At 61.0% G+C, this 57,471-nt stretch carries 53 protein-coding genes (1 of these 53 running past the window's edge); 16 read left to right on the plus strand and 37 right to left on the minus strand.

Going from position 1 to position 57,471, the window contains the following annotated elements; translation table 11 throughout:
- Nucleotides 1-69: 69 nt before the first annotated feature.
- Nucleotides 70-1,146 (minus strand): S-methyl-5-thioribose-1-phosphate isomerase, encoded by a 1,077-nt coding sequence (mtnA, locus tag HQ912_RS19770; RefSeq protein WP_107322146.1) that lies wholly within the window; start codon nt 1,144-1,146, stop codon nt 70-72.
- 106 nt (nt 1,147-1,252) lie between these two features.
- On the opposite strand from mtnA, the gene HQ912_RS19775 reads away from it, so the two are divergent.
- The 5 genes from HQ912_RS19775 to HQ912_RS19795 all read left to right on the plus strand — a co-directional run bounded on the left by HQ912_RS19775 (nt 1,253) and on the right by HQ912_RS19795 (nt 6,226).
- A complete protein-coding gene (locus tag HQ912_RS19775) occupies nt 1,253-2,584 on the plus strand; it encodes a TRZ/ATZ family hydrolase (protein ID WP_173407202.1) in 1,332 nt (443 codons plus the stop codon).
- 61 nt (nt 2,585-2,645) lie between these two features.
- Nucleotides 2,646-3,344: a bifunctional 2-polyprenyl-6-hydroxyphenol methylase/3-demethylubiquinol 3-O-methyltransferase UbiG gene (ubiG, locus tag HQ912_RS19780; RefSeq protein ID WP_047226304.1), complete on the plus strand. Its 699-nt coding sequence runs from the start codon at nt 2,646-2,648 to the stop codon at nt 3,342-3,344.
- 4 nt (nt 3,345-3,348) lie between these two features.
- Complete coding sequence (mupP, locus tag HQ912_RS19785; RefSeq protein ID WP_047226303.1) at nt 3,349-4,020, plus strand: N-acetylmuramic acid 6-phosphate phosphatase MupP; 672 nt, start codon at nt 3,349-3,351, stop codon at nt 4,018-4,020.
- A gap of 176 nt (nt 4,021-4,196) precedes the next feature.
- Nucleotides 4,197-4,937 (plus strand): YciK family oxidoreductase, encoded by a 741-nt coding sequence (locus HQ912_RS19790; RefSeq protein WP_047226302.1) that lies wholly within the window; start codon nt 4,197-4,199, stop codon nt 4,935-4,937.
- A 362-nt stretch (nt 4,938-5,299) separates the two neighbouring features.
- Nucleotides 5,300-6,226, plus strand: coding sequence for a GGDEF domain-containing protein (locus HQ912_RS19795; protein ID WP_047226301.1), 927 nt, complete (start codon nt 5,300-5,302; stop codon nt 6,224-6,226).
- A gap of 146 nt (nt 6,227-6,372) precedes the next feature.
- Here the strand turns inward: HQ912_RS19795 and HQ912_RS19800 are convergent, their stop codons facing one another.
- Nucleotides 6,373-7,143 (minus strand): TenA family transcriptional regulator, encoded by a 771-nt coding sequence (locus HQ912_RS19800; RefSeq protein ID WP_370695177.1) that lies wholly within the window; start codon nt 7,141-7,143, stop codon nt 6,373-6,375.
- A gap of 79 nt (nt 7,144-7,222) precedes the next feature.
- The gene (locus HQ912_RS19805; RefSeq protein WP_047226416.1) at nt 7,223-9,682 is read right to left on the minus strand and encodes an EAL domain-containing protein; all 2,460 of its coding nucleotides are present in this window, start codon (nt 9,680-9,682) and stop codon (nt 7,223-7,225) included.
- 301 nt (nt 9,683-9,983) lie between these two features.
- Between HQ912_RS19805 and HQ912_RS19810 the strand changes: the two genes are divergently transcribed.
- Nucleotides 9,984-14,648, plus strand: coding sequence for a deaminase domain-containing protein (locus HQ912_RS19810; protein ID WP_173407203.1), 4,665 nt, complete (start codon nt 9,984-9,986; stop codon nt 14,646-14,648).
- 10 nt (nt 14,649-14,658) lie between these two features.
- Here HQ912_RS19810 and HQ912_RS19815 read toward each other — a convergent pair whose 3' ends face one another.
- From HQ912_RS19815 to HQ912_RS19835, 5 genes are all read right to left on the minus strand, one after another.
- On the minus strand, nt 14,659-16,476 hold the full coding sequence (locus HQ912_RS19815; RefSeq protein ID WP_047226298.1) for an ABC transporter ATP-binding protein: 1,818 nt from the start codon (nt 16,474-16,476) through the stop codon (nt 14,659-14,661).
- Nucleotides 16,469-17,071 (minus strand): DsbA family protein, encoded by a 603-nt coding sequence (locus tag HQ912_RS19820; protein WP_171061403.1) that lies wholly within the window; start codon nt 17,069-17,071, stop codon nt 16,469-16,471. The genes HQ912_RS19815 and HQ912_RS19820 overlap by 8 nt, the downstream gene beginning before the upstream one ends.
- A gap of 36 nt (nt 17,072-17,107) precedes the next feature.
- Entirely contained in the window at nt 17,108-18,049 is a 942-nt protein-coding gene (locus tag HQ912_RS19825; protein WP_092397619.1) for a rhodanese-related sulfurtransferase, read from the minus strand.
- A 150-nt stretch (nt 18,050-18,199) separates the two neighbouring features.
- Nucleotides 18,200-18,499 carry a BolA family protein gene (locus HQ912_RS19830; protein WP_047226295.1) on the minus strand — a complete coding sequence of 100 codons (300 nt, stop codon included), beginning with the start codon at nt 18,497-18,499 and terminating at the stop codon, nt 18,200-18,202.
- A 12-nt stretch (nt 18,500-18,511) separates the two neighbouring features.
- Entirely contained in the window at nt 18,512-19,030 is a 519-nt protein-coding gene (locus HQ912_RS19835; protein ID WP_047226294.1) for a DUF2059 domain-containing protein, read from the minus strand.
- Between the two features lie 190 nt (nt 19,031-19,220).
- On the opposite strand from HQ912_RS19835, the gene HQ912_RS19840 reads away from it, so the two are divergent.
- Nucleotides 19,221-20,615, plus strand: a complete 1,395-nt coding sequence (locus HQ912_RS19840) for a class II fumarate hydratase (RefSeq protein ID WP_076385794.1) — start codon at nt 19,221-19,223, stop codon at nt 20,613-20,615.
- Nucleotides 20,616-20,780: 165 nt separating this feature from the next.
- Here the strand turns inward: HQ912_RS19840 and HQ912_RS19845 are convergent, their stop codons facing one another.
- A complete protein-coding gene (locus HQ912_RS19845; protein WP_047226292.1) occupies nt 20,781-21,743 on the minus strand; it encodes a DMT family transporter in 963 nt (320 codons plus the stop codon).
- Nucleotides 21,744-21,930: 187 nt separating this feature from the next.
- Between HQ912_RS19845 and HQ912_RS19850 the strand changes: the two genes are divergently transcribed.
- Entirely contained in the window at nt 21,931-22,128 is a 198-nt protein-coding gene (locus HQ912_RS19850; protein WP_047226415.1) for a DUF6316 family protein, read from the plus strand.
- Between the two features lie 184 nt (nt 22,129-22,312).
- Here the strand turns inward: HQ912_RS19850 and HQ912_RS19855 are convergent, their stop codons facing one another.
- Nucleotides 22,313-23,497: a thiolase family protein gene (locus HQ912_RS19855; RefSeq protein ID WP_107322139.1), complete on the minus strand. Its 1,185-nt coding sequence runs from the start codon at nt 23,495-23,497 to the stop codon at nt 22,313-22,315.
- A 106-nt stretch (nt 23,498-23,603) separates the two neighbouring features.
- The gene (gene pap / locus HQ912_RS19860; protein ID WP_047226290.1) at nt 23,604-25,124 is read right to left on the minus strand and encodes a polyphosphate:AMP phosphotransferase; all 1,521 of its coding nucleotides are present in this window, start codon (nt 25,122-25,124) and stop codon (nt 23,604-23,606) included.
- 151 nt (nt 25,125-25,275) lie between these two features.
- On the opposite strand from pap, the gene mnmC reads away from it, so the two are divergent.
- The 5 genes from mnmC to HQ912_RS19885 all read left to right on the plus strand — a co-directional run bounded on the left by mnmC (nt 25,276) and on the right by HQ912_RS19885 (nt 32,881).
- Nucleotides 25,276-27,258: a bifunctional tRNA (5-methylaminomethyl-2-thiouridine)(34)-methyltransferase MnmD/FAD-dependent 5-carboxymethylaminomethyl-2-thiouridine(34) oxidoreductase MnmC gene (gene mnmC / locus HQ912_RS19865; protein WP_173407204.1), complete on the plus strand. Its 1,983-nt coding sequence runs from the start codon at nt 25,276-25,278 to the stop codon at nt 27,256-27,258.
- A gap of 282 nt (nt 27,259-27,540) precedes the next feature.
- A complete protein-coding gene (locus tag HQ912_RS19870) occupies nt 27,541-29,313 on the plus strand; it encodes an N-acetylglutaminylglutamine amidotransferase (protein ID WP_173407205.1) in 1,773 nt (590 codons plus the stop codon).
- A gap of 3 nt (nt 29,314-29,316) precedes the next feature.
- Nucleotides 29,317-31,053 carry an N-acetylglutaminylglutamine synthetase gene (gene ngg, locus HQ912_RS19875; protein WP_173407206.1) on the plus strand — a complete coding sequence of 579 codons (1,737 nt, stop codon included), beginning with the start codon at nt 29,317-29,319 and terminating at the stop codon, nt 31,051-31,053.
- A gap of 189 nt (nt 31,054-31,242) precedes the next feature.
- A complete protein-coding gene (locus tag HQ912_RS19880; RefSeq protein ID WP_047226286.1) occupies nt 31,243-32,433 on the plus strand; it encodes an osmoprotectant NAGGN system M42 family peptidase in 1,191 nt (396 codons plus the stop codon).
- A gap of 220 nt (nt 32,434-32,653) precedes the next feature.
- The gene (locus HQ912_RS19885; RefSeq protein ID WP_047226285.1) at nt 32,654-32,881 is read left to right on the plus strand and encodes a YheU family protein; all 228 of its coding nucleotides are present in this window, start codon (nt 32,654-32,656) and stop codon (nt 32,879-32,881) included.
- Here HQ912_RS19885 and csrA read toward each other — a convergent pair.
- The 3 genes from csrA to HQ912_RS19900 form a co-directional block, all read right to left on the minus strand.
- On the minus strand, nt 32,870-33,070 hold the full coding sequence (csrA, locus tag HQ912_RS19890) for a carbon storage regulator CsrA (protein ID WP_076385804.1): 201 nt from the start codon (nt 33,068-33,070) through the stop codon (nt 32,870-32,872). The two genes, HQ912_RS19885 and csrA, sit on opposite strands and share 12 nt — an antisense overlap.
- Nucleotides 33,071-33,221: 151 nt before the next feature.
- Complete coding sequence (locus HQ912_RS19895; protein WP_076385806.1) at nt 33,222-33,554, minus strand: YnfA family protein; 333 nt, start codon at nt 33,552-33,554, stop codon at nt 33,222-33,224.
- A 57-nt stretch (nt 33,555-33,611) separates the two neighbouring features.
- A complete protein-coding gene (locus HQ912_RS19900) occupies nt 33,612-34,427 on the minus strand; it encodes an SDR family oxidoreductase (RefSeq protein ID WP_047226282.1) in 816 nt (271 codons plus the stop codon).
- Nucleotides 34,428-34,794: 367 nt separating this feature from the next.
- Between HQ912_RS19900 and HQ912_RS19905 the strand changes: the two genes are divergently transcribed.
- Complete coding sequence (locus tag HQ912_RS19905; RefSeq protein WP_018606531.1) at nt 34,795-34,947, plus strand: DUF3309 family protein; 153 nt, start codon at nt 34,795-34,797, stop codon at nt 34,945-34,947.
- A 58-nt stretch (nt 34,948-35,005) separates the two neighbouring features.
- Here HQ912_RS19905 and HQ912_RS19910 read toward each other — a convergent pair whose 3' ends face one another.
- The 12 genes from HQ912_RS19910 to ccmA form a co-directional block, all read right to left on the minus strand.
- Nucleotides 35,006-37,099 (minus strand): LTA synthase family protein, encoded by a 2,094-nt coding sequence (locus HQ912_RS19910; protein ID WP_173407207.1) that lies wholly within the window; start codon nt 37,097-37,099, stop codon nt 35,006-35,008.
- Between the two features lie 290 nt (nt 37,100-37,389).
- Nucleotides 37,390-38,265 carry a polyamine aminopropyltransferase gene (speE, locus tag HQ912_RS19915; RefSeq protein WP_047226280.1) on the minus strand — a complete coding sequence of 292 codons (876 nt, stop codon included), beginning with the start codon at nt 38,263-38,265 and terminating at the stop codon, nt 37,390-37,392.
- A 167-nt stretch (nt 38,266-38,432) separates the two neighbouring features.
- Entirely contained in the window at nt 38,433-38,840 is a 408-nt protein-coding gene (locus HQ912_RS19920) for a lipoprotein (protein ID WP_047226279.1), read from the minus strand.
- Nucleotides 38,841-38,854: 14 nt separating this feature from the next.
- Entirely contained in the window at nt 38,855-40,057 is a 1,203-nt protein-coding gene (gene ccmI / locus HQ912_RS19925) for a c-type cytochrome biogenesis protein CcmI (RefSeq protein WP_173407208.1), read from the minus strand.
- Entirely contained in the window at nt 40,050-40,523 is a 474-nt protein-coding gene (locus tag HQ912_RS19930; protein ID WP_139050810.1) for a cytochrome c-type biogenesis protein, read from the minus strand. The genes ccmI and HQ912_RS19930 overlap by 8 nt, the downstream gene beginning before the upstream one ends.
- A complete protein-coding gene (locus tag HQ912_RS19935) occupies nt 40,520-41,056 on the minus strand; it encodes a DsbE family thiol:disulfide interchange protein (protein WP_047226276.1) in 537 nt (178 codons plus the stop codon). The genes HQ912_RS19930 and HQ912_RS19935 overlap by 4 nt, the downstream gene beginning before the upstream one ends.
- Nucleotides 41,053-43,038 carry a heme lyase CcmF/NrfE family subunit gene (locus tag HQ912_RS19940; protein ID WP_173407209.1) on the minus strand — a complete coding sequence of 662 codons (1,986 nt, stop codon included), beginning with the start codon at nt 43,036-43,038 and terminating at the stop codon, nt 41,053-41,055. Before HQ912_RS19940 ends, HQ912_RS19935 begins: the two co-directional genes overlap by 4 nt.
- A 3-nt stretch (nt 43,039-43,041) precedes the next feature.
- Nucleotides 43,042-43,497, minus strand: coding sequence for a cytochrome c maturation protein CcmE (gene ccmE, locus HQ912_RS19945; protein WP_076385818.1), 456 nt, complete (start codon nt 43,495-43,497; stop codon nt 43,042-43,044).
- Nucleotides 43,494-43,670: a heme exporter protein CcmD gene (ccmD, locus tag HQ912_RS19950; RefSeq protein WP_007939192.1), complete on the minus strand. Its 177-nt coding sequence runs from the start codon at nt 43,668-43,670 to the stop codon at nt 43,494-43,496. Before ccmD ends, ccmE begins: the two co-directional genes overlap by 4 nt.
- Nucleotides 43,667-44,422: a heme ABC transporter permease gene (locus HQ912_RS19955; protein WP_047226273.1), complete on the minus strand. Its 756-nt coding sequence runs from the start codon at nt 44,420-44,422 to the stop codon at nt 43,667-43,669. Before HQ912_RS19955 ends, ccmD begins: the two co-directional genes overlap by 4 nt.
- A 94-nt stretch (nt 44,423-44,516) precedes the next feature.
- Nucleotides 44,517-45,185, minus strand: coding sequence for a heme exporter protein CcmB (gene ccmB, locus HQ912_RS19960; protein ID WP_047226272.1), 669 nt, complete (start codon nt 45,183-45,185; stop codon nt 44,517-44,519).
- Nucleotides 45,182-45,817, minus strand: coding sequence for a cytochrome c biogenesis heme-transporting ATPase CcmA (gene ccmA / locus HQ912_RS19965; protein ID WP_047226271.1), 636 nt, complete (start codon nt 45,815-45,817; stop codon nt 45,182-45,184). Before ccmA ends, ccmB begins: the two co-directional genes overlap by 4 nt.
- 199 nt (nt 45,818-46,016) lie before the next feature.
- Between ccmA and HQ912_RS19970 the strand changes: the two genes are divergently transcribed.
- A complete protein-coding gene (locus HQ912_RS19970) occupies nt 46,017-47,603 on the plus strand; it encodes a flagellar hook-length control protein FliK (RefSeq protein ID WP_173407210.1) in 1,587 nt (528 codons plus the stop codon).
- Nucleotides 47,600-47,929, plus strand: a complete 330-nt coding sequence (locus HQ912_RS19975) for an EscU/YscU/HrcU family type III secretion system export apparatus switch protein (protein ID WP_047226269.1) — start codon at nt 47,600-47,602, stop codon at nt 47,927-47,929. Before HQ912_RS19970 ends, HQ912_RS19975 begins: the two co-directional genes overlap by 4 nt.
- 280 nt (nt 47,930-48,209) lie before the next feature.
- Here HQ912_RS19975 and HQ912_RS19980 read toward each other — a convergent pair whose 3' ends face one another.
- From HQ912_RS19980 to fliA, 11 genes are all read right to left on the minus strand, one after another.
- Nucleotides 48,210-48,605, minus strand: a complete 396-nt coding sequence (locus HQ912_RS19980) for a DUF2802 domain-containing protein (protein WP_047226268.1) — start codon at nt 48,603-48,605, stop codon at nt 48,210-48,212.
- Between the two features lies 1 nt (nt 48,606).
- Complete coding sequence (locus HQ912_RS19985; RefSeq protein WP_024778681.1) at nt 48,607-49,092, minus strand: chemotaxis protein CheW; 486 nt, start codon at nt 49,090-49,092, stop codon at nt 48,607-48,609.
- A 72-nt stretch (nt 49,093-49,164) separates the two neighbouring features.
- Nucleotides 49,165-50,037, minus strand: a complete 873-nt coding sequence (locus tag HQ912_RS19990) for a CheW domain-containing protein (RefSeq protein ID WP_173407211.1) — start codon at nt 50,035-50,037, stop codon at nt 49,165-49,167.
- Between the two features lie 96 nt (nt 50,038-50,133).
- On the minus strand, nt 50,134-50,925 hold the full coding sequence (locus tag HQ912_RS19995) for a ParA family protein (RefSeq protein ID WP_047226266.1): 792 nt from the start codon (nt 50,923-50,925) through the stop codon (nt 50,134-50,136).
- Nucleotides 50,926-50,974: 49 nt separating this feature from the next.
- Nucleotides 50,975-51,859, minus strand: a complete 885-nt coding sequence (gene motD / locus HQ912_RS20000; RefSeq protein WP_047226265.1) for a flagellar motor protein MotD — start codon at nt 51,857-51,859, stop codon at nt 50,975-50,977.
- 15 nt (nt 51,860-51,874) lie between these two features.
- On the minus strand, nt 51,875-52,615 hold the full coding sequence (locus HQ912_RS20005) for a flagellar motor protein (protein ID WP_018606553.1): 741 nt from the start codon (nt 52,613-52,615) through the stop codon (nt 51,875-51,877).
- Nucleotides 52,615-53,733 (minus strand): chemotaxis response regulator protein-glutamate methylesterase, encoded by a 1,119-nt coding sequence (locus tag HQ912_RS20010; protein ID WP_047226264.1) that lies wholly within the window; start codon nt 53,731-53,733, stop codon nt 52,615-52,617. The genes HQ912_RS20005 and HQ912_RS20010 overlap by 1 nt, the downstream gene beginning before the upstream one ends.
- Before the next feature lie 48 nt (nt 53,734-53,781).
- Nucleotides 53,782-56,046, minus strand: coding sequence for a chemotaxis protein CheA (locus tag HQ912_RS20015; RefSeq protein ID WP_107322136.1), 2,265 nt, complete (start codon nt 56,044-56,046; stop codon nt 53,782-53,784).
- Between the two features lie 27 nt (nt 56,047-56,073).
- Complete coding sequence (locus tag HQ912_RS20020) at nt 56,074-56,859, minus strand: protein phosphatase CheZ (protein ID WP_047226262.1); 786 nt, start codon at nt 56,857-56,859, stop codon at nt 56,074-56,076.
- Nucleotides 56,860-56,877: 18 nt separating this feature from the next.
- Nucleotides 56,878-57,249, minus strand: a complete 372-nt coding sequence (locus HQ912_RS20025) for a chemotaxis response regulator CheY (RefSeq protein WP_003183998.1) — start codon at nt 57,247-57,249, stop codon at nt 56,878-56,880.
- Between the two features lie 166 nt (nt 57,250-57,415).
- Nucleotides 57,416-57,471, minus strand: partial view of an RNA polymerase sigma factor FliA gene (gene fliA, locus HQ912_RS20030; RefSeq protein ID WP_003184000.1) — the 3' portion only. Its footprint extends 688 nt past the window's final position; 56 of the gene's 744 nt are visible here — the last part of the coding sequence; the start codon falls outside the window, past its right edge — the gene reads right to left on this strand; its stop codon occupies nt 57,416-57,418.

Raw genomic sequence — 57,471 nt, forward strand, 5'->3', positions numbered from 1 at the left:
GGCCACAACACCGATCCAATGTGGGAGCGAGCCTGCTCGCGATAGGGGCCGATCCGACACTCAAAGCCTTCAGTGCAACCGCTTGCGACACATCAACTGCGCCATCTTCGCCGTATCCGGGCGCTCGACGATGCCTTTCTCGGTGACAATGGCGTCGATCAGGTCCGCCGGGGTGACGTCGAACACCGGGTTGAAGGCATCCACCTCCGCCCCGACCCGCTTGCCGCCAACCTCCAGCAGTTCGCGCCCGTCGCGCTCTTCAATCGGAATGTCTTCGCCGCTGGCCAGGTTCATGTCGATGGTCGAACTCGGCGCCACCACCATGAAGCGCACGCCATGGTGCATGGCGCAGACCGCCAGTTGATAGGTGCCGATCTTGTTCGCCACGTCGCCATTGGCCGTGATGCGGTCGGCGCCGACGATGACCCAGGTCACGCCCTTGGTCTTCATGATGTGGGCGGCGGCGGAATCGGCATTGAGGGTCACCGGAATGCCTTCATTGGCCAACTCCCACGCGGTGAGGCGCGAGCCTTGCAGCCACGGACGGGTTTCGTCGGCGTAGACGCGCTCGACCATGCCCTCGAGGAATGCCCCCCGGATCACGCCAAGGGCCGTGCCAAAGCCGCCGGTGGCCAGGGCGCCGGTATTGCAATGGGTCAGGATGGCCTGGGCGTTGCCCTGATGCTTGCGGATCAGGTCGACACCCAACTGAGCCATGGTCAGGTTGGCTTCGCGGTCGCTTTCATGGATTGCGATGGCTTCGGCCTCAAGGGCCGCCAGCGGTTCGGCGTGCTCTTTCAAGCGCCCCAGCCGGTCGCGCATCCGGTCAAGCGCCCAAAACAGGTTCACTGCCGTCGGCCGGGAGTCGGCCAGCAGGGCAAAATCAGCCTCCAGCGCCGCCTGCCAGTCCCCGCCCTCGGCCACCCGCGCCCGCGCTGCCAGCACTACGCCATAGGCCGCACTGATGCCGATGGCCGGCGCGCCCCGCACCACCATCGAGCGAATGGCCTCGGCCACGCCGGCCGCCGAGGTATAGGCGATCCAGGTTTCCTCGAACGGCAAAATACGCTGATCCAACAGATAGAGGGCGCCATCACGCCAATCGATGGCCTTCACCTTCTCCGCAGCCAACAGTCGATCGCGCATCCCACACCCCGCACTCATGAACAAAAGCCGCCGATTATAGCGATCCCTCCGCGAAGACGCTCGGGTATACTTCGCCATCTTTTATACGCCATGGAACCGTTCCACGATGCCCAAGCCTGCCGTTGCGCTCGACTTATTACTGCTGCCGACCTGGTTGGTGCCTGTCGAACCCGCCGGTGTCGTGCTCAAGGATCATGGCCTGGGCATCCGCGACGGCTGCATCGTGTTCATCGGTCCACGGGCAGAAGCCCTGAAGTGTGACTCAGCCCAGGTCCGCGAACTGCCGGGCATGCTCCTGAGCCCCGGATTGATCAACGCCCACGGCCATGCGGCGATGACCCTGTTCCGCGGGCTGGTCGACGACCTGCCCCTGATGACCTGGCTTGAACAACACATCTGGCCGGCCGAGGGCAAATGGGTCGACGAAGATTTTGTTCGCGACGGCACTGACCTGGCGATCGCCGAGCAGCTCAAGGGCGGCATCACGTGTTTCTCGGACATGTATTTCTACCCCAAGGTTGCCAGCGAGCGTGTGCATAACAGCGGTATCCGCGCACAAATCGCCGTTCCGATCCTCGATTTTCCGATCCCCGGTGCCGCCAGCGCCGACGATGCCATTCGTCAGGGCATCGAATTGTTTGGCGACCTCAAGCATCATCCACGGATCAAAGTGGCATTCGGCCCCCATGCGCCCTACACCGTCGGCGACGAGAACCTGGAAAAAATCCGGGTGATCGCCGAAGAACTGGACGCGGCCATTCATATGCATGTTCACGAAACCGCCTTCGAAGTACAGCAGGCTGTGGATAACACCGGTGAGCGACCCATGGCCCGGCTTGGGCGACTGGGCCTGCTGGGGCCACGCTTTCAGGCGGTGCACATGACTCAGGTCAGCGATGAAGATCAGGCGTTGCTGGTAGAAAGCAACTGTAGCGTGATCCACTGCCCGGAATCGAACATGAAGCTGGCCAGCGGGTTCTGCCCGGTGGAGCGCTTGTGGCAGGCCGGGGTCAATGTCGCGGTCGGCACTGACGGGGCGGCGAGCAACAACGATCTGGACCTGTTGGGCGAGACGCGTACCGCCGCATTGCTGGCCAAGGCCGTCGCCGGTTCGGCCACGGCCCTGGACGCCCACCGGGCGTTGCGCATGGCCACGCTCAATGGCGCCCGGGCGCTGGGCATCGAAGCGACGGTCGGCTCGCTGGAAGTCGGCAAGGCCGCCGACCTGGTGGCCTTTGACTTGTCGGGACTGGCCCAGCAGCCGGTCTATGACCCGGTGTCGCAACTGATCTACGCCACCGGTCGCGACTGCGTGAAACATCTGTGGGTGGCCGGCAAGCCCTTGCTTGAGGACGGCCGCCTGACCCGCCTGGACGAATCGCAGCTCAGTGCCACGGCACAGGCATGGGGTCGTCGCATCAGCGGCCACAACGAATAACCAGGCCCCTTGAGCCACGGCTCGGGCCCTACGATTTTTCAAGTTTTTCGAGGATCTGCACATGAGCAACGTCGACCACGCTGAAATCGCCAAATTCGAAGCCCTGGCCCATCGCTGGTGGGACCGTGAAAGCGAATTCAAACCGCTGCACGATATCAACCCGCTGCGGGTCAACTGGATTGACGAGCGAGTCAGCCTGGCTGGCAAGAAGGTGCTCGATGTCGGCTGCGGCGGCGGCATCCTCAGCGAAGCCATGGCCCAGCGCGGAGCGACGGTGATGGGCATCGACATGGGCGAAGCACCGCTGGCGGTTGCGCAACTGCATCAACTGGAATCCGGCGTCAGCGTGGAATACCGGCAGACCACCGCCGAAGCCTTGGCCGAGGAAATGCCCGAGCAGTTCGATGTGGTCACTTGCCTGGAAATGCTTGAACACGTACCGGATCCATCATCGGTCATCCGCGCGTGCTTTCGCATGGTCAAGCCCGGTGGCCAGGTGTTCTTCTCCACCATCAACCGCAATCCGAAGGCCTACCTGTTCGCCATCATCGGCGCCGAATACATCATGAAGCTGTTGCCACGTGGCACTCACGACTTCAAGAAATTCATCCGGCCTTCGGAGCTGGGGGCCTGGAGCCGCATGGCCGGGCTGACCGTCAAGGACATCATCGGCCTGACGTACAACCCGCTGACCAAGCACTACAAGCTGGCCGCCGACGTTGATGTCAACTACATGATCCAGACCTTGCGCGAGGAGTAAGTCGATGCGTCTCAAAGCGGTTCTCTTCGACATGGACGGCACGCTGCTCGACACCGCGCCGGACTTCATCGCCATCTGCCAGGCCATGCGTGCCGACCGTGGCCTGCCACCGATGAACACGCAGCATATTCGCGACGAAATTTCCGGCGGCGCCCGGGCGATGGTCGCGGTGACCTTCTCCATGGACCCGGAGTCGCCGGGTTTCGAGGAACTGCGCCAGGAATTCCTCGACCGCTACCTCAAGGGCTGCGCGGTGCACAGCCACCTGTTTGACGGCATGGCCCAGGTGCTGGCCGACATTGAGGCCGCCAACCTGATCTGGGGGGTGGTCACCAACAAACCGGTGCGCTTTGCCGAGCCGATCATGCAGCAGCTAGGCCTGGCCGAACGCTCGAAAGTGCTGATCTGCCCCGACCATGTAAAGAACAGCAAGCCGGACCCCGAACCGCTGACTCTGGCGTGCAAGATGCTCGACCTGGATCCGGCCAGCGTATTGTTCGTGGGCGACGACCTGCGGGACATCGAGTCTGGCCGCAGCGCCGGTACCAGGACCTGCGCGGTGACCTACGGCTACATTCACCCGGACGACAACCCGAACCATTGGGGCGCGGATGTGGTGATCGATCACCCCTCGGCGCTGCGTGAAGTGCTGGATAACGCGTTGTGCAGTTGCTGAGCTGACCGCTCTTGTGGCGAGGGAGCTTGCTCCCGCTGGACCGCGAAGCGGTCCCTGAGTCAGCTGGCGACGGCTTCGCCGCCGAGCGGGAGCAAGCTCCCTCGCCACAAAAGCTCACTCGCCATGACAGTTCTGTGCCACAGGAACCGTGCTGCTTTAATTGTTGAGGTTTTTTTATGTTTGAGTATTCCGCCCGCCCCGACCTGCTCAATGGCCGGGTCATCCTGGTCACCGGCGCTGGTCGCGGCATCGGCGCCGCAGCCGCCAAGGCCTATGCCGCCCACGGCGCTACTGTATTGCTGCTGGGCAAGACCGAAGCCAACCTGACCCAGGTCTACGATGAAATCGAAGCGGCCGGGCATCCACAGCCGGTGGTAATCCCGTTCAACCTCGAAACCGCCCTGCCCCATCAGTACGATGAACTGGCGGCGATGATTGAAACCGAATTCGGCCATCTGGACGGCCTGCTGCACAACGCCTCGATCATCGGCCCGCGTACGCCGCTGGAGCAGTTGTCCGGCGAGAACTTCATGCGGGTGATGCAGGTGAACGTCAACGCCATGTTCATGCTCACCAGCACCTTGCTGCCGCTGCTCAAGCTGTCCAAGGACGCGTCCGTGGTGTTCACCTCCAGCAGCGTCGGGCGTAAGGGACGGGCTTACTGGGGGGCTTATGGCGTCTCCAAGTTTGCCACCGAGGGGCTGATGCAAACCCTGGCCGACGAAGTCGAGACCGTCGCACCCATGCGCGCCAACAGCATCAACCCCGGCGCCACCCGCACCAGCATGCGCGCCCAGGCCTATCCGGGGGAAAACCCGCTCAACAACCCTACGCCTGAAGAAATCATGCCGGTCTACCTGTACCTCATGGGGCCGGATAGCACAGGCGTCAACGGTCAGGCGTTCAACGCCCAATAATTGTTCACCTTCGCGTCGCGTCGGTTTACCGTCGCGACGTCCCTGCGCCCGATACGTAGCCAGGCGAACCGCCAAGTCCATGTCGCCCCATGCCGACGACGCGCTCGCCGTTTGTAGTCAATACATTGATTTACAATCGGTTTTTATTCTACTGAACCGAATGGCACGACTTTCGCTCTAAAGATCCTCAAACACGCCATGTTCGGCGGGTAATGGATGTTGAGATGAGACTTATGCCTGCCAGGTAAAGCGGACTAAACTCAAATCAGATGTCCTACGGGACTGAAGGACCAGTACGACGCGCCGCCCAAAGCCGCCTCACCCAACCTGTCAGGACAGATTTGCTTAGGGGCTCACGCCATATGAAAACGCCAACCCAGATCAACGCGATTGATTTCGACAGCGCCAAACTGCAGCGCCTGGGCTTTGGCCAGCCGTCACCGCTGGTGGCACGCTCTGTCAATCTTTCGCAGTTGCGTCAGCAGCTGAGCCAGCAATTGCAGACCAGCCTGGAGCCGCAACGGATCCTGGGGCTGTTTTTTCGTGAGGTTCAGCGGCTGGTGCCGCTGGACGCGCTGATCTACCGCCACAGCCCCAGCGATCTGCGCCTGGAGCTGGGGCAACGCGGGCATCACACCCTCACCTACAACCTCAGCCATGAAAGCGAGTACTTGGGCGAGCTGGTGTTTCGCCGCAATCAACGCTTCACCGAGACCGAACAAGCCGACCTTGAGTCTGTGTTGTCGACGCTGCTGTTTCCGTTGCGCAATGCTCTGCTCTACCGCGCCGCGACCCAAAGCGCCCTGCGTGACCCACTGACCGGCACCGGCAACCGCATCGCCATGGACCAGACGCTGATCCGTGAAATTGATATGGCCAAGCGTCATTTGCAACCGCTGTCACTGTTGATGCTGGACATCGATCATTTCAAGCGCGTCAACGACAGTCATGGGCACGGTATCGGCGATGAGGTGTTGAAGGGCGTAGCCGAGGCCATCAAGAATCAGCTGCGCAATGTGGACATGGTGTTCAGGTTCGGCGGCGAAGAATTCCTGATTCTGCTCTCGAACACCAGCCGGGACGCCGCGGCCTTGGTCGGAGAACGACTGCGTCATGCCGCCCAGGCGCAGGATTATTTTGCCGCAGGCACCAGGATCGAACTGACGGTCAGCCTGGGTTGCGCGACGCTGCTGCCGGGTGAGTCAGTCGAAAGCCTGCTGCGCAGGGCCGACAACGCGTTGTACGTGGCCAAGCGCGAGGGCCGCAACCGGCTGGCGATGGCGGGTTGAAAACCAGCAATGACAGATTCTGTGAACACCGTCGAAAATGTGGGAGCGAGCCTGCTCGCGATGGCGATCAGGCAATCAACCTCCCCGTTGACTGTCCTGACCCCTTCGCGAGCACGCTCGCTCCCACCTGGGTTGGCTATCGGGTATCAGCTCCCGGCCAACGCCAGGCGCTCACGGGTCGATGAGGTTTTCCCCACCGATTCCGATTGCTCCAGTTGCATGCAGCGCTCCAGGAAGAGGTACATGTAGTCGTAGCTCTTGCAGACAGCCTGGCGCAGTTCGATCTGCAAGGCCTTGCTCGGGTTCATGCCCGCCAGGGTGCAGATGATTTCCAGGGCTTCCCAGGGATGAGCATCGTCGTACTGGGCGTGCATCTTCAGCCACTTCATGGCTCGCTTGCGGTCTTCCTCGGCGAAAGCCGCCGCGTAGATACCACTGGAACACACCAGTGCCGACCACTCCCCGGTTGCCCCCTCGATGGCATAGTTGGTCGCGGCGATGGCCACGATCAGCGAGTCAGAAGAACTCGTATGCCAGCACCAGTGGCTCAGCGCATGGAGTTCGGGTGGCACTTGCTGCGCCTGCAGATCTTCCAGGGTCACGCCATGGGCGGCGCTCCAGTTGACCCAGTAATCGGCATGGTTGAGTTCGACACGAATGTTGCGCATCAGCCAGCGACGCGCCATGTCCTCGCCGGGATGGCGGGCAAAGCGTGTCTTGGTGAGGTTCTGTGCCATGTATAAGGCGAACTGTTCAACGACCGGCCAACCACCAATAAGGTAGTGGCGCATGGTCTTGGCACTGAGCTTGTTATCGCGCATGCGTTGATACAGCTCGTGTTCGACAACCCGGCGCTTGCTCTCGCTGCAATCGGTAATGAGCTGTTGTGCCCATTTCGGATAGCTTGTGGCGTCCATGAGCGGGCCTGTTCGGTTGAATGTGTCGATCACTGTCGGGCTCCTTTTGATTGTGATTTTTTCCGGATCAACAAGAGGTTCAGCGGAACGTGCCGGGGGCCTTGAATAACAGCGGCTGCGGCCGGGCCGGCCTGCATTGCAACGTATCACAGGTAAACAACTGCGGGCGTTCAATCACATACCCTTGAGCGTAGTCCACCCCAATCTCCAGCAACGCCTGCTCGATCTGGGTAGTTTCAACAAACTCGGCAATCGTGCGCTTACCCATGACGTGGCCGATGTGATTGATCACCTCGACCATTGCACGGTTAATCGGGTCGTCCAGCATATCCTTTACGAAACTCCCGTCGATCTTCAGGAAGTCTACAGGTAAATGTTTCAGGTAAGCGAATGAAGACATTCCGGCACAAAAGTCATCGAGCGAAAAGTAACAACCCAAGCTCTTGAGTTCATTGATAAAGCGGATGGCGCTGCCCAAATTCGAAATAGCACTGGTCTCGGTTATTTCAAAACAAATCATTTCTGGTGGAATCGAGTAGGCCGCGAACTGTTTACGCAGGAAATCAAGGAATGCCTGATCTCCGATAGTTGTGCCTGACAGATTAATCGCACACATGGCCATCGGTCCCTGTCGCGAATCGTTCAGGCACTGGCGGATGATCTTGAAGACGTTTTCCACCACCCAGCGATCCAGGGAAGTCATCAAGCCATAGCGTTCTGCCGCGGGAATGAAACTGTCCGGCAGAATCATCCTTCCGGCTTCATCATGCAGGCGCAACAGGATCTCGATATGCCCACCGCCATGGTCGCCCGGACCCAGCGCGGCGATTTCCTGGGCATAAAGACAGAAGCGATTCTCCTCCAGGGCCATGTGCAAGCGCTGGACCCAAGCCATCTCGCCAAAGCGCAGGGACAGCTCCGAGTCGTCGGCGTGATAGACCTGGACGCGGTTACGGCCCTTTTCCTTGGCCATGTAACAGGCCATATCGGCGGCACGCAGGGACGCCTCCAGCGTCGTCGGGCTTTGGGCGATATGCACCAGACCGATGCTCACGGTGGTCACGAATGGCCGGCCCTTCCAGACAAAATGCAGGTTCTGTACGGTCTGGCGCAGCCCTTCGGCGATCTTTTCCGCGGCCTCCGGCGAGCAGTTCTCCAGCAAGATACCGAACTCATCGCCCCCCAGTCGGGCCAGGGTGTCGTTTTCCCGCAGCCCCGATTGCAACAGTGCGCATATATGCCGCAACAGTTCGTCACCCGCTGCATGGCCACAGGTGTCATTGACCAGCTTGAATTGGTCCAGGTCGAGGAACATCAATGCATGGCGCCCCACCTGGCGCGTCAGATTGTGCAGGGCTTGCTCAAGGCGATATTCAAATTCCCGGCGATTGGCCAGGCCGGTCAGCGCATCATGGGTGGCTTGCCACGACAGGTTGGCGATGTATTGGCGTTCCTGGGTCATGTCGTGCAACACCAGCACCGCTCCGCTGACCTTGCCGGCATGGCGGATCGGCGCGCCTACGAGCGTGACGGACACAGTGCTGCCATCCAGGCGCTGGATCAGTTTGGAATGCTCGCTGCCGCCACCGAGCCGGCCGCTGAGAATATGTTCGATCAGGGTCAGGCCTTCACTCTGGGCGTTGTCATCGAGCAAATTGAACAGGGCGGCCAGAGGCAGTCCCGTGGCGTGCTCGGCCTTCCAGTGAGTCATCGCTTCGGCGGCGGGATTCATGTAGGCAATTGCCCCTTCCACATCGGTGGTGATCACGCCATCGCCAATGGACTGCAAGGTGATCTGCGCCCGCTCCTTTTCCAGTTGCAGGGCATTGGCGAAGACCTGCCGCTGGGCCAGCAGTTTATGCGTGCGCAACAGCGCCAGCACGATCAACCCCAGTGCGGTGGCGAAGTTGGTCACCAGCAACAGGCGCAGGATGAAGCGCGACCCCTCCCCCAGCGCATCGCTGAAAGCTTTGGCTGCCGGGGTGACGGAATCGTTGATGGCAAAGATTTTCGCCTTCCAGCCGCGAATATCTGCCTCAGAAGCCTGACCTGCGGTAATCCGGCTGTGCATCTGGCGGGCGACGTCATCTAGTTCAATCAGGTAGCCGTCGCCCACCGTCCAGAGATCGATAGCCTCTTCCAGGTAACTGAAGTGTCGAAAATTCAGGTAGAGCCAGATCAGACTGGACACGTCGTCCGGGTGGTTGCCGCCCTTGAGGATTCCCGCCCGTGCAGCCTCCAGATCCGGCGGCTGACGGTCCAGGGCCACCCGCAGCTCATGCCCGCCCTCAGGTACGGCGATGGCCCGCTGGTACTTTTGAAAGATTGTTTCGTCGCGACTGTCGGCATAAAGATTGAGGTAATAAATCGCGTCTTTCTGACCCTTGGACCAAAGGCTTTCTCCCGCCACGTAGCCGCGCACCGCAGACAACACGTAAAGACTGACACCCCCCAACAATGCCTGAAACAGGACGACGGCGATAAAAGGCCAGACGATGCCCAACAACCGGGGGGTTCCGAGAGTCCGCGCTTGAGTCATGAGATCCCTTGCATAGGCGTAGGCGATCAGCATTCAGACCGCTCATTCCCGCAAGACTAGGAGGCGTAGCAGCTCCCCGCAAGAGGCCGGACACTATTTGACACCCCATGCCCCTGGATGCCTGAGACAACAGCGGTGATAAAGCCCTGGTAATTGCCAAACGCCGTTACAACTTTCCTGCACCCCATACATATCTACCACCCCGGGTTTGCCTGGACTGTTTTGATACGGAACTTCTCTAGACCTTGCACTTTATCGAGGCGCGTAGAGAAACGTTCGTTAATCACCAGGAAACCTCCATATGCAATCTACCGCCGCCTCCGGCCTTTCAACGAGTCTGAGCCCGACACCCTCTTATGCCGAGAAACATCAGGGTTTTCTGGGCGATTACGAGGCCATGCTATCGCTCGTTCGAAACCATCAGATACCGCTGCAGACGTTGGCCGACAGCCTGGTCAAGCCCAGGCTTTGTTCACCCATGGCGTTGGAAAATGAAACCGGACAACGAGCACTGCACACGCTCATCCAGGATAAAAACTATCAGGCGCTGTGCAAAACGCTGAGCGCCCCTCATTACCACTTGATAGTCACTTTAAAAGACGGCAAAGCCCTCTACGAGACACTGTCAAGGAACAGAGAAACCACCATTCAGATTCCACTGAACAACGACCCCTCTTGGAACGGGCTGCGTGCAAAGATTGAAAAAACTGCTCGACTATTAGGCGGGCAAATTCGTTTCGACGGCCAAGTAACATTTGCACGAATGACCTGGTTTTACGGTATTACCCCATGCAATCGGCAAAACACCGAGCAACGCAACGCCACGATGAATGCGCTGGAAGAGAAACGCGCTCACCACACGCTGGGGCTTGGACATGGAATAAACATCGACGCCCTGAGCCCCCACACTGAGAACCTGATCACTGACACAGTGCGTCAATTCCTGCCTACGCCGCACACCCCATTGCTGGCCTACCTGGGCGCTTCGGATATCGACACATTGACGACGACGCAAATCCGGGCGAAGCCTTCGGCGTATCTGGAGGCTATTCTGCAATCGACGAACGCCCGGAAACTGGCAACCAGGTTATTGCAAGTGCTGGGCTGGTTTGGCGGCAGACCCGGTGAGGACACGGCTGCAGGGATATGCACCAAGCTGCTCGCCCACGCCATTCGTCTTTGGCTTGAAAACGAGCAAAACGAGAGCCCGGACAGTATCGCCGGTTACCCGTGGCAACGTTCGTCCAACTGGGGGAAAAGCTATGGGCAGATTCGGGCCGAGTTCGAGGCGCATCTGCTGTCTTCAAAACGCGCCGCGTCAGTGAACGAATCCATTCTGCTCGCGCGTCTTTATCAATCCTTGTTCCCGCCGCACTTCCAGATTCACGATATACCGTCGCAACTGCCTTACCGAAGCTCCACCGTCTGGGTAAATTTTGCTCATGGTGTGGGTCTTGCTGACGCGATCGACCCGACGTTGCTGCAAAGACTGAGTTTCCAGCAACTGGTCGACTTCCCTGGCCAATACGCCAGTGAAGCCACGGCTGATGACCTGAAACTGGTCACCCTGACCAGATTGAAACCCATGCTGGAATGGGCCGTGACAAACGGCCTGGTTGCCCATAAGGCCGACGGGCACTACACCCTGCAGGACATACAGACTGCTGCAGAAAAGCTCGACTTCACCATCGATAGCATGACCCGGGCGGTCAACTGGCTGGATAGCCGCCCCCCCGAGAGGCTGAACATCGCCAGGCTTAAAATGGCGAAGCTCTTCGCAGACGGCCGGTTCGTGACGGATGGCAGGAAGCTGGTGAAGGAGGCCAGCACTTACGCCGCCCCCGTGACTCGGCTCAGCGGCCCCCTCGCAAGACTCGCCCCCCAAACCTACACATTCGTGGATGTGTATGCAGCCGGCCAACTCACTGAGCATAAATGGTTCGTCACCCGGCCCGATGGAAAAGTCATCACCGATGTCTGGTTCAAGATCGACCACGATACGACCCTACAGACTAACTTTGCCGGGCCCGGCTTTAGCGCTATTGCCCAGCAGGACAGGAAGCTCCCCGATATCGAGCAAACGTTCAAAACCCATTTCGACATCTACCTCAGCTTCATCAGAAGTTCCTATCGCACGTTGATCACCCACCTGCTCGCATCCCTACCCCTGGCTGATCGCCAAGCCCTGGAGTACGGCGTGACAAAGGTCTACACCCTCAGAAAAGAAACCACGGGCATTGAAGCAAACAATGAATCCGAAGATAAGACGCTGCCCCTGCGCGCGCGTAATGGCTTCATTCTGGAAACGACGAGCCAGCGCAAAACCTCGTACTACGAACTGCTCCCGCGGGCTGGGGTGATCCGCCCACGACCGGATATTCAGCCACACCATATTGGCGCAGAGCGCAAAATCGAAAAGTGGAGAATCAGCCGCGGCTCGGCAGTGAGTGTGGATGTTCTTCGCCATAAAACCCTTCCGTTCGATTGGGATGCCCACGTAAAAGGCACCCTCCCCGGCGCTCACAAAGAATGCCAAGCCATCCTGGACCCACTTGGCGGCACGTTCGGCGAATCGAACAATAGCGACGCCAACCACACTCTACCGCGGACATTGGAGTCGAAAGTCACCCTGGACCTGGCCCGGTACATTTGCGAGAAGCTGCTTTTCGTTGACGAAAAACAGCTCTACGACAGTTGTTATGGCGAAACCGAATTCGACCGTCAAAAGGCCAGGCGTGAAAAAAACCTGGAAATCCTCAAAATGTTTGTGCCCTTCTGGGGCAGTATCGAAGACTTGGCTTCGGGGGACCGTGATCGCCTGGTGAGTGGAGCCTTTGGCCTGTTCACAGATTTTGTTGCATTCGCCCGACCCATGGGCAAGTTTGCGTCAGGCTCGCTGAAGTTGGTCAGCGCCGCGGGCAAGTTGAGCATTGGCAAAGCACTGCCCGCCTTTGCAACGCTGACAGGTAGTTTGCTCAACGCCACCCTGAACCCGCTCGACGGCATTGCGTCCTTGCTACGGGCAGGCAGCCAGAGCGTGTACAGGTTCAGTAAAAAGGGCTATCTGAGTCTCAAGACGTTGTCCGGGCGCGCCGGCCAATACGATTTCGTCCAAGGCATGGCCCAAGCCACGGACCCGGGCCGCTGGCGTCCACTGACAATGAATGACCAGTTGAGCACTGTGCGCGGAGTTGACGATGTTCCTGTGCGCAACACCACAGCCACAGGCAGCGCCGATTACCGTTTGATTGACCCTTTATCGTCCAGGCCTTACGGCCCTGGGCTGGGTGCTGACGTGTCACCGGGCCGCTCCCACTTCAACACACGGGCGCAAACCGACACCGAGACCCTCGTTGAGTTACCGGAAAATGCCCGGGTACTAGAAGTGCTTGAAGCCGATGGCAGCCGCCTCTTCTATGTGGATGGCGTGCCCTATCGTTTGAAGGCCGGAACCCTGCGTCGCATCAGCCACCCGGATGACAGTCCACCCTTCAGGAAACTGGCGTGCCGTGTTCGTCGTGCGCCGGATGAGGTGTGCAAAACCAGGTATGTAGTGCAAGACAAACCTGCCGAGCGCCCACCCGCCGGAGAATTCAGCACTGAGTTAAGCTGGGCGCCCTGGTTTGGTGACGCAACGTTCTATCCCTCCACGCCCAAGCATCCCAACGATCGCGCCCTGCTCGCCTTCGAAGGGAAAATCTATGAACTCAAGGACGGCAAGCTCAACACCTACAAAGGCAAACCGCAATGGATCGGTCTCTCCAGCAGAGTCCCCATCCCCAGAGAAACCATTACGGCGACCCTGGAATTTCAAACCGGTCTGTACGGTGGCATCAAAGTAACCGGTTCGGCAGAAAAAATTGACGATATCCATCAAACCGGCGCGCTCATCATTCCCTCGATCGATGAGCAGTTCACGTACATATTCACCCGCTTGAACACGGATGATTATTACATGACCAGATTGCTCTCCACTGAGAGTGTCGAGTCTGCTCTGAGCCTGAAAAGGCTTGGCCCAAGCGACCTGACGCCCGGCTCTTTGGGAGAAGAGCTGCAACGGGTTTATATCGGTTCGTTGAACGCCAACAACGCCGCGCGAATCTACGGCAGAGACCAGGTCGAACGGGCACTGGACAAGATCGATGAAATTTCGATACCCATTGGCGCACCGAGCCATCCACCCTCCAATATGAAGTGGTTGAAAGTCAGTACCTACCCCGCCGAGGCGGTGTTATTCGATCGTCGCACCAGAATGATTGTCTCTGATTTGCCTAACGGAGCAGCCGTGTGGCAACCCACCACACAAGCGCCCGAAGCCATACAAAAATCAACCGCAAGCATCTTCAACGCGCTTTTTACATCGCCGGCCATTACCGGCCCGTCTCAACCCACCACCCGAGCGGTGACCATCAATGACGCCATGCGAGAACTGCAAAAAACCCTTCCGACCAAAAATCAAAAGAACATAGCTTTTGCCCACGTCATCACGGCATCCGGAAACAACGAAATATATGTCAGTGTTTCCGGAATCGAGGACTACACCCAGCACCTGCCGCTGTTCAAATCCCACAGTGGCTATACGCAAGTCAACGTCAAAGAGGCCACTTACTTCAATGTTGATGGCATCAGGAACGCGATTGACCCTGCCTCCCTCACTCTGAGCGCCGATGGAAAATTGCTCGCCATCCCTCATCTGATGGATGCTCCGGGCACGTCGGACAGGCTCAGTCGAGTGACCTCTGCGGACAGTGAAAGCAAACTGATTGCCTACATCAGCGAAAAGTATCCAAACCCTGAAGACATCAAGTCGATCACGCTTGCCACCACCCTGCCTCCTTGCGAATCCTGCGCGATTGTCATGAAGGAGTTCGGTCATGAGCGCGGAGCCGCTGCGTTGAACGTCATCTGGGGACAGCGCCGTAAGCGTCCGGCAACTGAAATGAGCTCTTCAACCGAATCCGATTGATCCCTGGCGATCAATGCTGCTGCAGATGCCCGTAGAGCTTGGCGTATAAACCACCGTCAGCAATCAGTTGCTGATGGTCGCCATCCTCGGCGATTTGTCCGCCGTCGAACACCAGCACGCGGTCGGCCTGCTTCACGGCCGACAACCGGTGCGCGATGATCAAGGTGGTCCGGTTGCTCAAGAACCGCGCCAGCGCCTGGTGCAGGTTGTACTCGGTGGCGGCGTCCAGCGCCGACGTCGCCTCGTCGAGGATCACCACCTTGGGCTCGGCCAGCACCATCCGGGCAATGGCCAGGCGCTGGCGTTGCCCGCCGGACAGACGCACGCCGGAACGGCCGACGATGCTGTCCAGACCGTTGGGCAAACTTATGATCGTCTGGTGCAGTTGGGCGATTTCCAGTGCCTGCCAGCAGGCCTCGTCCGTGCGCTCGCGGCCCATGGTCAGGTTGGCCCGTACCGTGTCGTTGAACAGCGCGGGATGCTGCAGGACCACGGCAACATTGTCGCGCACGGTTTCCAGGCCGATTTCCTGCTGAGTCGAACCGCCGAAACGGATAGTCCCGGCCAGCGGCGTGTACAGCCCCAACAGCAACTGGACCAAGGTACTTTTGCCACCCCCGCTGGCCCCGACAATCGCGACTTTCTCACCGGGGGCAATCGACAGGTTCATCTGGTTCAGCACCAGTTCGTCGCCGTAGCCGAAACTCAGCCCCTGAACTTCGATACCCACGGTGGCACGCCCCTGGAACGGGTTAACACTGCCGGTGTATTGCGGTTCGTCGGCACGGGCCAACAACTCGTTGATCCGCGACAATGCGCCCCCGGCGGCATAAAACGCGTACTGCAGATTGAGCAGTTGCTCCACCGGTCCGATCATGAACCACAGGTAGCTGAACACCGCCAGCATCTGGCCGATGGAGAGGTCGGAGAACAGTACGGTGAGCATCGCCGCTGCGCGGAAAATATCGATACCAAACTGAAACAGCAAACCGCTGGCGCGGTTCGAGGCATCGGTTTTCCACTGTGAACTCACTGCGTAATCACGGACCTCCCTGGCCCGTGTCCCCAATCGACCCAGGAAATAACCCTGGCGGTTACCGGCACGCACCTCCTGGATGGCATCCAGGGTTTCGGTCAGGGCCTGGGTGAAGCGCGAGGTGCTGTCATTCTCCAGCTTCTTGAGGTGCTTGACCCGTTTGCCCAACTGGACCGTGGCGTAGATCACTAACGGGTTGAACAACAGGATCAGCAGCGCCAGTTGCCAGTGCATCCACACCAGAATGCCGGCAGTGCCCACCAGTGTCAGCATCGCCACCAGGAAACGACTGAGGGTTTCGCCGACGAATTTGTCCAGGGTGTCCAGGTCGGTGACCAGGTGTGTGGTCACGGTACCGCTGCCCAGGCTTTCGTACTCGCCCAGGGAAATACGTTTGAGCCGTTCGATCAATCGGACGCGAATGCGATAGACGATGTCCTTGGCCAGCCTGGCGAACAATCGCGCCTGCAGCACGTTGAACAGCAAAGCGCCGCATCGCAGGACCAGGGTCACCACCAGCATCAGGCCAATATAACCGGCCGCGCTTTGCCAGCCGCTGGGCAACGCATGGTTCATGACCTTCAATGCCGCGTCGCCCTGGCCCAGCAGCACTTCGTCCACTAAAAGCGGCAGCAGCAGCGGGATCGGTACGCTGCACAGCGTCGCCAGCACGGCCACGCCGTTGGCGATCCACAGGGCTTTCTTGTGTTTAAGGGCCAGACGGCGGATTTCTGCCCAGCTCAAGCGGTCGACGCGCTGCCCAGGGGATGCGTCATCCGCCCGGTCAGGCACAGGCCGCGCGCTCCAGCCAGCGGCCCAACAGTGGAGACAACTGGCTCAGGGGCTGGTAGCCGTTGGTAAGCAAGGCCAATTGACCGTCACGCTCGGCCAGCAGCGTAGGAAAACCCGCGATGCCAAGATCCTGCACCCACGTGAAATCCGCGGCAGTGGCCGCATGTTGCTCGGCGCGGTCAAAGGCTGCGGCGAACTCGATGCGTGGCAGTCCAGCCTGTTCGGCCAGTTCCACCAGGACGCTGGCGTGGGTCACATCACGACCCTCGACATAAAACGCCTGCTGGATCAGCTTCAACAGTTTCCAGGCCAGGTCCGGCGCCAGGCCACGGGCCGTCACCAGTGCCCGGCAGGCCGGTTCGGTGTCATAGACAAAACCGTCCGGCAGCGCCCCTTCAAGCTTGAACGTCTGGCCGGTGGCCTGGGTGACGGCCTGCCAATGCTCGAGGATGTAGCGTCGGGTGGTCGGCTCCAGGGCCGAACCGCTGCCGGTGCGCAAACCGCCCACCACCAGGTGCAGTTCTACCCCGGCGGCCTGCGCCTGCTCGACCAGTGCCTCGGCAACCGGCGCAAAACCCCAGCACCAGGAACACATCGGGTCCATCACATAGAGCAGGCGTGGCGCCATGGTTCAAGCCTCGGAAGGTGATTGCTTATAGTTGTAGCCGATCGGATGCGGCATGTTGCGGGCCTTGGCCAGTTCGATCTGCTTTTGCCGGTCGATGGCGCTGCGCCGGGTCTTCTCGCTCAGCTTGTCCCAGCAATGCGGGCAACTGATGCCTGGCACGTAGTGCTCCGAAGCACGGTCCTCTACGCTCACCGGTGTACGACAGGCATGACACTGATCGTAGTCGCCTTCGCTAAGGTCATGGCGAACGGTCACGCGGTTATCGAACACGAAGCAGTCGCCGCGCCATTTGGTTTCTTCCTGAGGCACCTCTTCAAGGTACTTCAGGATGCCGCCCTTGAGGTGATAGACCTCGTCGAAACCCTGGCCGAGCATGTAGCTGGAAGCTTTTTCGCAGCGAATGCCACCGGTGCAGAACATCGCGACTTTCTTGTGCCTGGCCGGGTCGAAGTTGGCTTTGATGTACTCGGGGAACTCGCGAAAGCTGGTGGTCTTGGGGTCGATCGCGCCTTCAAAGGTGCCGATGGACACTTCGTAGTCGTTGCGCGTGTCGATCAGCAAGACTTCCGGATCGCTGATCAGTGCGTTCCAGTCCTGCGGTTCGACATAAGTGCCAACCTGTTTGTTGGGATCCACGCCTTCGACGCCGAGGGTGACGATTTCCTTCTTGAGCTTGACCTTGGTGCGATAGAACGGCTGCTCATCGCAGTACGACTCCTTGTGGTCGATGTCGATCATGCGCGGGTCGTTCTTGAGCCAGGCCAGCAATCCGTCGATGCCTTCGCGAGTGCCGGAAACGGTGCCGTTGATGCCTTCTTCGGCGATCAGCAGCGTGCCTTTGATGCCGTTGTCGAGCATGGCCTTGAGCAATGGCTCACGCAGCTCGACGTAATCTTCAAGGGTGACGAACTTATACAGTGCCGCCACGACAATGGATGGTGTCATGGGTATTTCTCCAGGTGGCTACCCTCGCAAAGGGTGAACCGGATGCGAAAAAAAACGCGCCCCGTGAGGCGCGTTGCGGATTCTAACAAAAAACAGAGGGGTTGCAGGAGTGCAGCGACAACAGCTACAACAGCAGTCATTCTCTGCAGATCAGTGCTTGCTGCCACCGGCACAAGTCGGCGAAGCCGGAGCTGTATCGATCTGCGCCCATTCCTCGGGGGTATAGGTGTGCAGCGCCAACGCATGGAACTCACCCATCAGCTCGCCCAGCGTGCCGTAGACCTTCTGATGACGCTTGACGCGATTGAGCCCCTCGAACTGGTGGCTGACCACCACGGCCTTGAAGTGGGTCTGTAACCCACGGCTGTGCATGTGGCTTTCATCCAGCACTTGCAGGTGTTCGGGCTGCAACAGCCCGAGCGTCGATTCGATGCGTTGTTGCATGCTCATACCGGGCTCCGCTTACGGCTTTTTCTTGGCAGGGGCGGCTTTGGGCTCAAGCTCGGCGGTCATGTCCGCCAGCAGCTTGTTGACCACCGGCACCGCGCTTTCCAGCTTGGCCTGGGTCAACTGGGCCGATTGCTGGGTCAGCTGGGGCATTTTTTCCAGGACTTTCTTACCCAGGGGCGAACGGTAGAAGGACACCAGTTCCTTGAGTTCCGGCTCGCTGAAGTTGGAGGTGTAAAGCTTGACCATGTCCGGCTTGAGCTTCTTCCAGCCGATGGCCTGATCCAGCGCGGCGTTGGCCTTGGCCTGGTAGGTTTCGAGGGTGGCTTTTTTCGACTCGGGAGCCTTGGTCTGTTCAAAGCGCTGGGCAAACATCTGCTGCACTTGCATGTACACCGGGGTACCCAGTTTGTCGGCGTGCGCCAGGGTCAGGAACTCTTCGGCACTGGCGTTGTGGCTGGCGGTATCGGCAAAAACAGGACTGCTGGCACACACCAGAGCAACTGCGGTACAGATGGCACGAAGACGGGTCATCGAGTTTCCTTTTCTACAGGCGAGGTAAAACCCCAAGGGCGATCATTCTGCGCCTAATAAACGCCGGCCCTCAACCCCATTGCTCTGCGCGTCCGATTGACGGGCCGAAACGATCGAAAAATGATTGAGGGAACCCGTGTCGCCCTTCAGGGCCTAAACTGCGCATTCAGACCTACAGGAGTTTGACCCGATGAGCCGTATCGAAACCGACAGCCTTGGCCAGGTTGAAGTCCCGGATGAAGCCTACTGGGGCGCCCAGACGCAGCGCTCCCTGATCAACTTTGCCATTGGCAACGAACGCATGCCGCTGTCGGTGCTGCACGCCCTGGCGCTGATCAAGAAAGCCGCCGCGCGGGTCAATGACCGCAATGGCGACTTGCCTGCCGACATCGCGCGCCTGATCGAACAGGCCGCCGACGAAGTCCTGGCCGGCCAGCATGACGACCAATTCCCCCTGGTGGTCTGGCAGACCGGCAGCGGAACCCAAAGCAACATGAACGTCAACGAAGTGATCGCCGGGCGCGCCAACGAGCTGGCGGGCAATCCCCGCGGCGGCAAGAGCCCGGTGCACCCGAACGATCACGTCAACCGCTCCCAGAGCTCCAACGACTGCTTCCCCACCGCCATGCACATCGCCGCCATCCAGGCGGTCCATCAGCAATTGCTGCCGGCGATCGCCGAGTTGTCCGGCGCACTGGCGGAATTGGCGGCGCGCCACATGAAACTGGTCAAGACCGGCCGCACCCACATGATGGATGCCACGCCGATCACCTTCGGCCAAGAGTTGTCAGCCTTCATCGCTCAACTCGATTACGCCGAACGGGCGATCCGTGCGGCACTGCCGGCGGTTTGCGAACTTGCCCAGGGCGGCACGGCAGTGGGCACCGGGCTCAACTCGCCCCACGGCTTCGGCGAGGCGATCGCCGCTGAACTGGCGGCGCTGTCCGGCCTGCCCTTCGTCACCGCGCCAAACAAGTTCGCGGCGTTGGCCGGCCATGAGCCCCTGACCACGTTGTCCGGCGCGCTGAAAACCCTGGCCGTGACCCTGATGAAGATTGCCAATGACCTGCGCCTGCTGGGTTCCGGGCCACGGGCCGGGTTCGCCGAAGTGAAGTTGCCAGCCAATGAACCGGGCAGCTCCATCATGCCCGGCAAGGTCAACCCCACCCAGTGTGAGGCCTTGTCGATGCTGGCCTGCCAGGTCATGGGCAACGACGTGACCATCGGTTTCGCCGCCAGCCAGGGTCATTTGCAATTGAACGTGTTCAAGCCGGTGATCATTCACAACCTGTTGCAGTCGATCCGTCTGCTGGCCGATGGCTGCAGCAATTTCCAGCAGCACTGCATCGCCGGGCTCGAACCGGATGCCGAGCAGATGGCGGCGCATCTGGAACGTGGCTTGATGCTGGTCACCGCCCTGAACACACACATCGGCTATGACAAATCCGCCGAAATCGCCAAGAAAGCCTACGGCGAAGGGCTGACCCTGCGCGAAGCGGCCTTGCAGTTGGGGTATCTGACCGACGAAGAGTTCGATGCCTGGGTGCGGCCGGAGAATATGCTGGAGGCCGGAAGCCAGGGCTGAGATGTGTGCTTGGTTGGACGCAAAGCGTGCGCTCAACACAACCCACCTGTGGGAGCGAGCCTGCTCGCGATGAGGCCGGTCGGCTCGACATCATTATCGACGACCAGACCGCTATCGCGAGCAGGCTCGCTCCCACAAAAAAGCGGTTCTTCTTGCAGTCGCGGTCTATCGCCCGACAGCCAGTCGCTCACGCCGGGCCCTGAGCCCGGCAATCAGCGACGGCCCCAGGGCAACCAATGCCGATCCCAACACCACCAGCACCGCCCCGCCATACCCCAACAGATTGATCTGCTCGGCATGCACGTAGTCAGGCCACCACCAGGCTGCCAACGCCACCGCAGCGAAGGTCACCAACGGCGTGATCGCCAGGGTCGCGCTGACCCGCGACGCCTCCCAGTGAGCCAGGGCCTCGGCAAAGGCGCCGTAGGCAATCAGGGTATTGAGGCAGCAAGCAAGCAGTAGCCAGCCTTGCAGCGGACTCAGTTGCAGCGCCTCCAGCGGATGCACCCAGGGCGTGAGCAGCAGTGCGCAGAACAGGTAGATCACCATCATCACCTGCAACGAATTCCACACCGTCAGCAGTTGCTTCTGGCCCAGGGCATAGAAGGTCCAGACCGTCGACGCCAGCAACACCATCAAGACCCCGGCAGTGTAGTCGCTCAGGGACGTCAGCAGCTCGCCAAGGCGCTGGTTGAAAAACAGCGTGAAGCCGATCAACAACACCAGCAGGCCGATGCCCTGTCCCACGCTGAAACGCTCCTTGAACACAAACAGGCTGGCCACCAGCAACATGATCGGCCCCATCTGCACCACCAGTTGCGCGGTGCCGGGGCTCAAGCGATTGAGGCCCATCAGGTACAGCACGTAGTTGCCGACCAGCCCCAACACCGCCATCGCCACCAGCCAGCCGCCCCGGGGGCCCAACACCTTGCGACTGGGCAAACGGCCAGTGGCCGTCAGGTAGATGAACAGCAAGCCACCGGACACCAGCAAGCGAAACCAGGTCACGGTGACCGGATCCATCACCTGCAGCACTTGCTTGAGCTTGATCGGCAGGATGCCCCACAGCAGGGCGGTCAGCAGGGCAAGGAACAGGCCGTAGACCCAGCGACCGGACGATATGTGCATGCAACCCTCGCAGCTCAAGACAAAGAGCCCCCATTCTAGGCGCGGATCGCTCCAGGACACAGGGACAGTTAGGCCGTGGACGTCCATGGGACTGTACGGGTCGTTGCCGTCGATCGCCTGGCCAGGCGCAAATCAAGGACTGCGCATAAGCTCAAATGACATTGCCCCGCTGCCTTTGGAGACCGCCATGTTTGGCAAACGCGCCCAGGATCCCGCCCCTACGACGATTTTTCGCAGCGACCGGATCTGCCGGGTAAACGGCGAGTTTTATTTCAATACCCGAGAAGGCACGCAGGAAGGCCCGTTCGCCAGCCGTGAGGCGGCAGAACGGGAGATAAAAGCGTATATCGCGCGGATGCAGCAACTGACCCAGGTTGCCAGCTAGCGCAGCTGACGCAGCCCCCCTTGTGGCGAGGGGATTTATCCCCGCTGGGCTGCAAAGCAGCCCCAAAGCAAACCACTCTGTCAGCCTGATATACCTCGGTTGTAGATTTTAGGGTTGCTGCGCAACCCAGCGGGGATAAATCCCCTCGCCACAAGTAATCATCTCGCTAACTGTCAGCGCCCGGTTATCTCACCGCCTCAAACAACCCCGTCGCCCCCATCCCGCCGCCCACGCACATGGTCACGATGCCGTAGCGCAGGCTGCGCCGTTGCAGTTCGCGCACCAGATGGCCGACCTGGCGCGAACCGGTCATGCCGAACGGGTGGCCAATGGAAATCGAACCGCCGTTGACGTTGTACTTCTCGTTATCGATTTCCAGCCGGTTACGACTGTAGAGACACTGGGATGCGAAGGCTTCGTTGAGTTCCCACAAGTCGATATCATCGATATGCAAGTCCTTGGACTTGAGCAGTTTGGGCACCGAAAACACCGGACCGATGCCCATTTCGTCCGGCGCGCAACCGGCCACGGTAAAGCCACGGAAAAACGCCTTGGGCGTGAGCCCCAGGGCCAGGGCTTTTTCCAGACTCATCACCAGGGTCATCGAAGCCCCGTCGGACAACTGTGACGAGTTGCCTGCTGTCACCGAGCCGTCTTCGGCGAACACCGGCTTCAAGCCCGCCAGACTTTCATAGGTGGTGTCGGGGCGGTTGCAATCGTCGCGATCAACCACGCCGTCGAGAATCTGCACCGCACCGGTGTTCTTGTCCTCGACCTTGTACTTGACCGCCATCGGCACGATCTCGTCGTCGAACAGCCCGGCCGCCTGGGCCTGGGCAGTGCGCTGCTGGCTCTGTAAGGCGTAGCGGTCCTGTTCTTCACGGCTGACCTGATAACGGCGGGCGACGATCTCGGCGGTCTGGCCCATGGGGAAATAAATCCCCGGCACTTGCTCCTTGAGCAGCGGGTTGATCAGGTGATCGGTATTGACGCTTTTCATTGTCAGGCTGATGGATTCCACGCCACCGGCAACAATGATCTCGCTGCAACCGGAGGCGATCTGGTTGGCGGCGATGGCGATGGCTTGCAGGCCCGAGGAGCAGAAGCGGTTGAGGGTCATGCCGGCGGTGCCGATGCCCAGTTGCGAAAGCACCGCCACGTTACGGCCGATGTTATAGCCCTGGGCGCCCTCGTTCGAACCGGCGCCGACGATACAGTCCTCGACGCTGGCCGGATCGATCCCGTTGCGTGCCAACAATGCATCGACACAATGGGCCGCCATGTCGTCCGGACGGGTCATGTTGAACTTGCCGCGAAAAGACTTGGCCAGGCCGGTCCGCACGCTGTCGACGATCACCACTTCACGCATGGCTGTACCTCAATTGTTATTGTCGGTTAGGAGTCAATTGAGCATAGATCCACTGCATAACCGACCGCGACGATCATTCACCCCGCGTATGCGTTCCCATCGGCCACTATTTGCCCTTGCTCGCCTTGCGAGCCTGCTTTGCTGAGCGCTCGAAGGCCTCCTCCAGCGCTTCATTAAGCGTGCGCAACACCTTGACCCGCGCCCAGCGCTTGTCGTTGGCCTCCACCAGGGTCCAGGGAGAAATCTCGGTGCTGGTGCGGTCAACCATGTCGCACACCGCCGCCCGGTAGGCATCCCATTTGTCACGGTTGCGCCAGTCGTCCTCGGTGATCTTGAAACGTTTGAAAGGAATTTCCTCGCGTTCCTGGAAGCGCTCCAGTTGAGTCTCCTTGTCGATGGCCAGCCAGAACTTGACGACCACGACTCCGGCGTCGGCAATCTGCTCCTCGAAATCGTTGATCTCGCCGTAGGCCCGCAGCCAGTCGGCCTTGCTGCAAAAACCTTCGACCCGCTCCACCAGCACCCGGCCGTACCAGGAGCGATCGAACACGGTGAACTTGCCCCGCGCCGGGATATGCCGCCAGAACCGCCACATGTAGGGATGGGCGCGCTCTTCCTCGGTGGGTGCGGCAATCGGTACGATGCTGTACTGGCGCGGGTCGAGCGCTGCCGCGACCCGCCGGATCGCCCCACCCTTGCCCGCCGCATCATTGCCCTCGAACACCGCCACCAGGGCATGGCGGCGCATGCGTTTATCGCGCAACAGGCCGGAAAAACGCGCCTGCTCGGCGATCAGTTGTTCTTCGTAATCGGCCTTGTCCAGACGCAGGGTCATGTCCAGGCTGTCCAGCAGCGTGACCTGGTCGTCCAGCGGCGGCAGTGGCGCCACATTGACCTTTTCCGCTTTGATCCTCGAGCGGTGCAAGGCTTGGCGCATCCCGTCAAGCAGGATCCGTCCGACCGTAAGGCTTCGATAATAACTGTCCATGCCTTCGATCACATGCCACGGGGCGTAGTCTCGACTGGTGCGGCGCAGGACCCGCTCACCGTATTTGACGAACTTGTCGTAGGTCTGGGACTGCTGCCAGTCCAGCGGGCTGATGCGCCAGCTGTGCAGCGGGTCGTCCTTGAGCCCCTTGAGCCGGGCTTTCATCTGTTTCTTGGACAGGTGAAACCAGAACTTGAAGATCAGCGCGCCTTCATCGCAGAGCATTTTCTCCAACCGTTCAGCGCCATTGATGGCCTGGTCGAGCCGTGGATCCTTGATCTGGCCATGAACGCGCCCCTGCAGCATCTGGCTGTACCAGTTGCCAAAGAAAATCCCCATGCGTCCCTTGGCCGGCAGCATCCGCCAATATCGCCAGGCCGGTGGCCGCGCCAGCTCTTCGTCGGTCTGCTGATCGAAGGTACGCACTTCGATCAGCCGCGGGTCCATCCACTCATTGAGCAATTTCACCGTTTCGCCCTTGCCGGCGCCTTCGATGCCGTTGATCAGCACGATGACCGGAAAACGGCTCTGCTGGTGTAGCTCGTACTGGGCTTCGAGCAACGCTTCACGCAGTGCCGGCACTTCGGCGTCATAGGTGTCTTTATCGACGGCGTGACCGATTTCAGCGGATTCGAACATGGACAGCTCCTTCCAGGGAATGGGGCAAGACTAGCGGATTGGACGCGGGCCGGTGCAGCAGATTCCATCCAGACGAACGCTGTATTGCGATGGGTCAAGCAAGCCCATACCGATCGGCTAGAATGGCCTCCCAGTTTTGACCGAGCCTGCCATGACACCCGTACAGCACCACGCCCAACTCGACTGGGACGATCAGGGTCGCCCGCGCTCGCGGGTGTTCGACGATGTGTATTTTTCCGATCAGTCGGGCCTGGAAGAAACCCGCTATGTGTTCCTTGAACAGAACAACCTGACCGAGCGTTTTGCCGCGCTGCCGGACGACGGGCGGCTGGTGATCGGCGAGACCGGGTTTGGCACCGGGCTGAATTTTCTCTGCGCCTGGCAGTTGTTCGAGCAGTGCGCACCGGCCAGGGCGCGGCTGCATTTTGTCAGTGTCGAGAAGTTCCCCTTGAGCCCCCCCGACCTGCGCCGGGCACTGGATTTGTGGCCGCAACTCAAGCTTCAGGCGGATCAATTGCTTGCGCAGTACGTCGCCATCCATCAGGGCTTCCAGCGCCTGACGCTGGCAGGTGGCCGGGTGACCCTGACGTTGTTGATCGGCGACGCCCAGGAACAATTGCCACAGCTGGATGCGCAAATCGATGCCTGGTTCCTGGACGGTTTCGCGCCGGCGAAAAATCCCGAGATGTGGACCGCCGAGCTGTTTGCCGAACTGGCGCGCTTGGCTGCCCCCGGCGCGACCCTGAGCACCTTCACCAGCACCGGCTGGGTGCGACGGTTGTTGAACGCGGCAGGCTTCAAGATGAAGCGTACGCCGGGCATCGGCCATAAATGGGAAATACTTCGCGGGGTGTTTCTCGGCTGGCCGCAACTGACACCCGCACCGCCCCCGGTAAAACCCTGGTACACCCGCCCCACGGCGCACAGCGGCGAGCGTCGAGCCCTGGTGGTCGGTGGCGGCCTGGCCGGTTGCGCCAGCGCGTCCAGCCTCGCGACCCGTGGCTGGCAGGTGACGCTGCTGGAACGGCATGCCGGGTTGGCCGAAGAAGCGTCCGGCAACCCGCAGGGCGTGTTGTATCTCAAGCTTTCGGCCCATGGTACGGCGCTGTCGCAGATGATCCTCAGCGGTTTCGGTTACACCCGGCGCCTGCTCGAACATCTGCAGCGAGGTGTGGACTGGGACGGCTGCGGTGTCTTGCAACTGGCCTTCAGCGCCAAGGAAGCCGAGCGCCAGGCGCAATTGTCCGAGGCCTTTGCCGAAGATTTGCTACACCTCCTGAATCAGTCCCAGGCCGAGGCGCAGTCCGGTATCGGCCTGTCCTGTGGCGGTCTGTTTTACCCGCAAGGCGGTTGGGTCCATCCGCCCGCGCTGTGCCGCTGGCAGGCATCCGCCCCCAAAATTGAGGTACAAGCCCACCATGAAGTCCTCGAGTTGCGCCGCATCGACGGCCAATGGCAGGCCTGGGATGGTGAACGTTGCCTGGCCAGCGCACCGGTAGTGATCCTCGCCAGCGCCGCCGAGATCAAACGCTTCGATGCGGCCGCCGACTTGCCCCTCAAGCGCATTCGCGGGCAAATCACCCGCCTGTCGCAAACCGCCCACAGCCAGGCACTGCGCACGGTGGTCTGCGCCGAAGGCTACGTGGCTCCGGCACGGTTGGGCGAGCACACCCTGGGGGCCAGTTTCGATTTCAAGAACGACGACCTGACCCCTACCGCCGCCGAGCACGCCGGCAACCTGCAGATGCTGGAGCAAATCTCCGCTGATCTGGTGGAACGCCTGGACGCCAGCACCCTGGACCCGGCACACCTCCAGGGCCGCGCGGCGTTCCGTTGCACCAGTCCGGACTATCTGCCGATTGTCGGCCCGTTGGCCGAGAGTCAGGCCTTCACCCAGGCATACTCGGCGCTGAGCAAGGACGCCCGCCAAGTGCCGGACTGCCCATGCCCCTGGCTCGATGGCTTGTACATCAACAGCGGCCACGGCTCCCGGGGCCTGATCACCGCGCCATTGTCGGGCGAGTTGATTGCCGCCTGGCTGGACAACGAACCTTTGCCCCTGCCCCGAAGCGTGGCCGAGGCCTGTCATCCGAACCGGTTTGCGTTGCGGGCGCTGGTTCGGGGCAAGGCCTAATGCAGATTGCCGGTATGCCACAAAAACCTGTGGGAGCGAGCCTGCTCGCGATTGCGCCAGATCATCTGGCATCCAAGTGACTGGCACACCGCGATCGCGAGCAGGCTCGCTCCCACAGGTTGGTGTTTGCCGTGGTTTTTCAGCCGCCCGAGCGCCCCTACTTCAGCTGCTTATAACGCATTGATCTAAAACTCACACCAATCCCACCGGTCAGTTTCAAAGTACCCGCCATTTTGGCGTATGGTGTTTGACCCTCCCCAACGGAAAAACCGGTAAGGACTTATGTGCGGATTAGCTGGAGAGTTACGTTTCGATCAACAACCTGCGGACCTTGCGGCCGTAGAGCGAATCACCCATCACCTGGCTCCTCGCGGCCCCGACGCGTGGGGTTTCCACAGTCAGGGCCCCATTGCCCTGGGCCATCGGCGCCTGAAAATCATGGACTTGTCCGACGGTTCGGCCCAGCCGATGATCGACAATCAACTGGGCCTGTCCCTGGCCTTCAACGGCGCGATCTACAACTACCCTGAATTGCGCGCCGAGCTGGAAGGCCTGGGCTACGCCTTCTATTCCGGTGGCGACACCGAAGTGCTGCTCAAGGGCTACCACGCCTGGGGCGAAGCACTGTTGCCCAAGCTCAACGGCATGTTCGCCTTCGCCATCTGGGAACGCGACGCCAAGCGGCTGTTCATCGCCCGCGACCGCCTCGGTGTCAAACCGCTGTACCTGTCGCGCACCGGCCAGCGCCTGCGCTTTGCCTCGGCGTTGCCGGCGCTGCTCAAGGGCGGCGACATCAGTCCGATGCTCGACCCGGTGGCGCTGAACCATTACCTGAATTTTCATGCCGTGGTCCCGGCGCCTCGCACCCTGCTGGCCGGCGTTGAAAAGCTGCCGCCTGCCACCTGGATGCGGGTCGAAGCCGACGGCACCACCGAGCAGAAAACCTGGTGGACCCTGCCCTACGGACCACGGGCCGACGAACAGCACCTGAATCTGCAAGACTGGATCGACCGCGTGCTCGACAGCACCCGTGAAGCGGTCGCCATTCGTCAGCGTGCCGCCGTGGATGTCGGCGTGCTGCTTTCCGGCGGCGTGGACTCCAGCATGCTGGTGGGCCTGCTGCGGGAGGTCGGTGTGGAAAACCTTTCCACATTCTCCATCGGCTTCCAGGATGCCGGTGGCGAGCGCGGTGACGAGTTCCAGTATTCGGACCTGATCGCCAAGCACTACGGCACTCATCACCACCAGTTACGCATCGACGAAAAAGAAATCATCGAGCAACTGCCGGCGGCGTTTCGCGCCATGAGCGAGCCGATGGTCAGTCATGACTGCATCGCCTTCTACCTGCTGTCGCGGGAAGTGTCCAAGCATTGCAAAGTGGTGCAAAGCGGCCAGGGCGCCGATGAACTGTTCGCCGGTTACCACTGGTATCCACAAGTGGACGGCGCCAGTGACCCATACGCGGCCTATCGCGCCGCATTCTTTGATCGCAGCTACGAAGAATATGCCGCTACCGTGCAGCCCAAATGGCTGACGGCCAATGACGCGGCCGGTGATTTCGTCAAGGAACACTTCGCCCAACCGGGCGCCGACGCAGCGGTGGACAAGGCCCTGCGTCTGGACAGCACGGTGATGTTGGTGGACGACCCGATCAAGCGCGTCGACAACATGACCATGGCCTGGGGCCTGGAAGCGCGCACGCCATTCCTGGATTACCGACTGGTGGAACTCTCGGCACGGGTCCCGGCGAAATTCAAGCTGCCCGACGGCGGCAAACAGGTCCTGAAGGAAGCCGCTCGACGGGTGATCCCCGGCGAGGTCATCGACCGCAAAAAAGGCTATTTCCCTGTACCCGGTCTCAAGCATCTGGAAGGCAACACCTTGGCCTGGGTCCGCGAACTGCTGCTGGATCCGAGCCAGGATCGCGGCCTGTTCAACCCGGCGATGCTTGATCGACTGCTGACCGACCCCAACGGCCAGCTCACCCCGTTGCGCGGCTCAAGGCTGTGGCAATTGGCGGCGCTGAACCTGTGGCTCAGCGAGCAAGGAATCTGATCGATGAAACCCCACAATCAACGCCTGCTGCGGGGCCAGGCGCCCTCCTATGAACGCCTGCAAGCGCGACTGGCCGAGGACGGCAGCGAACTGGGCGCCGACCCGATCGCGGTGCACTGCGGCTGGGGCCGATTGCTGATCGGCCACACCTTCCCGGACCCGGCAAGCCTGGCCCAAGAGCTGCTCAATGAGCAATCGGGTGAGCGCGACATTGCCTTGTACGTCGCCGCCCCCCAGCAAATACTCGGGCTGGAACCGGCGCAGCTGTTTCTCGATCCATCCGACACCTTGCGCCTGTGGTTCAGCGACTATCGCCAGGCCACCCGGGTATTTCGCGGTTTCCGGATTCGCCGGGCCCAGAGCGACGCCGACTGGCAGGCGATCAACCTGCTGTATCAGGCCCGGGGCATGTTGCCCATCGATCCGCAACGACTCACGCCGCGCCATGAGGGCGGGCCGGTTTACTGGCTGGCCGAAGATGATGACACCGGCGCGGTGATCGGCAGCGTCATGGGCCTGAACCACCAGAAAGCCTTCAACGACCCGGAAAACGGCAGCAGCCTCTGGTGCCTGGCCGTGGATCCGCAGTGTTCGCGGCCCGGTGTCGGTGAGGTCCTGGTGCGCCACCTCATCGAGCACTTCATGAGCCGGGGCCTGAGTTACCTGGACCTTTCGGTGCTGCACGACAATCGCCTGGCGAAAAGTCTCTACGCCAAGCTCGGGTTCCGCAATCTTTCGACGTTCGCCATCAAACGCAAGAACTGCATCAATCAGCCGTTGTTCCTGGGGCCGGGCCCCGAGGCGCAGTTCAATCCTTATGCGCGCATCATTGTCGAAGAGGCTCACCGCCGGGGCATCGAAGTCCAGGTGGACGACGCCGAAGGTGGATTGTTTACCCTGGTCCACGGCAGCCGCCGGATCAGGTGCCGTGAATCCCTCAGCGACCTGACCAGCGCTATCAGCATGACCCTGTGCCAGAACAAAAGCCTGACCCACAAGGTGCTGAAAAACGCCGGCTTGAACTTGCCGGCCCAACAGTTGGCAGGCAACGCCGATGACAACCTGGCCTTTCTCGATGAGCACGAACGGGTGGTGGTCAAGCCTCTGGACGGTGAACAGGGCCAGGGTGTGGCGGTGGATCTGCGCACGATTGAAGAGGTGCAGAGCGCGATTGAAACGGCCCGCCAGTTTGACACTCGGGTGCTGTTGGAAAGCTTCCACGAAGGCCTGGACCTGCGCGTACTGGTGATTGGCTTTGAAGTGGTGGCAGCGGCGATCCGGCGGCCAGCGGAGGTGATCGGCGACGGTCGGCACACCATCGGCGCGCTGATCGAAGCCCAAAGCCGCCGCCGACAAGCGGCCACGGGAGGTGAAAGCAAGATTCCCATGGACGCCGAGACCCAACGCACATTGAGCGCGGCAGGTTATGACTACGACAGTGTGCTGCCCGCCGGCAGACACCTGTTCGTACGGCGTACGGCGAACCTTCATACCGGCGGCGTGCTGGAAGATGTCACGGGCATCCTCCATCCGACCCTGACTGAAGCTGCGATACGCGCCGCGCGGGCCTTGGATATTCCCATGGTTGGCCTCGACCTGTTAGTGCCAGCGGCCGATCAGCCCGAATACGTGTTCATCGAAGCCAACGAACGCGCCGGCCTGGCCAACCACGAACCGCAACCCACTGCCGAACGCTTTGTGGATTTATTGTTTCCCCATAGTCAGGCGGTGGCCCAATAGAGGTGTAGTGCCCGGGCGGGCCTCATCGCGAGCAGGCTCGCTCCCACCCGGTGGTATGCACCGCCGCAGAAACCTTGTGGGAGCGAACCTGTTCGCGATGGCGGCTTGAAGGACACCAACATTTCATAGGTCAGACACATTCCCTTCCTCATCGAAACCATCGATGCGCTCAACTCATCAGGAGTTTCCATGATCAGCAAAATTCCCGAACCGGATCTCGAATACCTGCAAAAGGTCCTGCTGGAAATGCTCGCCATTCCCAGCCCCACCGGCTTCACCGACACCATCGTGCGCTATGTCGCCGAGCGGCTCGAAGAGCTGGGTATCGAATTTGAAATGACCCGGCGCGGCACAATCCGCGCCACCCTCAAAGGCCGCAAGAGCAGCCCCGATCGGGCCGTGTCGGCTCACCTGGACACCATCGGCGCCTCGGTGCGTGCCATCAAGGACAACGGGCGCCTGACCCTGGCTCCGGTGGGTTGCTGGTCCAGCCGCTTTGCCGAGGGCAGTCGCGTCAGCCTGTTTACGGACACGGGGGTGATCCGAGGCAGCGTACTGCCGCTGATGGCGTCCGGGCATGCATTCAACACCGCCGTGGACGAAATGCCCATCAGTTGGGATCACATCGAACTGCGCCTGGACGCCTACTGCACCACCCGCGCCGATTGCGAAACACTGGGGGTGGGCATTGGCGACTATGTGGCGTTCGATCCTTTGCCGGAGTTCACCGAGAGTGGCCATATCAGTGCTCGGCACCTGGACGATAAAGCCGGGGTCGCGGCGCTGCTGGCGGCGCTCAAGGCGATTGTCGACAGTGGCGAAGAACTGCTGATCGACTGCCACCCGCTGTTCACGATTACCGAAGAAACCGGCAGCGGCGCGGCGGCTGCGCTGCCTTGGGATGTCAGCGAGTTCGTCGGCATCGACATCGCGCCGGTCGCACCGGGCCAGCACTCGAGCGAACACGCAGTGAGCGTGGCGATGCAGGATTCCGGGGGACCCTACGACTATCACCTGTCACGGCACTTGCTGAAGCTGGCCAGGGAAAACGAACTGCCGGCGCGCCGCGACCTGTTCCGTTATTACTTCAGCGATGCCCATTCCGCCGTCACCGCCGGCCACGATATCCGCACCGCCCTGCTGGCCTTCGGCTGCGACGCCACCCATGGCTACGAACGCACCCACATCGACAGCCTGGCCGCCCTGAGCCGTCTGCTGGGCGCCTACATCCTCAGCCCACCGGTATTCGCCAGCGACGCCCAACCGGCCCAGGGTTCGCTGGACCGCTTCAGCCATCAGCTCGAACACGATGCGCAGATGGAAAGCGATACCCGGGTGCCGTCGGTAGATAGTTTGATTGGGCAGCGGTCGGATAACTGAGCACAGTTCCAGAATCTCAGTGCCCGTCATGACGCCATCGCGAGCAGGCTCGCTCCCACAAGGAGACCTTCGTTGAGCATAAAGTTCGTGCCCGACGCAGGCACACTGGGAGCGAGCCTGCTCGCGATAGCGCCGCAGCAGACACCGCAAGCCCCAAGCCAGGCTAGCCGCAAAAGCCCTTTGGTCGTAGCATCGCGACATTGTCTAGCCGAGGTACCCCATGCTGATCCCTTACGACCAACTCGAAGTCGACACGCTCACTCGCCTGATCGAAGATTTCGTGACCCGCGACGGCACCGACAATGGCGATGACACGCCGCTGGAGACCCGCGTATTGCGGGTCCGGCAGGCCTTGACCAAAGGCCAGGCGATGATCGTCTTCGACCCGGAAAGCGAACAGTGCCAGTTGATGCTCAAGCACGACGTGCCCAAGCATCTATTCGACTGAGCAGACCTTGCGATTGGCCAGGGCCCTTTTTTTCTGAATCTTTTCGTATATCTCGGAGCGATGAACGTCGATGTGCCGTGGCGCTTCCACGCCAAAACGAACAGTGGTGCCGTTGACCGAGAGCACTCGGACGGAAATATCATCACCGATGGAAATCAGTTCACCCACAGCGCGGCTAAGTACGAGCATGGTTCTTGTCCTTAAGAATATCTGGACCTTGACCATGCCCGCCCCGCCTGAGGTTCTCAAGAGACCCTCAAGAATTCAGTAACGCCCTACAAGCAACACTCTGGCAACTGAAGGAAACGTCCTGCAAAACCCTGTCGGATAGCGGACTTATTCAAGAGGCGGAAACCCGCGGACCGAACAGAATCACACTCGCCCCCAACACGCAGAGCGCCACCCCCACCCAGTCGGAAGTCAGCGGCCGCGCTCGCTCCACCACGGCCAGCCAGCCGATCGAGGCGATGATATAGATACCGCCATAAGCGGCGTAGGCACGACCGGCGTAGGTCGCTTCGATGCGGGTCAGCAACAGGGCGAACAGCGTAAGACTCAACAGGGCCGGCACAATCCACCAGGCGCTCTTGCCCTGGCGTAGCCACATCCAGAACGCGTAACAGCCGGCGATTTCAAACAGCGCGGCGAGAAAGAACCAAAAATAGTTGAGCATGTGAGCGTCCATCAGGAGGGCCGAATGCGGCCATCCTGAGGACGCCGGACACTCAGGTCAACTCGGGTTCTGTCGAGCCTTGGCGCGCATCTTGTCGGCCATGACGGTCATTTCGTCGTACAGCAATTGCGGATTCTTCTGCTTGATGGCCCAGGCCATGCGCCCTTGCTCGTGGGGCAGGATCATGAACTGGCCCTGGGCGACCTGTTCATAGATGTAATCGGCAATCTCGGCAGCGCTGATCGGCGAGCTTTCCAGCAGCTTGCCAACCTGGGCTTTCATTGCCGGCGTCGGGCCGCGGAAGGAGTCCAGCAGGTTGGTCTGGAAAAACGACGGGCACACCACATGCACACCGATTTCCTGCTGTGCCAGCTCGATCAACAGGCTTTCCGACAGCGCCACCACACCAGCCTTGGCCACGTTGTAGTTGCTCATGGCCGGGCCTTGCATCAGGGCGGCCATGGAGGCGATGTTGATGATCTTGCCGTGGCTTTTTTCCAGCAACGGCAAGAACGCCTTGCAACCCTTGACCACGCCCATCAGGTTGATTGCGATCTGCCAGTCCCAATCCTCCAAGGACAGTTCACTGAAGAACCCACCCGAGGCCACACCGGCATTGTTGACGATGATGTCGATGCCACCGAGCTTCTCTTCGCAGGCCTGGGCAAACGCCGTCAGTTGGCTGTAGTCGCGCACGTCGCAGCGCTGGACAAAACCGTCGCCGCCAGCGTCACGCACCAACCTGAGGGTTTCCTGAAGGCCCGGCTCACTGACATCCGACAAGGCCAGGCGCCAGCCTTCGCGGGCCCAGCGCAGCGCGATTTCGCGACCCAGGCCAGAACCGGCACCGGTAATCATCATGCGATTTTGCATAGGAAACAGCCTTGTTGTTCCGGGAGAGATGCGCCGAGTGTAGCGAAGGACCCCGCCGCACCCACGCTCCATCAGAGTGCTGAATGGCGAGGGCAAACCTTAATAGGTTTTGAGGGGAACAACCCAGTGGAACCGCCTGCGGGAGCAAAGCTTGCTCACGATCGGCGCGACGCAGTTCTGGAAGATGGTGTCGTTTGCAGCGCGAGCCCGCTTTGCTCCCAAAGACGGGTTCTTTCACGCCTCAAAAAGACTTTGAATTTTTTACAGGACGTTACGGTCGTACTTATTAAGCCGCCCGGATTTAACGCATGCGTGCTGGTAGTTGAAAGTTGCATCACTCCAGAACTGACCAATAAGGAAATCAACAATGGGCACAATACTCATCATTATCCTGATCCTCCTGCTGATCGGTGGCCTGCCGGTCTTCCCGCACTCTAGAAGTTGGGGTTACGGTCCGTCCGGAATCATCGGTGTCGTACTGGTAGTGCTGTTGATCCTGCTATTACTGGGCAAGATATGAACCACTAAGTGACAAAAAAAGAGGCCCGTTAAGGCCTCTTTTTTATGGGCGGAACTTCTCAGTCCGGAACACCTTGTGTCACGCCGGCGGTGTTATCCAGCAGGCTCTTGGTAGCGGTTTGCAGAAACGCCTCCAGCTTGAGTTTCATTTCGAGAGCCTGCGGCGCGTCGGAGATGACATCCGCGCGTGGCTGGGCACCCAGTTGGTAGCGGTACAGCTTCGGCGCCATTTCCTTTTCCCTTGGCAGTACCAGAATCTTGTCGTCGCGGATAATCGCCGTGGTCTGATCACTGCCCGACGGTTTGATCACGCCAAATCCACTGTCGCCTGGCGGCAGGTTCAACAGATCGCGGCCCCAGCACTGGTTACGCACTTGCCCGCCGATCCGGCCCATGATGGTCGGGACGATATCGACCTGCGTGCCCACGGTGTGGTTGCGCTGGCCGAACTTTTCCTGGATACCCGGGCCGATCAACAGCATCGGTACGTTGAAACGGCCCAAGTCCATTTCGGTAATCTGGCGCTCGTTACCAAAGCCGTGGTCTCCGACGATGACAAACAGCGTCTCCTTGAAATAAGGCTCCTTGCGGGCCTTTTCGAAGAACTGACCCAAAGCCCAATCGGAATAACGCATGGCAGTCAGGTGCGCATTCAGGCTGCCACGGTCAGTGACCGGTTCCACCAGCAACGGTGTCGGCAGCGCATACGGCGTGTGGTTGGACAGGGTCTGCAGCAACGCATAGAACGGTTTGCCGTTTTCCCGTGCCTTGAGTTCGATCAGGCTGCGGTCGAACATATCCTGGTCGGACACGCCCCAGGTGGGGTCGGAGAACACCGGGTTCACATAATCATTGCGCCCGATGAACGTGGTCATACCTTGGCCGCTGAAGAAACCCGACTGGTTGTCCCAGGCGAAATCACCGTTGTAGACATACACGTCGTCGTAGTTGCGGGCACTGAGCAGTTGCGGCAGCCCCGAAAACTTGTGGCTGCCTTCAGGTGTCTGCATCAGATACTCGAAGCCCGGCAGGTTCGGGAAGCAGGCCATGGTGGCGAACATGCCCTGATGGGTGTGGGTACCATTGGAGAAGAAGCGGTCAAACAGCAGACCTTCCTTGGACAGTTTGTCCAGATAAGGCGTGATATTGCCCGGCGCGCCCAAGGCACCTACCGAGTGCCCCGCCATGCTTTCCATGAGAATCACTACCACGTTCTTGATCGGCAAAGTCTTGTCGGCCGGTGGCGTGTAGTCGCGACGTACGGCGGCGGTGTCTGCATCGACCAGTTTGTCGTCGGGCATCACCAGCATGTCCCGCACCGTCTGCTGGGCCAGCGGTTGCTCGAGGGTGGCTTTCCAGATGTTGTCGCGGTGTTCGGACATCCGGCTCTTGGCCGCGGCCACCAGTGACAACGTGCCATTAAGGCCCAACTGGTTGGCAAAGTTCGAATCGGTGGTGTAGACGTCACCCCAGCGCAGCGGCGGCCCCTGGCGTAAGGTACCCCGGGCGGCGCCCACGGCCACGACCAAGCAGACCATGAACACCGCGACACGCCCGTACCACGGAGCCACCTGGCGTGTGCCAATGGTGCCGCCACTGAACGGCCCGCGCGGTCGAGTCGCGCGGTCGGCGCCCTTGAACGCCATCGTGAGGATCAGCGTGCCCACGACCCACGCCAACAGGTAGCGCACCACCGGGAACCCATACCAGAGCATGCTCATCACGGTTTTCGGGTCTTCCTGCACATACTGGAAGACCAGGCCGTTGAGACGCTGGTGAAACTCGCGGTAGAAGTCCATCTCCATCAGACCGAGGAACAGCGCGATGCTGGCGGTCACGGTCAGCCAGAAACGAAAAAAACCACGAGCCGCCATGGCCCGCGCGCTGAACAAGGCCAGCAGCAGCGGAATACACAGATAGACCACCAGACGCAGGTCAAAACGCAGACCGTTGACGAACGCCTCGACGAAGGTCGAGGCCGGGGTGTCGAGGATCATTTCGCGGTTGTAGACCAGTAGCGCAACGCGCAACAGGCTGAACATGACCATCATGACCAAGGCACAGAGCAACGTGTAGGCCAGGTGAGATTTGACGGTCGGTTGCAGCAGGCGATGCGTGGTGCGTTGCTGACTCAGGGCGTCCGGGATTGCCATGTCGTGTAAGGACCTAATGGGGTTGAGGGCGAATAGAACAACGGCGCGTCCTATGCCGACCATCACCCGGGTCCCTGGGTCTGCGCGAGTGCGCGAGCGTTGAATGAATGGCTGAGCATCGCCATTCATTCACCGACGGCAACAGGCGCCGGGATTGTCCGCAAGGTCCTGTGAAAATTTTGTTCAATGACTATTCGCAAACACAAAAAACTCCGGATTGCCCGATGAGTCTGTGTCGAACCTCTCTGTGGTCAGGGGATATAACCCCCGCCACAGCTTGTGAGTCCTGATCAGTCGTTGCTTGGCTTGTTGATCGCCCGCAAGACGTACTGCGGCATGGCGAACGCGCCGATGTGAACTTCAGGGTTGTAGTAGCGGGTAACAATGCCGCTGCCAATGAAGCGCTCACGCAGGGTCTCGCGGGTCAGCTTGCGATAGGCAGTATCCGTCGAGCCCCAGGCGAAAGTCATGGCGCCACCAATGTAGGTCGGCACGGCGGCCTGGTAGAAATGCCAGTCGGCAAACAGGCCACGCAGACGCCCGGCAGTGGTTTGTACTTCGCCCAGTTGCATGAACGGTGTGCCGTTCTGGGTCACCAGAATGCCGCCTTCGTTCAGGCAGCGATGACAGGCCTGGTAGAAGTTTTCCGAAAACAGCACTTCACCCGGGCCGATCGGGTCGGTGGAGTCGGAGATGATGACGTCGAATTTCTCCTGGGTGGTGGAGACGAAACGCATGCCGTCGTCGATCACCAGGTTCAGCCGCGGGTCGTCGTAGGCGCCCTTGGAGTGGTTGGGCAGGAACGCCTTGCACATGTCCACCACCGTGCCGTCGATTTCCACCATGGTGATGTGCTCAACGCCCAGGTGCTTGGTCACTTCACGCAACATGCCGCCGTCGCCACCGCCGATGATCAGCACGCGTTTGGCCGCGCCGTGGGCGAGGATCGGTACATGGGTCAGCATTTCGTGGTAGATGAATTCATCGGCTTCGGTGGTCTGGATCACGCCATCCAGCGCCATCACCCGGCCCATGCGCGGGTTCTCGAAAATCACCAGGTGCTGGTGCTCGGTGCGCACTTCGTGCAGCAGCTTGTCCATCCGAAAACGCTGGCCGTAGCCTTCGTAGAGGGTTTCCAGATAGTCGCCGGTCGGGGTAGTCGTCATGGTCAGGTGCTCCGATAAATACGCGGTTGGCCGGTGAAGGCTCGCAAAGGCGCGCATTCTACGACGCCGGGCATGACAGGTCGAACCTTGAACTCATCACCGGCCAAACTGCGTAGCAGCTGTCGAGCCCAGCCGGGGCGAGCCGGTTCGCCACAGGCTGGTCTCTCTTAGTGGAATTGACGCCCCAACCCCGCCGGAACGCCTTCGATGGTGGTTTCTTCCCACGGCCCGTTCGGGCTGATGGAGCGGCTCCAGCCGTTGCTCCAGCGGTAATAGGTGCGCTGGCGATAGAAGGTGTTGGTGTGGTTGTCCAGCACATAGACCCCAAGTTTGGCGTCCCAGTGGCTATTGCCGCCGGGTGGTGGGGCGAAGCTGGCGGAAGTACGAGGCAACGGCTTGGCCGGTGTGTTCGGCGTGACGGGCTTGCTTGGGGCGGTCGACGGCCCCGGCTTGGTGGCCGGGCCTGAAGACGGGATGGGAGGCAGCGGCGCCGACGGCTGCGGCGGACGCTGGACCGCACAAGCACTCAGGCCCAGGACGAGCGTGAGCAGGGTGATACGAGCGATGGCGGTCATGGTGCGAATTCCTGTTATTTATCCGGGCTGTCGATAGTCAGTTGTTGCTGCGCCGTGGTGCTGCTCGCCAGAGGCTTGCTGCGGCCGATCCATTCACCGGCGGTCGGTTGACCGGCCCGGGAAATGCGCGCCACCAGTTGGACTTCAGGGAAGTTCGACAGTTTCAGTTGCGGCATCATGGCGTCCGCGTCGCCCAGTTCCACGGTAACAGGCAGATCAGCGACGGTCAGGCGCTTGGCCGCCAGCGGCGCCGGCGGGCCGGAAGCGGCGCGGGCAAAGATGAACACGCTGTCGCCCGGCTGCACCTTGGCCTTGAGCGCTGGCGCCAGCTCGACGCGCACCTTGAGCAATGCCGCAGCCTTGCTCACTGGCGCTTGGGCGACCTTGCCGCCGCTGGCCTCAAGCTTCTCGGTGGCGCGGTTGATACCGCCCTGCAGCGCCTCACGGGACTTGTCGCCTTCCGGCAGTTGCGCGAGCAGGCGGCCCCAATAATCAATGGCTTGCTGATAGCGCTCGCCTTCGAACGCGGCGATTCCCAGCAGGCCCAGGCTGGTGACTTCCTTGGGATCGAGCTTGAGCGCTTCGTCGGTCAGGGCCTTGACCTTGTCCGACCATTTCTTGCCATCGGCGAAATACTGCGCCTGAGCCCATTGCCCGAGCAGCTCGGGTTGCCGGCCGGCCACCACCACGGTGCGCTCGAAGATCTTCGCCGCATCCGCCGGTCGGTCCTGGGCCATGTAGGTGCGACCGAGGAAATACAAGCCCTCGGCGTTATCCGGTTGCGCGGCCACCGCGCGCTCCAGGCGCAGGGTCATTTCTTCCATCGACTGCGGTGCCTGGGCGAACTCACGGGTCAGCTCGACCTTGTCGCTGGCGCCGAAATGCAGATACAGCCCCAGGCCCAACACCGGCACCAGCACGGCGGCGAGTAACGGCAACGGTTTCCCCAAGCGAGACTCGCGCGGCGCATCGGCGCCTTCGGTGTCGGCGAGCAGTTCACGCGCGGCTTCGGCGCGGCCGGTGTCCAGTTGCGCGGCGTTCAGCACGCCCTCTTCCTGCTCGGCCTGCAACTCGGCGACACGCTCCTGGTACAGCGCCACGTTGAGCGCGGTACGGTCCTCCTCGCGCTGGGCGCGGCGACCGCGCAATACAGGGATCAACAGAAAACTCAGGGCAATCAGGAGAAGCAGACCTGCGGCGAGCCAGAAATCAATCATGCTTGGTTTTATCCAACAGTTGGTCGAGGCGCTGGCGCTCTTCGACAGAAAGCGTGTCCGGGGCAGCCGTGCGCTGGACCCGGCGGCGGCGCACAATCACCGCGATGACAACGAAACCACCGAGCAACAAGCCGGCGGGGCCAAACCAGAGCAGCGCGGTCTTGGAGGTCAAGGCCGGGTTGTAGCGCACGAACTCCCCATAGCGGTCCACCATGAAATCGATGATCTGCTGGTTGTCCTTGCCTTCGCCGAGCATGCGGAAAATTTCCTTGCGCAGGTCGGCGGCAATCGGTGCGTTGGAATCGGCGATGTCCTGGTTCTGACACTTGGGGCAGCGCAGCTCCTTGGTCAATTCACGAAACCGCTCGCGCTCGCCCTCGTTGGCGAATTCATAGGTATCGATGGCGGCGTGGGCCACGCCAGCCAGGCTCACCCCGAGGATGAGGGCTGCTAACCAGCGCTTCATGGCTTGGCCTCGTCGACCAGCGCCTGATACTTGGCGGCCAGCTTCTCGCGCCAGACCTGTTCGTCGATCACGCCGACGAACTTGTCGCGGATGACACCCTTGGCGTCGATGAAAAAAGTTTCCGGCGCCCCGTAGACGCCCAGGTTCAGGCCCAGGGAGCCCTCTTCATCGCGGATATCCAGTTGATACGGGTTATGGAATTCGGCCAGCCACTTCAAAGCATCGGCGTTGACGTCCTTGTAATTGACGCCGTAGATCACCACGCCGTTCTGGGCCAGTTTGTTCAATACCGGATGTTCAACCCGGCAGGAAATGCACCAGGTGCCCCAGACATTGACCAGTGCCGGTTTACCCAGCAGGTCCGCCCGCGTCAGTGTCTTGTCGCCCTGCACCGACGGCAGGGAAAACTCAGGGAACGGCTTGCCGATCATCGCCGAGGGCAATTCGGCCGGGTTCAGGTAGAGCCCCCGGTACAAAAACACCGCCATCAACAAAAACAGCGCCAGCGGCAACAGCATCAACCAACGTTTCATGCATGGGCTCCCGTCATGCCCAGGGTTTCACGCACCCGGGTTTTTACCTTGACCCGATAACGACGATCCAAGGCCGCCAGCACGCCACCCAGGCCGGTCAGCAAGCCGCCGAACCAGATCCAGCGCACGAACGGCTTGACGTGGACCCGCACCGCCCACGCGCCATCGCCCAGGGACTCACCCAGCGCTACGTAGAGGTCGCGGGTGAAACCGGCATCGATCCCAGCTTCGGTCATCACCGAATTCTGCACGGTGTAGAGGCGCTTTTCCGGATGCAGCACGGTCACTTCCTGGCCGTCGCGGAGCACCCGCACGGTGCCTTTGTCGGAAGTGAAGTTCGGGCCTTCGTAATGTTTGGCACCCTCGAAGACAAACTGATAGCCACCCAGATCCATGGACTCTCCGGGCGCCAGGCGCAGGTCGCGCTCGGCGCTGTTCTGGCTGGACAGCACCACGCCCAAGGCGCAGACCGCGATACCCAGGTGGGCGAGTTGCATGCCCCAGTAGCTGCGGGTCAGGGTTGGCAGGCCCTTGATCAAGCCCTTGTGGCGGGTCTTGTCGAAGATATCCCTGACCCCGGCCAGCAACACCCAGGCCGCCAGCACGAAGGTCGCCAGCACCGCCCAGTTGAAATCGCCATACGCGATCCCGGCGATGACGGCCAGGGCAGCAGTGCCCAGCAGCACGGGCGTCAGCATGCCCATCAGCCATTTGACCGGTGTGTCTTTCCAGCGCACCAGCATGCCGACAGCCATCACCACCATCAGGATCGCCATCAGCGGAATGAACAAGGCATTGAAGTACGGCGGGCCGACCGACAGCTTGGCGCCGGTCAGCGCGTCGAGCACCAACGGGTACAACGTGCCCAGCAGGATCATCGACGCGGCAACCACCAGTACCAGGTTGTTGCCCAGCAGCAGGGTTTCCCGGGACCAGAGGTTGAAGCCGACCTGGCTTTTCACCACCGGCGCGCGCACAGCGAACAGCGTCAGAGAGCCGCCGACCACGAACAGCAGGAACATCAGGATGAACACCCCACGCTCAGGGTCAGAGGCAAAGGCATGCACCGAAGTCAGTACGCCGGACCGCACCAGGAAGGTTCCCAGCAGGCTCAGGGAAAATGCGGCGATGGCCAGCAGCACCGTCCAGCTCTTGAACACGCCACGTTTTTCGGTGACGGCCAGGGAGTGGATCAGCGCGGTGCCCACCAGCCAGGGCATGAAGGAGGCGTTTTCCACCGGGTCCCAGAACCACCAGCCACCCCAGCCCAGTTCGTAGTAGGCCCACCACGAACCCAGGGTGATGCCAATGCCCAGGAAGGCCCAGGCGACGATGGTCCAGGGACGCGACCAGCGCGCCCAGGCGGCATCGAGACGACCGCCCAGCAACGCGGCAATGGCGAAGGCGAAGGCCACGGAGAATCCAACGTAGCCCATGTAGAGCATCGGCGGGTGAACGATCAGGCCGATGTCCTGCAGCAACGGGTTGAGGTCGCGACCGTCCATCGGCACCTGGGGCAGGATGCGCTCGAACGGATTGGAGGTAATGATCAGGAATAACAGGAAACCGATGCTGATCATCCCCATCACCGCCAGCACCCGGGCCAGCATTACCTGGGGCAACTGCCGGGAGAACACCGAGACCGCGAAGGTCCAGCCGGCGAGGATCAACGCCCAGAGCAACAGAGACCCTTCATGGGCGCCCCACACCGCGCTGAACTTGTAGTACCAAGGCAAGGCGCTGTTGGAGTTGCCAGCAACGTAGGCCACGGAGAAATCATCAGCCATGAACGCGTAGGTCAGGCAACCAAAGGCGAACAACATGAAGGCGAACTGCCCCCAAGCCGCCGGCTGGGCCAGGCTCATCCACAAACGATCGCCACGCCAGGCACCGAGTAAAGGCACTACCGCTTGAACGATGGAGAAACACAAGGCCAGGATCATCGCCAGGTGACCCAGCTCGGGAATAAACAGACCGGTCATCGATCAACCCTCCTTCACGGGAGCGGGCGCCGACTGGCCGCTGTCTTTCAAAGCCTTGGTCACTTCCGGCGGCATGTATTTTTCGTCGTGCTTGGCCAGGACTTCATCGGCCACCACCACGCCTTCGGCATTGAGCTTGCCCAGGGCGACGATGCCCTGCCCTTCGCGAAACAGGTCCGGCAGGATGCCACGATAGGTGATGGTCACGGTCTTGTTGAAATCAGTGACGTTGAATTTCACGTCCAGCGAGTCCCCGGAACGCTCCAGGGACCCCTCCTCCACCATGCCGCCGGCACGAATGCGCGTGTCCTTGGGTGCTTCGCCGTTGGCAATCTGGGTCGGGGTGTAAAACAGGTTGATGTTCTGTTGCAAGGCGCTCAGGGCCAAGCCGACTGCGGCGCCGACCCCCACCAGGATGGCAAGAATGATGACAAGACGTTTTTTGCGCAGCGGATTCACTGACCATTCTCCCGGCGCAGACGACGCGCCTCTTGTTGCAGATACCGCTTGCGGGCCAGGATCGGCGCCGCCACGTTGAGGGCCAGCACCGCCAGGCAGATGCCATAGGCGGACCAGACATACAGGCCGTGATGGCCCATGGCGAGAAAATCGCCGAATGATGCAAAACTCATCGAGCGGCCTCCAGGCTGTTCTGTACTTCGGCCTTCACCCAACTGGCCCGGGACTCGCGCTTGAGCACTTCCAGGCGCATGCGCAGCAGCAGCACCGCGCCGAAGAAACAGTAGAAACCCAGCACGGTGAGCAACAGCGGCAGCCACATTTGCACAGGCATCGCCGGTTTTTCGGTGAGGGTGAAGGTCGCGCCCTGGTGCAGGGTGTTCCACCAGTCCACCGAGTACTTGATGATCGGGATGTTGATCACGCCGACAATCGCCAGTACCGCGCAGGCCTTGGCGGCGCTGTCACGATTGCTGATGGCGTTGCCCAGCGCAATAAGACCGAAGTACAGAAACAGCAGGATCAGCATCGACGTCAGTCGGGCATCCCAGACCCACCATGAGCCCCAGGTCGGCTTGCCCCAGATCGCCCCGGTGACCAGCGCTACGGCGGTCATCCAGGCACCGATGGGCGCGGCGCATTGCAGGGCCACGTCCGCCAGTTTCATCTTCCACACCAGCCCGACCACGCCACACACCGCCAGCATCACGTAGATGGACTGGGCCAACAGCGCCGTGGGAACGTGAATGTAGATGATGCGAAAGCTGTTGCCCTGCTGGTAGTCCGGCGGTGCGAAGGCCAGGCCCCAGACCACGCCGATGCCGATCAACAGCAGTGCGGCGATGCTCAACCAGGGCAGCAGTTTGCCGCTGATGCCGTAGAACCACTTGGGTGAGCCGAGCTTATGAAACCAGGTCCAGTTCATTGCTGTTTCCATCACGGTTGCGACTCGTCATTACGAGTCGCCAGGTCTGCCTTTACTTCAAAAGAAGTGGTCAGTTCTTGACCAGGCCTCATTATTATTCGCCGACGCTGATTTTCAGGCCAGCGGCTATTGCAAAGGGTGTCAGGGTTATCGCCAGGGCGGTCAGGCTCCCAAGCCACAGCAGATAACCGGTTGCCGGCATGCCTTGCAGCGCGGCTTGCAAGGCGCCACTGCCGAGGATCAACACCGGGATATACAGCGGCAGGATCAGCAGCGCCAACAACAGGCCGCCGCGCTTCAACCCCACCGTCAACGCCGCGCCGACTGCGCCGAGCAGGCTCAACACCGGCGTGCCCAGCAACAGCGATACCAACAATACCGGCATGCAGGCAGCGGGCAAGCCCAGCATCATTGCCAGCAGCGGCGAGAGCAGCACCAGTGCCAGGCCGGAAAAAACCCAGTGTGCCAGTACCTTGGCCAAAACCAGAAGGGCCAGGGGGTGCGACGAAAGGACCCACTGCTCCAGGGATCCGTCCTCGAAATCACTGCGGAAAAGCCCGTCCAGCGAGAGCAGGACCGATAAAAGGGCCGCCACCCAGACCAGCCCCGGCGACAAGGTTTGCAACAATTGAGTCCCGGGACCGACCGCCAGCGGGAACAGTGCGATGACAATCGCGAAGAACACCAGCGGATTGGCCAGTTCGGCCGGACGGCGGAACAACAGGCGCGCCTCGCGGGCAAGCAGCAGGCCAAACACACTCATACAGCCCAGTTCCCAAGATCGATGTTGCGATAACCGGATGGCATCCGCGCCAATGTGTGGTGAGTGGTCAACAGCACCATGCCGCCACGCTCGCAGTGCCCGGCCAGATGCTCCTCGAGCTGCGCCACGCCCTGCTTGTCCAGAGCGGTGAACGGCTCGTCGAGAATCCACAGCGGCGGGCTGTCGAGATATAACCGGGCCAGGGCCACGCGGCGCTGCTGGCCGGCGGACAGGGTGTGGCACGGCACGTCTTCGAAGCCGCGCAGGCCCACCGTCGCCAGCGCCTGCCAGATCGCCTCGCGCCCGGCCGGTCGATGCAGCGCGCAGAGCCAACTGAGGTTTTCTTCAGGCGTCAGCAAATCCTTGATGCCGGCGGCATGGCCGATCCAGAGCAGATTGCGGGCCAGTTCGCTGCGCTGGCTGTGCAACGGCTGGCCATTGAGCAGCACTTGGCCGGCGGTCGGCTGCATCAACCCGGCCAACAGGCGCAACAGGCTGGTCTTGCCACTGCCGTTGGGACCGCTGATCTGCACCATATCGCCAGGCGAGAGTCTCAATTGGAGATTCTCGAAAAGCAGCCGCAAATCTCGCTCACAGGCGAGGCCAACGGTTTGCAGGAGAGGACTGGTCAAGGGATAGCGGGCCTTATACGGTTCAAGTCGGCAATGCAGCGGCCGTTAAAGAGGTGCAGCATAGATGCTTTGGCGGCCGGTTCCACAGAGCTGCGTCAAACAATTGCAAGGTTTTCGCCACTCCCTGAAAGACCGGCGGCATTATACATGTCATGCCCCAGGGGGCGTGCTCAATTAGTTTCCCAAGGTAAGACCGCAGATGACAGGCGACATGAACATCCCGCCGTTGCCTCAGGCCTCGGCAACAACCCGTATGCCGGCGGTCACGGGCGAGCTGCTCAAATTGCTGACGCCGGTCGAAGGCCTGATCGGTGCGGGCCAGACCGCCAAGGCCGAGGTGTTGTCGCTCAAGCAGGCGGAACAGACCTTCCAGCTGTTGCTCAAGGTCACCCTGGAGAGCGGTCGCCAAACCACCGTGCAAGCCACCAGCACCCAGCCATTGCCCCAAGGCACCAGCCTGGCCGTGACTCAGCCGTCCGCCAGCAACCTGGCGATTACCGTGCAGCAGGCCATCGCCTCGAGCGTCGCCACCCTGACCCGTATCGACACGGCACAGATGCCGGTCGGCACGCTGCTGCAAGGCAAGGTACTGACCAGCCAGGCGTTGCCGCAGTTGCCGGGGCAACCCGCGGTGTACCGGTCGCTGGTGAGCCTGCTCAACACCGCCCAGGCCGGAAGTACCCTGGACATCGACAGCCCGCAACCGCTGCGCATCGGCACGCTATTGAGCGCTCAGGTACAAGACGCCCAAACCTTGAAATTTGTCCCCTTGAGCAACCGCCAGGAACAACTGGCGGTGAGCCAGCAACTGGTCACGCAGATGAGCCGCCAGGGCTCGTTGGACAGCCTGGTCACCGCGCTGCAAAACACCGCGCTGCAAAAGCTTCCGGCCAGCGACGACACTGGCGCCGAGTTGCGCGCTGCGGTGACACGCCTGTTGGCGGGCCTGCCCGACATCCAGCAACTGAGCACACCCAAGGGCCTGGCCCAGGCCATGGCCGCCAGCGGCGCGTTCCTGGAAAGCAAACTGCTGGCCGGGCAAGTACCGAGCCTGGCGCCAGACATGAAGGGCGATCTGCTGAAACTGATCGCCCAACTGACCCCGGCCCTGCCCGCCTCAACCAACCTCGCCGCCATCATCGCCGCCAACACCTTGGCCCAGGTGCTGCCCAGCTTCGTGCGTAACGCCCTCGGCACCCTCGGCCAGGTCAGCGTCAAGCCGCAACCCACCAGTTTCCCCCTGCCCTCGCGCCTGTTGAAAGGCCAGGACGATGAAGGCGACCTGGAACAGTTGTTGCGTCTGGCCGCCGCCGCCGTGTCGCGCCTGCAAAGCCATCAATTGTCGAGCCTGGAACAGACGGGCCTGACCGACGACGGTCGGCTGATGAGCACCTGGCAGTTGGAAATCCCCATGCGCAACCTGCAGGACATCGTGCCGCTGCAGGTCAAGTTCCAGCGCGAGGAAACCCCGCCCCGGGAGGAGTCACCGGAACGCCGTGAAGAACGCGAGCCGAAACAGCAGCTCTGGCGGGTCGAGCTGGCGTTCGACATGGAGCCACTGGGGCCGCTGCAGATTCAGGCCCAGTTGCTCAGCGGCAGCCTGTCGAGCCAGCTATGGGCAGAGCGGCCGTATACCGCCAACCTGATCGAAAACAATCTGACCGCGCTGCGTGAACGCCTGGTGACCTGCGGCCTGAACGTTGGCGACCTGGATTGCCACCTCGGCACCCCGCCCCAAGGCCCCAAGACGCGACTGGAACAACGCTGGGTGGACGAAACCGCATGACAACCGACACCGCACCACGCCAGGCCATCGCCCTCAAGTACGACGGCCTCCACGCCCCGACCCTCACCGCCAAGGGCGACGAAGCCCTTGCCGAGGAAATCCTGCGGATCGCCCGCGAAAGCGAAGTGCCGATCTATGAAAACGCTGAATTGGTGAAGCTGTTGGCGCGGATGGAACTGGGCGACAGCATCCCGGAAGAGTTGTATCGCACCATTGCCGAAATCATTGCCTTTGCCTGGAACTTGAAAGGCAAATTCCCCCAGGGCTATGACCCGAACGCGCCAAGTGTCGAGAAGGATGTGACCGATCGCGGCGACGATTATTGATCTCCAGATCCAGCAAGGACCGCTCTTGTGGCGAGGGAGCTTGCTCCCGCTGGGTGGCGCAGCCGCCCCAGGCGCAGCGACCGCAAAAAGCGTGGGGGCCGCTGCGCAGCCCAGCGGGAGCAAGCTCCCTCGCCACGGTGATGTATTCACTGAAGATAGGTGGGCCTTTGTAAAAAAAAATCGCAGCCTTCAGCAACGCCTACAGGGGAATGTGAACCCTGTAGGCGCTGCCAAAGGCTGCGATCTCTTGATCTTTCTTGCAGCTTGCCGCTTGAAACTATCAGCCGCCCTTATGCAACTTGCTCATCAACTCCGCCTCGGCCTGGGTCAGGCCGCAGGCTTGGGTCAGTTCGTCGACGCTGGCGCCCATGCCCACCAGGCGAGCGGCCTGGGCGAAGGACAGGCTGGAGGGGTCGCGCTGCTCCAACTGGGCCAGTTTGTCCGGCAACGGAGCGACCACGGCGCGTAGCTCGTGCAGGGCTTCGCCCATGCGCACGGTGCCGTTCTGGTAATCGTCGACGCGTTTGGCCAGGTCCCGGATGCGTTGATCACGCAACGCATCGCCCTGGGCCTGCTGAGCGGCGATCTGCCGCTGGCCGCGTATGTACGCGACAAACATCGCCAGCGTGCCTGCCCAGAAAAGGAACAGGACAATGACTGCTACCTCAAGAATCAAATCAGATACTCTCCAGTTCCGACCATTCCTCTTCGCTCATCATCTTCTCCAGCTCGACCAGGATCAGCAACTCGTTGTTCTTGTTGCACACGCCCTGGATGAACTTGGCCGACTCTTCGTTACCGACGTTAGGCGCGGTTTCGATTTCCGACTGACGCAAGTAAACCACTTCAGCGACGCTGTCGACGAGGATGCCGACCACTTGCTTGTCGGCCTCGATGATCACGATACGGGTGTTGTCGTTGACCTCGGTGGAGTTCAAGCCAAACCGCTGGCGAGTGTCGATCACCGTGACCACGTTACCGCGCAGGTTGATGATGCCCAGCACGTAGCTTGGCGCACCGGGAACCGGGGCGATCTCGGTATAGCGCAGCACTTCCTGAACGCGCATCACGTTGATGCCGTAGGTTTCGTTATCGAGCTTGAAGGTTACCCATTGCAAAATCGGATCTTCGGAACCCTTGAGAGACGACGCCTTATCATTCATACCCTGACCCCTCGAAAAACCGCCTGTGGCGGTGTGTGTTCTGCCCCGTGACGTGGTGCGCCACGGGTTGTCTTATTTCGGTTTCTGAACCGGCTTGGCGCCGCCCAGGTGTTTTGCCCCGCCACTGGCGATCAATTCGGCCAGCTCGGAAACGTCCAGCAAGGCGCACATGTGCTCGATCACCGTACCGGCCAGCCATGGCCGTTGGCCTCGATGGCTGCGCCACTTGATCTCGTTCGGGTCCAGGCGCAGCGAGCGACTGACCTGATGCACCGCCAAACCCCATTCATACCCTTGCACCGAAATCACGTATTGCAGGCCCTGGCGAAAATCATCGCGATAACGGTCCGGCATCACCCAGCGCGCGGTATCCAGCACCTTCAGGTTGCCGGCCTGGCTCGGCAGGATCCCCAGGAACCATTCCGGCTGACCGAACAACGGCGTCAGTTCCTGCCCGGCCAGGGAATATATCGATCCCAGGCATACCAGCGGCACCGCCAGGGTCAACCCGGCCACATCGAACAACAAACACTCGAACGGCTCGGCGGCCCAGGCCGGACGGTCGTCGGTCGGCACCGGCGGCGGTGGGCTGCTTGGTGGCAGATGGACTTCCACCACCGGCGTCACCAGGCCCTGCAGCAACGGTGCAACGGTCGAGACCGGCGCCAGGATCGGCGCAGGCGCTTCCATCACTGCCACCTGAGGCTTGATGAACGGAGCCTCGACTGCCGCGGCAATCACTGTTTTGTGTGCATCACGGGCCTGCTCTTCGAGCACGGCCGCCTGAAATTCATCCAGTCCACCTTCGGCTTCGACGGTCTCGGGCAACGCCTCGATCACGCTCGGTTGCGGTGGCAGTTCTTCGGTTGCTTCCTGCAACAGCCCATCCAGATAAGACTGCAGGGCCAGTTGCGGACGCGAGGTTGTCTTTATCGGGCGGCTCATGGGAACAGTGCGCCACTTGAAAAGGTTATCGGCATGTATGCGCCTGGACTTGAGCGCTCACAAGCGAGTGCAATGCCTTTGGTAAGCCTCGTCACCTTAAGCCACCTGCTGCGAAACGAGCTGCTGGGCCAGCAGGTGCTTGAGCAGCGCCCGGTAGGCCAGCACGCCGCGGCTCTTGCCATCGAATTGCGAAGGGGTCACACCGGCACGGCTGGCGTCACGCAAACGCGTGTCGACCGGAATGTAGCCTTGCCAGATGTCATCCGGGTACATGTCCCGCAGCACGCGCAGGGTGCCCAGGGACGCCTGGGTCCGACGATCAAACAGGGTCGGCACGATGTTGAAGGCCAACGATTGCTTGCGTGAGCGGTTGATCATCGCCAGGGTATTGACCATGCGCTCCAGGCCCTTGACTGCCAGATGCTCGGTCTGCACCGGGATAACCAATTGCTGGCTGGCCGCCAAGGCGTTGACCATCAGCACGCCAAGCAGCGGCGGGCTGTCGATGATCGCGTAATCGAAGTCCTGCCACAGTTGCGCCAGACTCTTGGCGATCACCAGGCCCAGACCGCTTTGTCCCGGCGACTGCCGTTCCAGGGTCGCCAGGGCGGTGCTGGATGGCAGCAGGGAAATCCGCTCATCGCTGGTGGACAGCAGCAACTGCCCCGGCAAGCCTTCGGGCACACCGCCCTTGTGCAGGAACAGGTCGTAGTTGCTGTGCTCCAGACTGTCGGGATCGTAACCAAAGTAGCTGGTCATCGAGCCGTGGGGGTCCAGATCGACCATGACCACGCGCTTGCCCGCCTCGGCCAGCAATCCGGCTAAAGCGATGGAAGATGTGGTTTTACCCACACCACCTTTTTGATTGGCGACTGCCCAGACTCTCATTCGGATTGTTCCTCCCGGTCGATAAAGGCTCGACCGAGAAATAGCTCGGTTATAAAGCGGGTGACGGAGAATTGACGGCGCTCTGTCTTCCCGGCGACTTGGGCTGGGTCGGTGCAGTTTGTGTGCCAGCACGCTTCAATGCCGCATCCGGTGTTGCATGGGCCGTACCGGTCCCGGTCAGGCTGCGGCGCACCTCAAGGTTGCGCGACACCACCAACACCACTCGCCGGTTGCGCGCCCTCCCCTCGGCGGTGGCATTGTTGGCCACCGGCTGGAATTCACCATAGCCCACCGACGCCAGCCGGCCGGGGTTTACGCCCTGCATCGCGAGCATGCGCACGATGCTCGCCGAACGCGCCGAGGACAGTTCCCAGTTGGTCGGGTACTGCGCAGTGCGAATCGGCTGATCGTCTGTGAAGCCTTCTACGTGGATCGGGTTGTCGAAAGGCCTGAGGATCGCGGCCACTTTATCGATGATGTTGAACGCCATGTCGCTGGGCATGGCATCGCCGCTGCCAAACAACAGGCTGGAATTGAGTTCGATCTCAACCCACAACTCGTTGCCGCGCACGGTCATCTGATTGGAGCTGATCAGATCACCAAACGCCGCGCTGATGTCATCGGCAATGCTTTTCAACGGATCGCTGCCGCCAGCGATACCGGCATCGACCTGCTCGGAGTCCCTGACCAGCGGTTTGGCAGGCGTGGTGGTCTTGGGCCGCTCATCACCAATGGGGATGGGCTTGAGGGCGCGGTCGGAGTCGGTAAACACGCCGATCAGCGCCTCGGAAATAACCTTGTACTTGCCTTCGTTGACCGACGAGATCGAATACATGACCACGAAAAAAGCGAACAGCAGCGTGATGAAGTCGGCGTAAGAGACGAGCCAGCGTTCATGGTTGACGTGTTCTTCACGATGCCTGCGACGTGCCATTTTCCATGTCTCCCATCAGTCCATGAAGCCCTGAAGCTTCAACTCAATGGAACGCGGGTTTTCACCTTCGGCGATCGACAGGATCCCTTCCAGCAACATTTCGCGATAACGCGACTGGCGCAACGCAATGGACTTGAGCTTGGCGGCGATCGGCAGCAGCACCAGGTTGGCACTGGCCACACCATAAATGGTCGCGACGAAAGCCACGGCGATACCACTGCCCAGTTGCGACGGATCGGCCAGGTTGCCCATCACGTGGATCAGGCCCATCACCGCACCGATGATGCCGATGGTCGGCGCATAGCCACCCATGCTTTCAAAGACTTTGGCCGCTTCGATGTCACGGCTTTCCTGGGTGTAGAAATCCACTTCCAGGATGCTGCGGATGGCTTCCGGCTCAGCGCCGTCCACCAACAGTTGCAGGCCTTTGCGCGAATAGTTGTCGGGTTCGGCGTCGGCCACCCCTTCCAGGCCCAGCAAACCTTCCTTGCGGGCGGTCAGACTCCAGTTCACCACGCGGTCGATGCCACCGGCCAGGTCGACACGTGGCGGGAACAGAATCCAGATGAGCACCTGCATGGCGCGCTTGAAGGCGCTCATGGGCGACTGCAACAGCGCCGCGCCCACGGTGCCGCCGATCACGATCAACGCCGCCGGGCCGTTGGCCAAGGCCCCCAGGTGACCGCCTTCCAGGTAATTGCCACCAATAATGGCGACGAACGCCATGATGATGCCGATCAGGCTGAGCACATCCATTACAGGCACGCCTCGACCAGATGTCTACCGATGTCGTCCAGCCCGTACACCGCGTCGGCCAGATCCGCTTTGACAATCGCCATCGGCATGCCATAGATCACGCAACTGGCTTCATCCTGGGCCCAAATGGCGCTGCCGCCCTGCTTGAGCAGGCGCGCGCCTTCGCGACCGTCGGCGCCCATGCCGGTGAGCACCACCGCCAGAACTTTGTCGCCGTAGGATTTAGCGGCGGAGCCGAAAGTGATGTCCACGCACGGTTTGTAATTGAGCCGCTCATCGCCGGGCAGGATTTTCACCGCGCCGCGACCATCGATCATCATCTGCTTGCCGCCTGGCGCCAACAGCGCCAGGCCCGGACGCAGGATGTCGCCATCCTCGGCCTCCTTGACGCTGATACGACACAGCTTGTCCAGACGCTCGGCGAACGCCTTGGTGAAGGCCGCGGGCATATGCTGGATCAGCACGATCGGCGCCGGAAAGTTGGCCGGCAACTGGGTCAGGACCCGCTGCAACGCCACCGGGCCGCCGGTGGACGTACCAATAGCGACCAGTTTGTAGGCTTTGCGCTTGGGGGCCGGCGACGATGACGTACTGGCGGGCGCGGAACGAGCTGGCGCTGGGGCCGGGGCACTGCGCGCTGGGGCCGGATTGAAGCTGCCCGATGAAGCCGGGGCTGGTGCAGGCGCTGGCGCAGGTATGCTATAGGCACCGACACGCCGGTTGCTGCGGGAAATACTGTGGACCTTCTCGCACAGCAACTGCCGAACCTTGTCGGGGTTGCGCGAAATGTCTTCGAAATTTTTCGGCAGGAAATCCACCGCCCCGGCGTCCAGCGCATCGAGGGTCACCCGGGCGCCTTCATGGGTCAGGGAGGAGAACATCAATACTGGGGTCGGGCAGCGCTGCATGATATGCCGCACCGCCGTGATGCCATCCATCATCGGCATCTCGTAGTCCATGGTGATCACGTCCGGCTTGAGCGCCAGCGCCTGATCGATTGCCTCTTTGCCGTTGGTCGCCGTACCGACGACCTGAATACTCGGGTCCGCCGAGAGAATTTCCGAGACGCGGCGGCGGAAAAACCCCGAATCGTCCACCACCAGGACTTTAACTACCATAAACACTCCGTTAGACGAGACGCGGCTGCGGGCCGCGCCCCTCCAGAATCAAATACGCCGTGCGGCGTAACGCTTGAGCATGCTTGGCACATCGAGAATCAACGCGATGCGACCGTCGCCGGTGATGGTGGCGCCGGACATGCCCGGGGTGCCCTGGAGCATCTTGCCTAGCGGCTTGATGACCACTTCTTCCTGGCCCACCAACTGATCGACGACGAAGCCGATCCGCTGGGTGCCCACCGAAAGGATCACCACATGGCCTTCACCCTGCTCGACATGAGCGGCGGAGCTGACCAGCCAGCGCTTGAGGTAGAACAGCGGCAGTGCCTTGTCCCGCACGATCACCACTTCCTGGCCGTCCACCACGTTGGTGCGCGACAGGTCGAGGTGGAAGATTTCGTTGACATTGACCAGCGGGAAGGCGAATGCCTGGTTGCCCAGCATCACCATCAGGGTCGGCATGATCGCCAGGGTCAGCGGGACCTTGATGACGATTTTCGAGCCCTGGCCCTTGGTCGAGTAGATGTTGATCGAACCGTTGAGCTGGGAAATCTTGGTTTTCACCACATCCATGCCCACGCCACGGCCCGACACGTCGGAAATCTCGGTCTTGGTCGAGAACCCCGGGGCGAAGATCAGGTTGTAGCACTCGGTGTCGCTCAGGCGGTCGGCGGCATCCTTGTCCATCACACCGCGCTTCACCGCGATGGAGCGCAGTACGTTCGGGTCCATGCCTTTGCCGTCGTCGGAGATCGACAGCAGGATGTGGTCGCCTTCCTGCTCGGCGGCCAATACCACCTTGCCGCTGCGGGGCTTGCCTGACTCTTCGCGCTCTTGCGGCGACTCGATACCGTGGTCGACCGCGTTGCGCACCAAGTGGACCAGTGGATCGGCCAGAGCCTCGACCAGGTTCTTGTCCAGGTCGGTCTCTTCGCCCACTAGTTCCAGGTTGATTTCTTTCTTGAGCTGGCGCGCCAGGTCGCGAACCAGGCGCGGAAAGCGCCCGAAGACTTTCTTGATCGGCTGCATCCGGGTCTTCATGACCGCCGTCTGCAAGTCAGCCGTGACCACGTCCAGGTTCGACACGGCCTTGGCCATGGCTTCGTCCTGGCTGTTGAGGCCCAGGCGCACCAGGCGGTTACGCACCAGCACCAGTTCGCCGACCATGTTCATGATCTCGTCCAGGCGAGCGGTGTCGACCCGTACAGTGGTCTCGGCTTCGCTGGCCGGCTTTTCCGCCGGCGCGGCCGCCGGTGCGCGGGCTGGCGCCGGGGCGGCGGCAGCAGGCTTGGGTGTCTCAGCCTTCGGTTCCGGTGCCTTGGCGGCGGGTTTGGCCGCGGCCTTCTCCGCTGGCGCAGCCGCTGTGGCAGTGGCGGCAGGCGCAGTGGCTGTTGAGGCGGTGCCGACTTCGCTGAACTTGCCCTTGCCGTGCAGTTCGTCGAGCAGTGATTCGAATTCGTGATCGCTGATCAGGTCGCTGCCCGCTGCGGCGGCGGCAGGCTTGGCTGGGGTCGGCGCGGAGGCGATAGCCGAATCCAGTGCGTCCACGGCGAAGTTACCCTTGCCGTGCAACTGATCGAGCAAAGCCTCGAACTCATCGTCGGTGATATCGGAGTTGTCGCCCGCCGCTTTCGGGGCGGCCGGAGCACTCGGGGGGGCGACGGCATCCACGGCGAACTGGCCCTTGCCGTGAAGCTGATCGAGCAGCGACTCGAACTCGGCGTCGGTGATTTCATCGCTGGCGGCGGCATCGGCGGCCGGCGCAGCCGGGGCAGCAGGCGCTGCCGGAGCCTGGGCTTGAGCCTTGACGGCGTTCAGCGAGTCCAGCAGTTGTTCGAATTCGTTATCGGTGATGTCGCCTGATTCCTCGGCGACCGGTTCCTCAACCACTGGCGCGGCTACCGGTGCAGCTTCGTCAGCCGACTGCGGCTCGGCCAGGCGCGACAGCGCGGCGAGCAGCTCAGGCGTAGCAGCGGTGATCGGCGAGCGCTCGCGCACTTCACTGAACATGCTGTTGACCGCATCCAGCGCTTCGAGCACCACGTCCATCAATTCCGAGTCAACGCGACGCTCACCCTTGCGCAGGATGTCGAACACGTTTTCGGCAATGTGACAGCACTCCACCAGCTCATTGAGCTGGAGGAAGCCGGCGCCTCCTTTTACAGTGTGGAAACCGCGAAAAATTGCATTGAGCAGATCCGCATCATCAGGTCGGCTTTCCAGCTCGACCAGCTGTTCGGACAGTTGCTCTAGAATCTCGCCGGCCTCAACCAGGAAATCCTGAAGGATCTCTTCATCGGCGCCGAAGCTCATTAATGGGTGCTCCTAGAGGTCTAAAACCTAAAATCCAAGGCTGGACAGCAAATCGTCCACATCGTCCTGACCGGACACAACGTCTTCTCTTTTATCGGCATGAATTTGCGGACCTTCACCCTGAGAGAGATGTTTTTGTGGATCTTTTTCAGCGAGCATCGCTTCACGGTCGTGTTCGATGCCTGCAAAGCGGTCTACCTGGCTGGCCATCAACACCAGTTTGAGCAGGTTGCTTTCCACTTCGGTGACCAGTTGGGTCACCCGCTTGATCACCTGGCCGGTCAGGTCTTGATAGTCCTGAGCCAGCAGAATGTCGTTGAGGTTGCTCGCCACGGCGCGGTTCTCAGCGCTACTGCGCGTCAGGAAACCGTCGACCCGACGGGCCAGCTCGCGAAACTCTTCAGCCCCGACTTCGCGCCGCATGAAGCGACCCCAGTCGGTGCTCAAGGCCTGGGCTTCATCGCTCAGGCCATTGACCAGCGGCGTTGCGTTCTCCACCAGGTCCATGGTGCGGTTGGCCGCGGCCTCGGTCAGCTTGACCACATAACCCAGACGCTCGGTCGCGTCGGTGATCTGCGAGACCTCCTCGGCCTGCGGCATGTTCGGATCGATCTGAAAATTGACAATCGCGCTGTGCAGTTCACGCGTGAGCTTGCCCACTTCCTGATACAGACCGCGGTCACGGGTCTGGTTGAGCTCATGGATCATTTGAACCGCATCGCCAAAGCGGCCTTTCTCAAGGCTGTCGACCAGTTCGCGGGCATGTTTTTTCAGGGTCGATTCGAAATCACCCATTGAAGATTCGTTATCCATAGCTCCCCCGTGGCGCCGTTAACCGATGCGTTCGAAGATTTTTTCGATCTTCTCTTTCAACGCCTGGGCCGTGAAGGGTTTGACCACGTAGCCGTTCACACCGGCCTGGGCCGCTTCGATGATCTGCTCGCGCTTGGCTTCGGCAGTGACCATCAGCACCGGAAGGTGCTTGAGTTTTTCGTCGGCGCGCACATGGCGCAGCAAGTCGATACCGGTCATGCCGGGCATGTTCCAGTCAGTCACCAGAAAGTCGATGCTTCCGCTGTTGAGAACCGGAATGGCAGTGGTGCCATCGTCGGCCTCGACCGTGTTGGTGAACCCAAGGTCACGCAACAGGTTTTTTATGATCCGCCGCATCGTTGAGAAGTCATCAACGATGAGGATTTTCATGTTCTTGTCCAATTCGACCTCCAAGCAGTCTTAAACGCGCCCAGCACCTGAACGCGCCATTTCAATCAATCCGGCACAACACTCGACAACGGTCTGGAGGACAACAGAGAAAGACTGGCTCAGCACATGCCAGGCCAGCCTCGTTCGCAGTGTCCCCACACTGCTGTCAGCGCGCTCGCCACTCCCCCAAACGCCCCCGCAAACGGGCCGCGCACTGGCTGT

The sequence above is a fragment of the Pseudomonas sp. MPDS genome, assembly GCF_013283895.1.
GTDB classification, from domain to species: domain Bacteria; phylum Pseudomonadota; class Gammaproteobacteria; order Pseudomonadales; family Pseudomonadaceae; genus Aquipseudomonas; species Aquipseudomonas rhizophila.

Bases quoted from the DNA above. Each gene is read 5' to 3' on its own strand.
- ccmB (WP_047226272.1), bottom strand. From the start codon at position 45,185: ATGAGTGTGTTTGGCCTGCTGCTTGCCCGCGAGGCGCGCCTGTTGTTC.
- HQ912_RS19820 (WP_171061403.1), bottom strand. From the start codon at position 17,071: ATGTGTTCCTGGTGCTGGGGTTTTGCGCCGGTTGCCGAGGCACTGGTC.
- HQ912_RS19910 (WP_173407207.1), bottom strand. From the start codon at position 37,099: ATGGCAATCCCGGACGCCCTGAGTCAGCAACGCACCACGCATCGCCTG.
- HQ912_RS19800 (WP_370695177.1), bottom strand. From the start codon at position 7,143: ATGGACGCCACAAGCTATCCGAAATGGGCACAACAGCTCATTACCGAT.
- speE (WP_047226280.1), bottom strand. From the start codon at position 38,265: ATGACGACTACCCCGACCGGCGACTATCTGGAAACCCTCTACGAAGGC.
- HQ912_RS19830 (WP_047226295.1), bottom strand. From the start codon at position 18,499: ATGAGCATGCAACAACGCATCGAATCGACGCTCGGGCTGTTGCAGCCC.
- mtnA (WP_107322146.1), bottom strand. From the start codon at position 1,146: ATGCGCGATCGACTGTTGGCTGCGGAGAAGGTGAAGGCCATCGATTGG.
- HQ912_RS19790 (WP_047226302.1), top strand. From the start codon at position 4,197: ATGTTTGAGTATTCCGCCCGCCCCGACCTGCTCAATGGCCGGGTCATC.
- HQ912_RS19870 (WP_173407205.1), top strand. From the start codon at position 27,541: ATGTGCGGATTAGCTGGAGAGTTACGTTTCGATCAACAACCTGCGGAC.
- HQ912_RS20015 (WP_107322136.1), bottom strand. From the start codon at position 56,046: ATGAGCTTCGGCGCCGATGAAGAGATCCTTCAGGATTTCCTGGTTGAG.
- HQ912_RS19995 (WP_047226266.1), bottom strand. From the start codon at position 50,925: ATGAGAGTCTGGGCAGTCGCCAATCAAAAAGGTGGTGTGGGTAAAACC.
- HQ912_RS19855 (WP_107322139.1), bottom strand. From the start codon at position 23,497: ATGCGTGAAGTGGTGATCGTCGACAGCGTGCGGACCGGCCTGGCCAAG.
- HQ912_RS19940 (WP_173407209.1), bottom strand. From the start codon at position 43,038: ATGACCGGTCTGTTTATTCCCGAGCTGGGTCACCTGGCGATGATCCTG.
- HQ912_RS19880 (WP_047226286.1), top strand. From the start codon at position 31,243: ATGATCAGCAAAATTCCCGAACCGGATCTCGAATACCTGCAAAAGGTC.
- mupP (WP_047226303.1), top strand. From the start codon at position 3,349: ATGCGTCTCAAAGCGGTTCTCTTCGACATGGACGGCACGCTGCTCGAC.
- HQ912_RS19895 (WP_076385806.1), bottom strand. From the start codon at position 33,554: ATGCTCAACTATTTTTGGTTCTTTCTCGCCGCGCTGTTTGAAATCGCC.
- ccmI (WP_173407208.1), bottom strand. From the start codon at position 40,057: ATGATTGATTTCTGGCTCGCCGCAGGTCTGCTTCTCCTGATTGCCCTG.
- ngg (WP_173407206.1), top strand. From the start codon at position 29,317: ATGAAACCCCACAATCAACGCCTGCTGCGGGGCCAGGCGCCCTCCTAT.
- HQ912_RS19850 (WP_047226415.1), top strand. From the start codon at position 21,931: ATGTTTGGCAAACGCGCCCAGGATCCCGCCCCTACGACGATTTTTCGC.
- HQ912_RS19805 (WP_047226416.1), bottom strand. From the start codon at position 9,682: ATGACTCAAGCGCGGACTCTCGGAACCCCCCGGTTGTTGGGCATCGTC.
- HQ912_RS19900 (WP_047226282.1), bottom strand. From the start codon at position 34,427: ATGCAAAATCGCATGATGATTACCGGTGCCGGTTCTGGCCTGGGTCGC.
- HQ912_RS19905 (WP_018606531.1), top strand. From the start codon at position 34,795: ATGGGCACAATACTCATCATTATCCTGATCCTCCTGCTGATCGGTGGC.
- HQ912_RS20020 (WP_047226262.1), bottom strand. From the start codon at position 56,859: ATGGATAACGAATCTTCAATGGGTGATTTCGAATCGACCCTGAAAAAA.
- HQ912_RS19930 (WP_139050810.1), bottom strand. From the start codon at position 40,523: ATGAAGCGCTGGTTAGCAGCCCTCATCCTCGGGGTGAGCCTGGCTGGC.
- csrA (WP_076385804.1), bottom strand. From the start codon at position 33,070: ATGCTCGTACTTAGCCGCGCTGTGGGTGAACTGATTTCCATCGGTGAT.
- HQ912_RS20010 (WP_047226264.1), bottom strand. From the start codon at position 53,733: ATGGTAGTTAAAGTCCTGGTGGTGGACGATTCGGGGTTTTTCCGCCGC.
- HQ912_RS19775 (WP_173407202.1), top strand. From the start codon at position 1,253: ATGCCCAAGCCTGCCGTTGCGCTCGACTTATTACTGCTGCCGACCTGG.
- HQ912_RS19955 (WP_047226273.1), bottom strand. From the start codon at position 44,422: ATGAACTGGACCTGGTTTCATAAGCTCGGCTCACCCAAGTGGTTCTAC.
- ccmD (WP_007939192.1), bottom strand. From the start codon at position 43,670: ATGAGTTTTGCATCATTCGGCGATTTTCTCGCCATGGGCCATCACGGC.
- HQ912_RS19845 (WP_047226292.1), bottom strand. From the start codon at position 21,743: ATGCACATATCGTCCGGTCGCTGGGTCTACGGCCTGTTCCTTGCCCTG.
- HQ912_RS19810 (WP_173407203.1), top strand. From the start codon at position 9,984: ATGCAATCTACCGCCGCCTCCGGCCTTTCAACGAGTCTGAGCCCGACA.
- HQ912_RS19920 (WP_047226279.1), bottom strand. From the start codon at position 38,840: ATGACCGCCATCGCTCGTATCACCCTGCTCACGCTCGTCCTGGGCCTG.
- HQ912_RS19840 (WP_076385794.1), top strand. From the start codon at position 19,221: ATGAGCCGTATCGAAACCGACAGCCTTGGCCAGGTTGAAGTCCCGGAT.
- HQ912_RS19935 (WP_047226276.1), bottom strand. From the start codon at position 41,056: ATGAAACGTTGGTTGATGCTGTTGCCGCTGGCGCTGTTTTTGTTGATG.
- motD (WP_047226265.1), bottom strand. From the start codon at position 51,859: ATGGCACGTCGCAGGCATCGTGAAGAACACGTCAACCATGAACGCTGG.
- pap (WP_047226290.1), bottom strand. From the start codon at position 25,124: ATGTTCGAATCCGCTGAAATCGGTCACGCCGTCGATAAAGACACCTAT.
- HQ912_RS19825 (WP_092397619.1), bottom strand. From the start codon at position 18,049: ATGACACCATCCATTGTCGTGGCGGCACTGTATAAGTTCGTCACCCTT.
- ubiG (WP_047226304.1), top strand. From the start codon at position 2,646: ATGAGCAACGTCGACCACGCTGAAATCGCCAAATTCGAAGCCCTGGCC.
- HQ912_RS19975 (WP_047226269.1), top strand. From the start codon at position 47,600: ATGACAACCGACACCGCACCACGCCAGGCCATCGCCCTCAAGTACGAC.
- HQ912_RS20005 (WP_018606553.1), bottom strand. From the start codon at position 52,615: ATGGATGTGCTCAGCCTGATCGGCATCATCATGGCGTTCGTCGCCATT.
- HQ912_RS20025 (WP_003183998.1), bottom strand. From the start codon at position 57,249: ATGAAAATCCTCATCGTTGATGACTTCTCAACGATGCGGCGGATCATA.
- HQ912_RS19985 (WP_024778681.1), bottom strand. From the start codon at position 49,092: ATGAATGATAAGGCGTCGTCTCTCAAGGGTTCCGAAGATCCGATTTTG.
- HQ912_RS19795 (WP_047226301.1), top strand. From the start codon at position 5,300: ATGAAAACGCCAACCCAGATCAACGCGATTGATTTCGACAGCGCCAAA.
- HQ912_RS19885 (WP_047226285.1), top strand. From the start codon at position 32,654: ATGCTGATCCCTTACGACCAACTCGAAGTCGACACGCTCACTCGCCTG.
- HQ912_RS19835 (WP_047226294.1), bottom strand. From the start codon at position 19,030: ATGACCCGTCTTCGTGCCATCTGTACCGCAGTTGCTCTGGTGTGTGCC.
- HQ912_RS19970 (WP_173407210.1), top strand. From the start codon at position 46,017: ATGACAGGCGACATGAACATCCCGCCGTTGCCTCAGGCCTCGGCAACA.
- HQ912_RS19990 (WP_173407211.1), bottom strand. From the start codon at position 50,037: ATGAGCCGCCCGATAAAGACAACCTCGCGTCCGCAACTGGCCCTGCAG.
- mnmC (WP_173407204.1), top strand. From the start codon at position 25,276: ATGACACCCGTACAGCACCACGCCCAACTCGACTGGGACGATCAGGGT.